54 protein-coding genes (2 of these 54 cut by a window edge) are annotated in these 55,558 nt (G+C 68.8%); 40 read left to right on the top strand and 14 right to left on the bottom strand.

The genetic code is table 11. The features are described 5' to 3' along the window. Positions 1-797 carry the 5' portion of a DMT family transporter gene (locus VPA02S_RS08420; protein WP_062363189.1) on the bottom strand. 136 nt of this gene lie to the left of the window's left edge, so the window shows 797 of its 933 coding nt (coding positions 1-797); its start codon is at positions 795-797; its stop codon lies beyond the left edge, outside the window. Positions 798-935: 138 nt separating this feature from the next. On the opposite strand from VPA02S_RS08420, the gene VPA02S_RS08415 reads away from it, so the two are divergent. The 5 genes from VPA02S_RS08415 to VPA02S_RS08395 all read left to right on the top strand — a co-directional run bounded on the left by VPA02S_RS08415 (position 936) and on the right by VPA02S_RS08395 (position 6,224). Further along, positions 936-2,138: an amidohydrolase family protein gene (locus VPA02S_RS08415; RefSeq protein WP_062363186.1), complete on the top strand. Its 1,203-nt coding sequence runs from the start codon at positions 936-938 to the stop codon at positions 2,136-2,138. 120 nt (positions 2,139-2,258) lie between these two features. Then, a complete protein-coding gene (locus VPA02S_RS08410) occupies positions 2,259-2,543 on the top strand; it encodes a hypothetical protein (protein ID WP_062363183.1) in 285 nt (94 codons plus the stop codon). A 54-nt stretch (positions 2,544-2,597) separates the two neighbouring features. After that, complete coding sequence (locus VPA02S_RS08405) at positions 2,598-3,341, top strand: hypothetical protein (protein ID WP_062363180.1); 744 nt, start codon at positions 2,598-2,600, stop codon at positions 3,339-3,341. 241 nt (positions 3,342-3,582) lie between these two features. Next, positions 3,583-3,813, top strand: a complete 231-nt coding sequence (locus tag VPA02S_RS08400; RefSeq protein WP_062363176.1) for a hypothetical protein — start codon at positions 3,583-3,585, stop codon at positions 3,811-3,813. Positions 3,814-3,857: 44 nt separating this feature from the next. Then, on the top strand, positions 3,858-6,224 hold the full coding sequence (locus VPA02S_RS08395) for a phosphocholine-specific phospholipase C (RefSeq protein WP_062363174.1): 2,367 nt from the start codon (positions 3,858-3,860) through the stop codon (positions 6,222-6,224). Between the two features lie 22 nt (positions 6,225-6,246). Here the strand turns inward: VPA02S_RS08395 and VPA02S_RS08390 are convergent, their stop codons facing one another. Next, entirely contained in the window at positions 6,247-7,248 is a 1,002-nt protein-coding gene (locus tag VPA02S_RS08390) for an alpha/beta hydrolase (protein ID WP_062363170.1), read from the bottom strand. A 38-nt stretch (positions 7,249-7,286) separates the two neighbouring features. Then, positions 7,287-7,442, bottom strand: coding sequence for a hypothetical protein (locus VPA02S_RS31685; RefSeq protein WP_155736561.1), 156 nt, complete (start codon positions 7,440-7,442; stop codon positions 7,287-7,289). 198 nt (positions 7,443-7,640) lie between these two features. On the opposite strand from VPA02S_RS31685, the gene VPA02S_RS08385 reads away from it, so the two are divergent. Further along, positions 7,641-8,453, top strand: coding sequence for a TSUP family transporter (locus tag VPA02S_RS08385; protein ID WP_012746035.1), 813 nt, complete (start codon positions 7,641-7,643; stop codon positions 8,451-8,453). Between the two features lie 63 nt (positions 8,454-8,516). Beyond that, complete coding sequence (locus tag VPA02S_RS08380; protein WP_062363167.1) at positions 8,517-8,876, top strand: hypothetical protein; 360 nt, start codon at positions 8,517-8,519, stop codon at positions 8,874-8,876. Between the two features lie 325 nt (positions 8,877-9,201). Here the strand turns inward: VPA02S_RS08380 and VPA02S_RS32295 are convergent, their stop codons facing one another. Continuing rightward, on the bottom strand, positions 9,202-9,330 hold the full coding sequence (locus VPA02S_RS32295) for a hypothetical protein (RefSeq protein ID WP_259347629.1): 129 nt from the start codon (positions 9,328-9,330) through the stop codon (positions 9,202-9,204). 439 nt (positions 9,331-9,769) lie between these two features. On the opposite strand from VPA02S_RS32295, the gene VPA02S_RS08375 reads away from it, so the two are divergent. Continuing rightward, on the top strand, positions 9,770-11,905 hold the full coding sequence (locus VPA02S_RS08375; protein WP_062363163.1) for an alpha/beta hydrolase domain-containing protein: 2,136 nt from the start codon (positions 9,770-9,772) through the stop codon (positions 11,903-11,905). On the opposite strand, the gene VPA02S_RS08370 is transcribed toward VPA02S_RS08375, so the two are convergent. Beyond that, the gene (locus VPA02S_RS08370) at positions 11,868-12,806 is read right to left on the bottom strand and encodes a LysR family transcriptional regulator (RefSeq protein WP_062363161.1); all 939 of its coding nucleotides are present in this window, start codon (positions 12,804-12,806) and stop codon (positions 11,868-11,870) included. The two genes, VPA02S_RS08375 and VPA02S_RS08370, sit on opposite strands and share 38 nt — an antisense overlap. Positions 12,807-12,867: 61 nt before the next feature. Here VPA02S_RS08370 and VPA02S_RS08365 point away from each other — a divergent pair, with 61 nt between their 5' ends. The 8 genes from VPA02S_RS08365 to VPA02S_RS08330 all read left to right on the top strand — a co-directional run bounded on the left by VPA02S_RS08365 (position 12,868) and on the right by VPA02S_RS08330 (position 19,533). Continuing rightward, positions 12,868-13,245 carry an I78 family peptidase inhibitor gene (locus VPA02S_RS08365; RefSeq protein WP_244883411.1) on the top strand — a complete coding sequence of 126 codons (378 nt, stop codon included), beginning with the start codon at positions 12,868-12,870 and terminating at the stop codon, positions 13,243-13,245. 23 nt (positions 13,246-13,268) lie between these two features. Beyond that, entirely contained in the window at positions 13,269-13,928 is a 660-nt protein-coding gene (locus VPA02S_RS08360; protein WP_062363154.1) for a 2-hydroxychromene-2-carboxylate isomerase, read from the top strand. 7 nt (positions 13,929-13,935) lie between these two features. Next, complete coding sequence (dapF, locus tag VPA02S_RS08355; RefSeq protein WP_062363152.1) at positions 13,936-14,820, top strand: diaminopimelate epimerase; 885 nt, start codon at positions 13,936-13,938, stop codon at positions 14,818-14,820. Continuing rightward, on the top strand, positions 14,817-15,515 hold the full coding sequence (locus VPA02S_RS08350) for a DUF484 family protein (protein ID WP_062363151.1): 699 nt from the start codon (positions 14,817-14,819) through the stop codon (positions 15,513-15,515). Before dapF ends, VPA02S_RS08350 begins: the two co-directional genes overlap by 4 nt. Continuing rightward, a complete protein-coding gene (locus tag VPA02S_RS08345) occupies positions 15,512-16,150 on the top strand; it encodes a YdcF family protein (RefSeq protein ID WP_244883409.1) in 639 nt (212 codons plus the stop codon). Before VPA02S_RS08350 ends, VPA02S_RS08345 begins: the two co-directional genes overlap by 4 nt. Next, complete coding sequence (locus VPA02S_RS08340) at positions 16,134-17,177, top strand: tyrosine recombinase XerC (protein ID WP_062363147.1); 1,044 nt, start codon at positions 16,134-16,136, stop codon at positions 17,175-17,177. Before VPA02S_RS08345 ends, VPA02S_RS08340 begins: the two co-directional genes overlap by 17 nt. Further along, positions 17,178-18,398, top strand: a complete 1,221-nt coding sequence (locus VPA02S_RS08335) for a class I SAM-dependent rRNA methyltransferase (RefSeq protein ID WP_062363146.1) — start codon at positions 17,178-17,180, stop codon at positions 18,396-18,398. It begins immediately after the preceding gene. Between the two features lie 85 nt (positions 18,399-18,483). Further along, the gene (locus VPA02S_RS08330; RefSeq protein WP_012746054.1) at positions 18,484-19,533 is read left to right on the top strand and encodes a CobW family GTP-binding protein; all 1,050 of its coding nucleotides are present in this window, start codon (positions 18,484-18,486) and stop codon (positions 19,531-19,533) included. Positions 19,534-19,659: 126 nt separating this feature from the next. Here VPA02S_RS08330 and VPA02S_RS08325 read toward each other — a convergent pair whose 3' ends face one another. After that, positions 19,660-21,138, bottom strand: coding sequence for a YdgA family protein (locus tag VPA02S_RS08325; RefSeq protein WP_244883407.1), 1,479 nt, complete (start codon positions 21,136-21,138; stop codon positions 19,660-19,662). A 756-nt stretch (positions 21,139-21,894) separates the two neighbouring features. Between VPA02S_RS08325 and dksA the strand changes: the two genes are divergently transcribed. From dksA to VPA02S_RS08220, 22 genes are all read left to right on the top strand, one after another. Next, positions 21,895-22,518, top strand: a complete 624-nt coding sequence (dksA, locus tag VPA02S_RS32340; protein WP_012746056.1) for an RNA polymerase-binding protein DksA — start codon at positions 21,895-21,897, stop codon at positions 22,516-22,518. A 45-nt stretch (positions 22,519-22,563) separates the two neighbouring features. Then, positions 22,564-24,246, top strand: coding sequence for an STAS domain-containing protein (locus VPA02S_RS08315; RefSeq protein WP_012746057.1), 1,683 nt, complete (start codon positions 22,564-22,566; stop codon positions 24,244-24,246). Positions 24,247-24,320: 74 nt separating this feature from the next. Next, the gene (gene hslV, locus VPA02S_RS08310; RefSeq protein WP_012746058.1) at positions 24,321-24,866 is read left to right on the top strand and encodes an ATP-dependent protease subunit HslV; all 546 of its coding nucleotides are present in this window, start codon (positions 24,321-24,323) and stop codon (positions 24,864-24,866) included. 2 nt (positions 24,867-24,868) lie between these two features. Further along, on the top strand, positions 24,869-26,197 hold the full coding sequence (gene hslU / locus VPA02S_RS08305) for an ATP-dependent protease ATPase subunit HslU (protein ID WP_012746059.1): 1,329 nt from the start codon (positions 24,869-24,871) through the stop codon (positions 26,195-26,197). Between the two features lie 270 nt (positions 26,198-26,467). Continuing rightward, a complete protein-coding gene (gene mraZ / locus VPA02S_RS08300; RefSeq protein ID WP_012746060.1) occupies positions 26,468-26,896 on the top strand; it encodes a division/cell wall cluster transcriptional repressor MraZ in 429 nt (142 codons plus the stop codon). 8 nt (positions 26,897-26,904) lie between these two features. Then, a complete protein-coding gene (gene rsmH / locus VPA02S_RS08295; RefSeq protein ID WP_012746061.1) occupies positions 26,905-27,828 on the top strand; it encodes a 16S rRNA (cytosine(1402)-N(4))-methyltransferase RsmH in 924 nt (307 codons plus the stop codon). A 1-nt stretch (position 27,829) separates the two neighbouring features. Continuing rightward, positions 27,830-28,177: a cell division protein FtsL gene (gene ftsL, locus VPA02S_RS08290; protein ID WP_012746062.1), complete on the top strand. Its 348-nt coding sequence runs from the start codon at positions 27,830-27,832 to the stop codon at positions 28,175-28,177. After that, positions 28,174-29,922, top strand: coding sequence for a peptidoglycan D,D-transpeptidase FtsI family protein (locus VPA02S_RS08285; protein ID WP_012746063.1), 1,749 nt, complete (start codon positions 28,174-28,176; stop codon positions 29,920-29,922). The genes ftsL and VPA02S_RS08285 overlap by 4 nt, the downstream gene beginning before the upstream one ends. Before the next feature lie 2 nt (positions 29,923-29,924). Next, positions 29,925-31,487, top strand: coding sequence for a Mur ligase family protein (locus tag VPA02S_RS08280; protein ID WP_062363144.1), 1,563 nt, complete (start codon positions 29,925-29,927; stop codon positions 31,485-31,487). Further along, positions 31,484-32,914: a UDP-N-acetylmuramoyl-tripeptide--D-alanyl-D-alanine ligase gene (locus VPA02S_RS08275; RefSeq protein WP_041945443.1), complete on the top strand. Its 1,431-nt coding sequence runs from the start codon at positions 31,484-31,486 to the stop codon at positions 32,912-32,914. The genes VPA02S_RS08280 and VPA02S_RS08275 overlap by 4 nt, the downstream gene beginning before the upstream one ends. Before the next feature lie 15 nt (positions 32,915-32,929). Then, positions 32,930-34,108 (top strand): phospho-N-acetylmuramoyl-pentapeptide-transferase, encoded by a 1,179-nt coding sequence (gene mraY / locus VPA02S_RS08270; RefSeq protein WP_012746066.1) that lies wholly within the window; start codon positions 32,930-32,932, stop codon positions 34,106-34,108. A gap of 13 nt (positions 34,109-34,121) precedes the next feature. Continuing rightward, positions 34,122-36,245 (top strand): UDP-N-acetylmuramoyl-L-alanine--D-glutamate ligase, encoded by a 2,124-nt coding sequence (murD, locus tag VPA02S_RS08265; RefSeq protein ID WP_062363142.1) that lies wholly within the window; start codon positions 34,122-34,124, stop codon positions 36,243-36,245. Continuing rightward, positions 36,242-37,540 carry a putative lipid II flippase FtsW gene (gene ftsW / locus VPA02S_RS08260; RefSeq protein WP_012746068.1) on the top strand — a complete coding sequence of 433 codons (1,299 nt, stop codon included), beginning with the start codon at positions 36,242-36,244 and terminating at the stop codon, positions 37,538-37,540. Before murD ends, ftsW begins: the two co-directional genes overlap by 4 nt. Then, positions 37,537-38,601 carry an undecaprenyldiphospho-muramoylpentapeptide beta-N-acetylglucosaminyltransferase gene (murG, locus tag VPA02S_RS08255; protein ID WP_012746069.1) on the top strand — a complete coding sequence of 355 codons (1,065 nt, stop codon included), beginning with the start codon at positions 37,537-37,539 and terminating at the stop codon, positions 38,599-38,601. The genes ftsW and murG overlap by 4 nt, the downstream gene beginning before the upstream one ends. After that, entirely contained in the window at positions 38,598-40,055 is a 1,458-nt protein-coding gene (gene murC / locus VPA02S_RS08250) for a UDP-N-acetylmuramate--L-alanine ligase (protein ID WP_012746070.1), read from the top strand. The genes murG and murC overlap by 4 nt, the downstream gene beginning before the upstream one ends. Beyond that, positions 40,052-41,023: a D-alanine--D-alanine ligase gene (locus VPA02S_RS08245; protein ID WP_012746071.1), complete on the top strand. Its 972-nt coding sequence runs from the start codon at positions 40,052-40,054 to the stop codon at positions 41,021-41,023. The genes murC and VPA02S_RS08245 overlap by 4 nt, the downstream gene beginning before the upstream one ends. 2 nt (positions 41,024-41,025) lie before the next feature. Continuing rightward, entirely contained in the window at positions 41,026-41,814 is a 789-nt protein-coding gene (locus VPA02S_RS08240) for a cell division protein FtsQ/DivIB (RefSeq protein WP_012746072.1), read from the top strand. Positions 41,815-41,837: 23 nt separating this feature from the next. Continuing rightward, positions 41,838-43,067 carry a cell division protein FtsA gene (gene ftsA, locus VPA02S_RS08235; RefSeq protein WP_007832444.1) on the top strand — a complete coding sequence of 410 codons (1,230 nt, stop codon included), beginning with the start codon at positions 41,838-41,840 and terminating at the stop codon, positions 43,065-43,067. Between the two features lie 168 nt (positions 43,068-43,235). Then, a complete protein-coding gene (gene ftsZ, locus VPA02S_RS08230; RefSeq protein WP_012746073.1) occupies positions 43,236-44,456 on the top strand; it encodes a cell division protein FtsZ in 1,221 nt (406 codons plus the stop codon). 205 nt (positions 44,457-44,661) lie between these two features. Next, positions 44,662-45,585: a UDP-3-O-acyl-N-acetylglucosamine deacetylase gene (gene lpxC, locus VPA02S_RS08225; RefSeq protein ID WP_012746074.1), complete on the top strand. Its 924-nt coding sequence runs from the start codon at positions 44,662-44,664 to the stop codon at positions 45,583-45,585. Positions 45,586-45,598: 13 nt separating this feature from the next. Then, positions 45,599-45,775 carry a hypothetical protein gene (locus VPA02S_RS31955; protein WP_169804830.1) on the top strand — a complete coding sequence of 59 codons (177 nt, stop codon included), beginning with the start codon at positions 45,599-45,601 and terminating at the stop codon, positions 45,773-45,775. Between the two features lie 71 nt (positions 45,776-45,846). Next, positions 45,847-46,329 carry a hypothetical protein gene (locus tag VPA02S_RS08220; protein WP_012746076.1) on the top strand — a complete coding sequence of 161 codons (483 nt, stop codon included), beginning with the start codon at positions 45,847-45,849 and terminating at the stop codon, positions 46,327-46,329. 12 nt (positions 46,330-46,341) lie between these two features. Here the strand turns inward: VPA02S_RS08220 and VPA02S_RS08215 are convergent, their stop codons facing one another. Beyond that, positions 46,342-47,301, bottom strand: coding sequence for a LysR family transcriptional regulator (locus tag VPA02S_RS08215; protein WP_012746077.1), 960 nt, complete (start codon positions 47,299-47,301; stop codon positions 46,342-46,344). A gap of 112 nt (positions 47,302-47,413) precedes the next feature. Between VPA02S_RS08215 and VPA02S_RS08210 the strand changes: the two genes are divergently transcribed. Further along, positions 47,414-48,736, top strand: coding sequence for an alpha-methylserine aldolase (locus VPA02S_RS08210; protein ID WP_012746078.1), 1,323 nt, complete (start codon positions 47,414-47,416; stop codon positions 48,734-48,736). Between the two features lies 1 nt (position 48,737). Here VPA02S_RS08210 and ruvC read toward each other — a convergent pair whose 3' ends face one another. The 3 genes from ruvC to VPA02S_RS08195 form a co-directional block, all read right to left on the bottom strand. Further along, the gene (gene ruvC / locus VPA02S_RS08205; RefSeq protein ID WP_012746079.1) at positions 48,738-49,286 is read right to left on the bottom strand and encodes a crossover junction endodeoxyribonuclease RuvC; all 549 of its coding nucleotides are present in this window, start codon (positions 49,284-49,286) and stop codon (positions 48,738-48,740) included. A gap of 1 nt (position 49,287) precedes the next feature. After that, on the bottom strand, positions 49,288-50,277 hold the full coding sequence (locus tag VPA02S_RS08200; protein WP_012746080.1) for a phosphatidate cytidylyltransferase: 990 nt from the start codon (positions 50,275-50,277) through the stop codon (positions 49,288-49,290). A gap of 251 nt (positions 50,278-50,528) precedes the next feature. Beyond that, complete coding sequence (locus tag VPA02S_RS08195) at positions 50,529-51,410, bottom strand: 1-acyl-sn-glycerol-3-phosphate acyltransferase (RefSeq protein WP_026283870.1); 882 nt, start codon at positions 51,408-51,410, stop codon at positions 50,529-50,531. Between the two features lie 7 nt (positions 51,411-51,417). Here VPA02S_RS08195 and VPA02S_RS08190 point away from each other — a divergent pair, with 7 nt between their 5' ends. Continuing rightward, positions 51,418-51,855, top strand: coding sequence for a ribosomal maturation YjgA family protein (locus VPA02S_RS08190; protein ID WP_062364434.1), 438 nt, complete (start codon positions 51,418-51,420; stop codon positions 51,853-51,855). Here VPA02S_RS08190 and VPA02S_RS08185 read toward each other — a convergent pair. The 4 genes in view from VPA02S_RS08185 to VPA02S_RS08170 are tightly spaced (at most 37 nt apart) and all read right to left on the bottom strand, a layout consistent with a single transcriptional unit that may run on beyond the window. Beyond that, the gene (locus tag VPA02S_RS08185) at positions 51,800-52,543 is read right to left on the bottom strand and encodes a transglycosylase domain-containing protein (RefSeq protein ID WP_012746083.1); all 744 of its coding nucleotides are present in this window, start codon (positions 52,541-52,543) and stop codon (positions 51,800-51,802) included. The two genes, VPA02S_RS08190 and VPA02S_RS08185, sit on opposite strands and share 56 nt — an antisense overlap. Further along, entirely contained in the window at positions 52,540-53,397 is an 858-nt protein-coding gene (aroE, locus tag VPA02S_RS08180; RefSeq protein ID WP_012746084.1) for a shikimate dehydrogenase, read from the bottom strand. The genes VPA02S_RS08185 and aroE overlap by 4 nt, the downstream gene beginning before the upstream one ends. Positions 53,398-53,418: 21 nt before the next feature. Then, positions 53,419-54,270 (bottom strand): energy transducer TonB, encoded by an 852-nt coding sequence (locus tag VPA02S_RS08175; RefSeq protein WP_012746085.1) that lies wholly within the window; start codon positions 54,268-54,270, stop codon positions 53,419-53,421. Between the two features lie 37 nt (positions 54,271-54,307). After that, positions 54,308-55,558, bottom strand: partial view of a ribonuclease catalytic domain-containing protein gene (locus tag VPA02S_RS08170; RefSeq protein WP_062363139.1) — the 3' portion only. It continues 810 nt past the right edge of the window; only the last 1,251 of its 2,061 coding nucleotides appear in the window; its start codon lies off the right edge, out of view; the stop codon is at positions 54,308-54,310.

Genomic DNA, 55,558 nt, shown 5'->3' with positions numbered 1-55,558 from the left:
TAGGCCTGCGCTGCGGTCGACATCGGCCCGAGCGTCTTGATGAGCCGGAAGTAGATCGTGAAGGCGAGGGCCGTGGAGAGCACCGCGAGCGCCAGCACCGCCAGCACCGAGCCGGCTGAAGGCGCGAGCGTCCACGGCCGGTCGATCGCGAGGCTCGCGGGCAGCAGCATCGCCGCGCCGCAGAGCAGCGAGCCCGCGGCGGGCACCATCGGATCGAGTCCCTTGAACACGCGGCCGAACATGGCCGCGCAGCCGTAGCAGACGGCTGCCGCCACCAGTCCCAGTTGGGCGAGCAGTGAATGCCCGAGCCCGTGCAGCGCCTCGACGCCGACGATCAGGCAGATGCCCGCGAGGCCCGCCGCCACGCCGAAGAGCCGGCGCAGCGTCGGCTTCTCCGCACCGCCCATGCCCATGCCCAGGCCCAGGCCCAGCAGGAAGATGAAGATCGGCGAGGTCGAGTTGAGGATGGTGGCAAGCCCGGCATCCACGCTGCGCTCGGCCCACGCGATGAGCGTGAACGGCAGCACGCTGTTCAAGCAGGCCTGCAGCGCGAAGCGGCGCCACATTGCGGGCTCCCGCGGCAGCCGCACGCCGCGCAGGCGCAGCAGCGCGAGCAGCAGCAGGCCGGCGATCAGCGTGCGCGCCGCGATCAGCGTCACGGGCGGCAGCGTCTGCACGCCGATCTTGATGAAGGCGTAGGAGGCGCCCCAGCAGGTGGCGAGCACCGCGAGCAGCATCCATTCGAAGGCGATGCGGGGCGCGGGCTTGGCGGCGGCGGCGAGCGGGGTCGTTGGCATGGTGCGCCGATCATCGAGAGTTCGCGGGACGGACACTTCGGCCTGCAACGAAACGTGCGCGTGGTGACCGCGGGCCCGAATCTGGGTACGCTGCGCACGGCCCTGATCCCCACGCATTCAACGACCGACCGACCTTCCATGCCTTCGCTCCTGATCCGCAACGTGCGCCCCATGGGCGCTTCCCCCGTCGATGTGCTGGTGCGCGATGGCCGAATCGCGAAAGCCGGCGCCGCGCTGTCCGCGCCCACCGATGCAACGGTCGAGGAGGGCGGCGGCGCCTTGCTGCTGCCGGGCCTGGTCGAAGGCCACACCCACCTCGACAAGACGCTGTGGGGCATGGACTGGTACCGCAACGAGGTCGGCACCAAGCTCATCGACAAGATCGAGAACGAGCGCGCCTTCCGGCATGCGAGCGGGCATGACGCGGCCGCGCAGTCGCTGGTGCTGGCCAAGGCCTTTCTCGCGCGCGGCACCACGCGGCTGCGCACGCATGTCGATGTGGACACGCAAGCAGGTCTGCGCCATCTCGAAGGCACGCTGCGCACGCGGCAGACGCTGCGCGACTTGCTGCAGATCCAGGTCGTCGCGTTTCCGCAGTCGGGCCTGCTGGGCCGGCCGGGCACGGCCGAACTGCTGGGCCAAGCGCTTGCGCAGGGCGCCGATGTGCTGGGCGGCCTCGACCCCTGCGCGATCGACGGCGACCCGGTGCGCTCGCTCGATGTGCTCTTCGGCATTGCCGACAGGCACCAGCGCCCGCTCGACATCCATCTGCACGAGCCCGGCGCCATGGGTGCGTTCTCGCTCGACTTGATCCTGCAACGCACCGAGGCGCTGGGCATGCAGGGCAAGGTCGCGGTGAGCCACGGTTTCTGCCTGGGCGACCTGGCCGAGCGCGAGCGCGACGCATTGCTCGCGCGCATGGCCAGGCTCGGCGTGGTGCTGGTCACCAGTGCGCCGCCATCGCGCAGCGTGCCGCCGCTCATGGCCTGCCGCAAGGCCGGCGTGACGGTGCTCGGCGGCAACGACGGCATCCGCGACACCTGGTCGCCCTACGGCAACCCCGACATGCTGGAGCGCGCGATGCTGATCGGCATGCGCTACAACCTGCGCCGCGACGACGAACTCGACGTGGCGCTCGACACCGTCACCCACGCCGGCGCGCGCGGCTGCGGCTTCGAGGCCTATGGCCTGGACGCCGGTTGCCGCGCCGACCTGGTGCTGGTCGATGCGCAGACGGTGGCCGAGGCCGTGGTCGCACGGCCGGTGCGCAGGCTGGTGGTGGCGGGCGGCTGTGTCGTGGCGCGCAACGGCGTGCTGCAGGCCGAGGTGGCGTCCTTGTAGCCGCGCCGCCGTGTGTGTGCGCCCTCGGCCTACGCGAAAGTCCGCTGCCGGCTGTAGGGCGCCGGGCCGGCGCCGGGAGAGTCTTCGCGGCCAACCCCATCCTCGAACGAAAGGCTTTCCATGCGCGCCAACGACAAATTGCTGTCTGGACCCGTTGCCGATCAACTGACGCCGCTGGAAATTTCCCAGGCCGTGCTCCAGGGCGAAGAAAACCCGAACACCGCGCGGCCGCTCACGCCGCTCGAGCAGGCCGCCACGGGCATAGCAACGGGCAGCGGACAACGCTCGCCGCTGGCCCGCATGCTGCGCAGCCCCGCGGTGGCCTGGGGGGCCGCGGCCATGGCGGGCCTGGGCCTGCTCGCCGCGCTGGCCCATGCGAAGCGGGAGCCCACGCTCAGGCCCTGATGCCGCCGGCGGCGACCGCGGGCAGGCGGCACCCGCCTCACTACACTGCTGCGGATGAGCCTTTCCCCTCCACCGCATCGCGTGCGAGAAGACCGCCTCGTTTCCTACTTCCTGAGCGGCGATGCCATGCGCAGCCGCAGCGTGAGCGATGTGGTGCTGTCGGGCAGGGTCGATGTGCCCGTGCCTCCCGCGCGCCTGGTCGCGGATTGGGAGCGCGAGGTGTCCTCGCGCCTGGCGCTCGAACCCGGCGACGTCGAGCCCTTGCCGCTGGCGCGCGCGCGTGCGCGCTGGCCGGACTACCGGCGCTGCGTGCAGTCCATGTCGGACTGGACGCGCACCATCGGTTGGCCCGAAGCGCTGCTTGCCTCCAGCGAAGTCGCCCTCATGGCCTGCCGCGGCGCCCGCTACCACCATGACGGCGCGCAGTACGGCGGCGCGGCCTTCTGCAATCTGTTCCTCAGCGAAGACAGGCAGCTGGATGCGCACTTTCCGTTGACGGGCCACCGGATTCCGCTCGCCCGCGGCACGGTCCTGGTGTTCGACACCGGGCAGCCGCACGCCGTTGTCGAGCGCGGCAGAAGCGGCTTCGACGCGGCACGCTTCGCGCCCGGGCGCGACTGCACCCAGGTGTTCCTGAGCTGGGAGCTTCCGATCGAGGACGCGCATGTCGGGCGCGCGCTTCGCATTGCCTTCGACGTCGATGCGCCGACCGCCTCGCAGCTCGATGAAGAGCAGGTCCGCGTCAACGGCGAGCCGGCGAGCCTCTGCCCCGAGTCCGGCCGCTGGCGCCGCGGCTGAGCATCGCGCGAGCGCGGGCCCGGCTGCAGTTTTTCGTAGTCCTTCGCACGGGCTGTAGAACGTTTGGATTCGGCGGGTTTTCCTTGTAGACGATGCAGGCGCCGAGCGCAGAGACTGCGCCCGCGCGTACGAAAAGAAGCTTGGCAGGCACGCCGTCATCGCCGCTACATCGCGATGTCACAGCTCTTTCTTACGCTGGAGGCCATCCCACCGCCTCGAGAAAAAAGGAGTGTCCTCATCCATGCATCCACGATTCATCCTGCGCGCGCCGCTCGCACTGTCGGTACTGGCCTTTGCATTGACCGCCTGCGGCGGCGGTGATGGCGGAGGCGGCAGCGGTGGCTTCAGCGGCGGCGCCGCCGCTTCGGGCAAGGCGCTCGCCTCCGACCAGCCCAATGCAGGCACGGCCGGCAAGACCGATGCCGCCTCGTCCGGCGCGGGCAGCGAGCCCAGCGTGAGCTACGCGCCCTGACGCCACCCGCGTCCCGGCATTCCGACGACCAAGAACAAACCCCCATGACCACACGCCGCAAGTTCCTCCAGACCGCCACCGGCTCCGGCATTGCCGCTGCCACGCTGGCCACCTTTCCGCCCAGCATCCGCCGCGCGCTGGCCATTCCCGCGCACCACGAGACCGGCACCATCAAGGACGTCAAGCACGTCGTGCTGCTGATGCAGGAGAACCGTTCCTTCGACAGCTATTTCGGCACCTTCAAGGGCGTGCGCGGCTACGGCGACCGCTTTGCCGTGCCCGCGCCCAACGGCAAGACCATCTTCCACCAGACCTACACCAAGACCACGCCGCCCAGCACCTACACGCCCTACCGGCTCGACGAGAGCAAGGGCAACGCGCAGCGCGCGGGCAGCACGCCGCACGGCTGGTCCGACTCGCAGGCCGCATGGGACCACGGCCGCATGTTCAAGTGGCCCGACGTCAAGAACCTGCTGTCGATGGGCTACTACGACACCGCCGAGGTGCCGTTCCAGCGCGCGCTGGCCGAGGCCTTCACGCTGTGCGACCACTACCACTGCGGCATGCACACCGGCACCATCGCGAACCGCCTGTTCTACTGGAGCGGCACCAATGGCCCCAACGGCATCAGCCCCGCCGACGGTAGCCAGGTGCAGCTCGCGGTGCTCAACAACCAGTTCAACGCCGGCAACGACATCGGCGCTTCCACCGAAGGCTGGACCTGGACCACCTATGCCGACCGGCTCGAGAAGGCCGGCGTCAAGTGGAAGGTCTACCAGAGCCTGATCGACAACTTCGGCTGCAACGAGATGATGAGCTTTCGCCACTGGCGCACCGCCGTCGAGCAGATGCCGGCGGCGCGCCGGCCCGTGTACGTTCCCGCGACCGACATCACGCAGCCGGTGACCGCCGCCGGCCCGTTCTACGACCCGGCCATCGACGATGCGCTCAGCCCGCTGGCCAAGGGCTTCGGCAACACCATGCCGCAGGGCTTTCTCGAAACCTTCCGCGAGGACATCCGCAACGGCACCCTGCCCGCGGTGTCGTGGATCATCTCGCCGTCGGCCTACAGCGAGCATCCCGGCCCGTCGAGCCCGGCCAAGGGCGGCTGGTACGTGCAGGAAGTGCTGGACGCGCTGACCTCCAATCCCGAGGTCTGGAGCAAGACCGTGCTGCTCATCAACTTCGACGAGAACGACGGCTTCTTCGACCACCTGCCGTCGCCCGCGGTGCCGTCGCGCAACCCCGACGGCTCGCTGGCCGGCGCCACCACGCTGGCCGAGGCCGACACGGCCGTCGAGTACCACAACTACACGCCGGCCACGCCCAAGCAGCCCGCCATGGACGGCCGCCCCTACGGCCCCGGCCCGCGCGTGCCGATGTGGGTGGTCTCGCCCTGGAGCCGCGGCGGCTGGGTCAACTCGCAGGTCTGCGACCACACCTCCACGCTGATGTTCCTGGAGAAGTGCTTCGGCGTGGCCGAGCCGCAGATCAGCAAGTACCGCCGTGCCGTCTGCAGCGACCTCACGAGTGCCTTCAACTTCGAGCGCCCCAACGACGAGCCGCTGCCCGTGCTGCCCGGCCGCAAGACCAAGGCCGAGGCCGATGCGCTGACCGCCGCGCAAGAGGCGCTGCCCAAGATCGTGCCGGCGGCCGATGCCGAGCTGCCGGTGCAGGCCACCGGCGTGCGCCCCTCGCGCGCGCTGCCCTACGAACTGCACACCAGCGCGCGCAGCGATGCGCTCAACGGCCGCGTCCAGCTGCTGTTCGCCAACAGCGGCCGCGCCGCCGCCGTGTTCCACGTCTACGACAAGCTGCACCTGTCCGACCGCCTGCCGCGCCGCTACGTGGTCGAGCCCGGCAAGCAGCTCGACGGCCACTGGAACGCCATGGCCGACGACGCCGGCCTGTACGACCTGTGGGTGCTCGGCCCCAACGGCTTTCATCGCCAGTTCAAGGGCGACCTGAACCGGCTGCGCGCCGGCAGCGCGCCCGCGCCCGAGATCCGCGTGGGCTACGACGCGCGCCGCGGCGACCTCTACCTGCAGTTGCGCAACGACGGCCGGCGCGATTGCCGCTTCACCGTGCAGCCCAACAAGGCCTACCCGCGCCCCGACGCCTACCAGGCCGGCGGCAGGGACCGCAACGGCAACAACGGCCATGGCAGCGATGGGCACGGCAATGCCGACAACGGCACCTACGGCCACAACCCCGACGGCTCGTGGAGCATCCGCGTCAAGGGCGGCGGCGAGACCGGCATGCGCTGGAGCCTGGACGCGAGCGGCCAGTGGTACGACTTCGTCGTGACCTGCGATGCCGATCCTTCCTTCTACCGGCGCCTGGCCGGCCGCATCGAGACCGGCCGGCATTCGGTGAGCGATCCGGCCATGGGGCTGCAGGACCGCTTCTGAGCTGGCAAGGGGCTGCTTGCCGCTAGGGCAGCAGCCTGGCGATCGCATCGGCGAACGACGGGATGTCGGTCTGGGTGTGCGTTGTCGAGTAAGTGGTCTCGGTGATCGACAGGCCCGGGTAGCCGCGCGCCTCGAGCCGCGCATGCATTCGGCCCACCGGTTCGAAGTTGCACTCGTCCCGGTTGTCGCAGCGCGTGAGAACCAGCGTTGCGGGCAGCGGCCGGTCGCCCAGCGCATCGTGCATTCGCTGCTCGAGGTCTTCGTCCTCGGCCGCCTGGAAGTCGAACGCGGCCTCGAACGCCAGGAAGTCCGAGAACACCAGGCTGCCCGCCGCGCCTTCGAGGAACAGCGCAATGCCGGCCATGCTCCCGCTCAGCGAAAGCCCGGTCAGCATGCGCTGCTTTGGATCGGCGCGGTACTTCGCTTCGATGAACGGCACCAGTTCGAGCACGAGGAAGTCGTGGTAGGCCACGGCGCCGGGCATCGTGTAGTCCTGCTCGCGGCGCGCCGAGCCGCCGATGCCGACCAGGATCGCTTCGGTACGGCGCTGCTCGAGGATGTTCCTGAGGTCCGAAAACCGCGTGTCGGGCGGATTGAAGACCCCGTCGGCGTCCATTGCATAGATGACCGGATAGGCCCTCGAACCGCCGTCGTAGGAGGCCGGCAGGTAGATCTCTAGCGCGTAGCTTGCGCCTGTCTTGGCCGAGGTGATGGTGTCGGAAACGACGCGGCTGGCGGCGGGCGGCGCTTCGGCGGGCGTCGCGTTGGGCTCGGGCACCGGTGTTGGTGCTGGTGCTGGTGCTGGCGCGGGCTCGGGCTCGGGCTCCGGTGGCGCGGCCGGCGCATCGGTGGCAGGCGGCGTGGCCGGCGGATCGGCCGGCGGCGTGGCAGTGGCCACCGGCGCGACCGGCACGAAGGCGCCGCCACCGCCGCCTCCACCCCCTCCGCCGCAACTCCACATTCCGAGCGCGAGCGCCCAGCTTCCGACCCATACGACCGCACGCATCCTTTGCCCAAGCTGCATCGGAGTTTTCCTTGAAGCTGGTGGCCTGAAGAGACGCATCAGGGCGTGGCGCCAAGAAAAAAGCGCGCCGGCCCGATGCGGACTTTTTCAGGATGCCACGGGAAGCCGTGGGTGCGGCGCTCTTCGGGGTAGATGGAAAACGAAAAAGTCGTATCTGTCCCAATACTGAAGAGACAGAAGAAAGAAGCGTCCATTCCCAGTGGGCGAGACTTCGAGCTTGGACGCAGGAGCGCGGCACAAGATACTGGGCCTCCGCCCGGCATTCGATCGCAATGGCCCCGGGCTTCTGAGTCAACAGGGAGCCGATCGATGAGAGTCCAGCGCGAGCCGCGTGGAGAAGAAAGCGCGCGGCCGATCCAGGCGATGGAGTCCGCCCATCCGGTCCCTGCCTCATGGACATGATCGGCTTCCTGGCAGGCGACCATTCGCTTTCCATCCTGTGCATCCTTGCCGGGGTCGCATTCATTGCGGGGGCCTTCGACGCCATCGCAGGTGGCGGCGGATTGGTGACCGTGCCCGCGCTGGTGATCGCGGGGCTCGACCCGGTCTCGGCCATCGCAACGAGCAAGCTGCAAGCGACCCTTGGGGCGGTCTCCGCGACAACGAGCTTCGGGCGCGCAGGCCTGATCGAGTGGCGGCGGATCTGGCCCGCGGCCCTCCTGGCTTGCGTGGGTTCGGTCCTTGGCGCGCTGGCGGTCAGTTCGGTTCCGCAGCAGGTGGTGAAGACCGGTTTGCCCTTTCTCCTGATTGCCATGGCGCTGTATTTCGCCCTGTCGCCCAAGATGACCGACGAGGACGCCGGGCAGAGAATTTCGATGGCTGCCTTCTGTGCCACCGCCGCGGTCGTGATTGGGTTCTACGACGGGGCCTTCGGTCCGGGCACCGGCTCCTTCTTCATGATCGCGTTCGTCCTGCTGCTGGGCTGGGGCGTGGTACGCGCCACCGCGCACACCAAGCTGCTCAACCTCGCGTCGATCCTGGGGTCGCTTTCCATCTACCTCTTTCACGGGCTTGTGCACTGGCGCATCGGCGTGGTGATGGGCCTGGGAGCATTCATCGGTGCGCTGGTGGGGTCCAGGTTGGCAATCCGTGCCGGCGCCAGGCTCATTCGGCCGCTGCTCATGGTGGTTTGCTGCGCCATTGCCTTCAAGCTGATGCTGGCTCCGGCGCACCCCGTCCATCAGTGGCTTGCGGGCAGGATGTGAGAGCCCCCACTGCGCTCGCATGCACGTGGTTGCCGGCCTAGGGGGCACTTACACTCCGGCCATATGAGAAGCGCAAGGGACGTTCAATGCGGCCTGCAGCCCGTGGTGGAGCTGCGGAAAGAGGCTGCGTCGTACGCCTATTCCGTTCGCGCGCCGCGTTCGAAGGGCGTGATCCCGCCCAGCTCCTACAGCAACGGCGGCTTCTCGACGCTCGCCGACTGCCTGCTCGACGTGGCGCGCGCACTCGGCGGCGACTTCAAGCGCATCTACGTGCGCCTCGACGGCTACTGCGTTGGAGAGCGCGACATCGTTGAACTGCGCCGCGGGCCGCAAGAGGTTGCGGCCGCATTGAGGGCCGCCTGCGACGCGGTTGCGAGCGCCGCCGAAGCGGGTGCCGCTGCATCAGAGGCCAACGACCCCTGAACTCGCGGCGATGGCTTGATGGTGAGCCTGTCAGCTGCCATTGCGACGAACCCTGATGCGGTAGGCTGGGGCGCGAGCGACGCGCGTCATCTTGGGGTGCCGCTCGGGCGAGCCGCTGCGTTCTCCCCGGATTCCTTCCACGCCGCCCAGCACTGCTGGCCGCAGCATGGCCACCAACCGAGCGGGCCGCATTCCGCGGCCTCTCCGCAGCCGGTTCGGCACCAGACGGTGAGCCGCCGCGACGCGGATGCGCCGGCTTGATCCGGCCTTCGTCCCAACTGCCTCACCGCCAACGCGAATGGTGTTCCGTCGACTGGCTGGTCCATCACTTGTCGTCCTTGGGATCGCCCGTCTGCTGCCAGTACGTGCCGCCGAAGGAACTGCGCTTGATGATGGGCAGGATCACGCGCCTTCTCATGGACGCGGGCGAACTGGCGCGATCGAACATTGACATGAAAGCTCCCTGGCCGCCCTCAGAAGCTGGGGGGCCGTTTTGTCGGGAGATTATGTAAGCCGCTGTTGCAGGCCAGGAAGCAGCCCAAAGTAGTCATCGCAAACGCATCCGCCCAAAGCGTGAACGAATGCACGGCGCCGTGTGGCGCGAGTCGCGTATCGGCACTCGGTGGACAGCCGCTCTGCTAGATTCCGCCCCGGTAGCCATCCATTCGAAGAGTCTTGACTCTGTTCTCCCTGAACCCTTCAATGAAGGTTTTTTGGCTACCCCTCAACCCGCTTCGGCGGGTTCTTTTTTGGGCGGAACAGTCCCGCAGGAAGCCTCCTTAACCATCGGTTAAGACCGGCTAAACCAGACGCGAATTGCCGTCATGCCCTCGAATCGTGAGGATGCACAGCGCCGGCGCCGTCGGATCCGCACAAAAAAGACAGGAGACAACATGCATCCCAGAAGCCCGATAGGGCGCCAGCCGCGCCTGCACTGGCTCGCGGCGGCGATGGCCACGGCGGCAATCGTCATTGTTGCCGCGCCGGCCGAGGCACGCGTCACCCGCATCGTGATCGACAGCGTCGCGCCGCTCGCGGGCCAGTCGATTCCATATGAGCAGATCCGCGGCCGCGCCTTCGGCGAGCTCGACCCGGATGATCCGCACAACAGCGTCATCACCGACATCAAGCTGGGCGCGGACGCCGACGGCAAGGTGCGCTACGAAACCACGTTCAAGCTGGCGAAGCCGGTCGACATGAACCGCGCGAGCGGCTTTCTCTGGCATGACGTGCCCAACCGCGGCGGTGCCGGCACGCTCGCCGTCGAGGAACGCGAGCTGGGCGACGTCGGCCTGCGCAGCGGCTGGCAGGCGGACAACGCGGGCAACACCGGCGTTCCCGCCAACCGGGCCGAGGGCACGAATCACTGGGTGGCCGTGCCCATCGCCAAGGTCGATGGGCTGGCCGTCACGGGCCAGGTGTTCGCGCGGATCGTCAACCAGGGCGGCGCGGGCTCCCAGCCGCTGATGGTGCAGACCAACCCCGTGCCCTACCTTCCGGCCACGCTGGACACGGCCAAGGCAACGCTGAAGACGCACACCAAGGAAACGGTCGATGGCGTTGTCACCGAAGGGCCCGCCATCGCGGCGGGCGACTGGGCCTTTGCCAAGTGCGATGCGGGCAATCCGTTTCCCGGCACGCCGATCGACAACGACCCAGCCCATGCGCCCGGCAACCTGCCGGTGCACATCTGCCTGCGCAACGGCTTCGACCCCAAGCTGCTCTACCAGGTGGTGTACCCGGCGCACAACGCCTATGTGCTGGGCGTGGGCATGGCGGCGTTCCGCGACGTCGGCAGCTTCTTCCGCCACGAGGCGGCCGACGACTTCGGCACGCGCAACCCGGTGGCCGGCTCCATCAAGGGCACGGCCGTGCGGGGTGTGTCGCAGTCCGGGAACATGGTGCGGCAGTTCATCTTCATGGGCCTGAACCAGGACGAGCGCAACCGCAAGGTCTACGACGGCGCCTGGCCGATCATCGCGGGCCGCCGCGTGGCCGCCAACTCGCGCTGGGCCCAGCCGGATGGCGTGCTGGAGCTCTACCAGCAGGGCAGCGAAGGTCCGCAGTGGTGGGTGGACTGGCCGGACCCGGTGCGCAATCAGCCGACCGGCAGCATCTTCTCGCGCTGCGATGCCAACGACACCTGCCCGAAGGTGATCGAGCATTTCGGATCGGCCGAGGTGTACGCGCTGAAACTCACGCCCGAGTGGATCGGCACGGCCGGCGACGCGGACATTCCGCTGCCGCGCAACGTGCGGCGCTACTACGTGCCGAGCAGCCACCATGGCGGCGGCGCGGGCGGCTTCGCGCACATGCCCGCGGCCGCCACCGGCCCCGCCTGTCCCGGCAACAGCTTCGGCCGCGGCACGCTGGCGGCCAACCCGGTGCCGCACACGGAGATCACCAACGTGCTGCGCCTGGCCATGCGCGACTGGGTGCTGAACGGCACGCCGCCGCCGCCCAGCCGGTGGCCCACGCTCGCGGCCAAGACGCTGGTCGACGCCAACATGAAGGCGATGGGCTTTCCGGGCGGCGTGCCCGGCATTCCGGATTCGATCTTCCTGCCGCAGAACTTTGCGTTTCCGGTGTTCGACTACGACTGGGGGCCGCAATTCAGTCATTCGGAAGCGTCCGGCGTGCCCACCAACGTGCCGCCGATCATCAGGAAAGTGATCCCGATGAAGGTGCCGAAGGTCGATGCCGACGGCAACGAGATCGACGGCGTTCCCACGGTGCTGGTGATGGCGCCGCTGGGCACCTATCTGGGGTTCAACATCACTGCCGAGGGCTTCCACCGCGGCCAGGTGTGCAACTACGTGGGCGGCTATGTGCCGTTCGCCCGCACGCGCGCCGAGCGGGCCGCAAGCGGCGACCCGCGCCTGTCGCTCGAGGAGCGCTACGGCAGCCACGAGGGCTACGTCGCCGCAGTGCGGGCCGCCGCCGCAAAGGCCTTCGCCGAGGGCTTTCTTCTGTCCGCGGACCGCGACCGCCTCATTCGCCAGGCCTCGGAGAGTGCCGTGCTGCGCTGAAGGGCGCCGCGCTTTCGATCATGTCCACCAGGGCAGCCGCCGGCGTCGAGAGTTCCGCGCGGCTGCGCATGGCCAGCAGCAGCACGCGTTCCATCTCGATGCCTTCAAGGCCGACCTGCACCAGGCCGAGGGCCTGGGCATAGAGCGCCGCCGCCGCGCGCGGCAGGATCGCCAGGCCAAGCCCGAACGAGACCATGCGGCACATCGAATCGAAGCTGCGCACCTGCACCCGGATGCGCGGCGTGCGCTTGGCCGCGTCGGCCGCCGCCATCACCTTGCGCGTGAGCGATGCGCTGCGTGCCAGCGTGACCAGGTCGTGGTCGAGCACGTCCGCGAGGCAGGCGTTCTGCCGGCCGTCCAGCGCATGGCCCGCCGGCACCAGCAGCACCAGCTGGTCGACATTGCAGACGAGAGTCTCCAGGCCTTCGTGCGGCACGTTGTCGCCGATGACGGCCAGTTCCGCCGTGCCTTTCTGCACGGCGCGGATGCCGTCTTCGCTGAGGGCATCTTCCATGTCGATCAGTACCTGCGGATAGCGGCGGGCGTACGCGGCCAGCACGCTGGGCAGGAAGCCGCCGAAAGCGGAAGGATTGGCGCACAGCCGCAGGTGGCCGGTGGCCCCCGATTGAAGATCGTCGACCGCCTGCACCAGCTGTTCCAGGCGTGCGATCACCTCGATCGCGTGCCGGTGCAGGGTCTGCCCCTCGGGCGTGGCGGTCACGCCGCGCTGGCCGCGCTGCAGCAGCGCCATGCCGCAGTGCTGCTCGAGATCGGTGATGCGCTTGCTCGCCGCCGGAAGCGAGACGCCGAATCGATCCGCGCCCGCCGTCAGGCTTCCACCATCGACGACCGCGACAAAAAGCCGCAGGGAAGTGAGATCGAAACGGTTCAGATTGATCATGGCCGGTGGATTTGACCACCGGCGACGCTACGATCCATTGAAAGAAGGAAGACACCACACCATGCCCATCCTCCCTCCATCCGGTTTCATTTTTTTCCCTCGTACCCGCGGCATCCTGGCGGCCGCCGTTTGCGCCGCGTCGATGTTCATCGCGGGCTGCCAGACACAGCCCGAATTCCGCCCGCTCACCTCCGAGGCGCCGCCGCCGCCCACCTTCGTGACCGTGCCCAGCGAAGAAACATGCCAGGCCGCGCAGGCGCGCTACGCGCTCGGCCAGGCGCTCGATCCGCTGCTGCTGGAGCAGATGCGCACGCGCACCGGTTCCAAATCGGCGCGCACCTCGGCCGTCGGCGCGCCGCTGCCGGTGCCTGCCGATCCGGGGCGGCTCAATGTCGACGTCGATCCGCAGGGCCGCATCACCGCCGCGCGCTGCGGCTGAAGGAAGTTATCAATAATTCCGCGATGACCACCCCTCCGACCCCCACCGCCATCGCGCTCGACTGCTACTACAGCCTTTCCTCGCCCTGGGCCTACCTGGGCGGGCCGCAGCTGCAGGACATCGTGCGGCGCCACCATGTGCGGCTCACGCTCAAGCCCTACGACTTCCAGGCCGTGGTGCCGCAGACCGGCGGCATTCCGCTGAAGACGCGGCCCGAACCGCGCCGCAGCTACCACGCGCTCGAACTGGCGCGCTGGCGCGACTACCTCGGCATGCCGCTCAACCTGGAGCCCGCGTACTACCCCAAGGGTGCGCCGGTCGATCCGAACTGGAACAAGTACCCGGGCTGGATGGTGATTGCCGCGCAACTGCAGGGGCTCGATGCCCAGCCGCTCTCGCATGCGCTGCTGCGCGCGCTGTGGGCCGAGGAACGCGACACCTCCGAAGCCGCGGTGCGCATCGCGGTGGCCGAGGAAAACGGCTACGACGGCGCGGCGCTGCAGGCACTGGAGCAGGCGCCCGAGACCTTGGCGATCTACCGCGCCAACAGCGCCGACGCCATCCAGGCCGGCGTGTTCGGCGCGCCGACCTTCGTGCTCGACGGCGAGCGCTTCTGGGGCCAGGACCGCCTGGCCTTTCTGGACCGGGCGCTCGACAGGCGCCGCCAAGCCACGGGCGGATAATCGCCCGATGCGAATCCGCTTTACCAAGATGCAGGGTGCCGGCAACGATTTCGTCGTGCTGGACGAAACGCGCGGCACGCTGGGCCTCACGGCCGCGCAGTACCGCTTCCTGGCCGACCGCCATTTCGGCGTCGGCGCCGACCAGATCCTCACGGTGCGCCCGCCCTCCGAGGGCGCGGCCGAGGGGGTCGATTTCCAGTACGTGATCCACAACGCCGACGGCGGCGAGGTGGAGCAGTGCGGCAACGGCGCGCGCTGCTTCATGCGCTTCGTGCGCGAGCACCACCTGACCGACAAGGACGCGGTGCGCGTCGAAACGCTGGCCGGCATCATCGAGCCGCGCATGGGCGAGGACGGCCGCGTCACGGTCGACATGGGGCCGCCCATCTTCGAGCCCGCACGCGTGCCCTTCGACACCGCCGGCCTCGATCCGCAGCCCACGGGGTCGTGGCACACCTGGCACCTGGCCCTCGGCACGCATGCCGACTCGGCCATCGTGTCGGTCGCGGTGCTGTCGATGGGCAATCCGCACGCGGTGCAGGTGGTCGACAACGTCGACACCGCGCCCGTGGCCCGGCAGGGCCCGCTGATCGAGCACCACCCGCGCTTTGCGCAGCGCGTGAACGCCGGCTTCATGCAGGTGGTCGACCGCTCGCACATCAAGCTGCGCGTGTTCGAGCGCGGCGCCGGCGAAACGCTGGCCTGCGGCACCGGCGCCTGCGCGGCGGTGGTGGCGGGCATCCGGCTCGGCCTGCTGGAGCGCCGGGTCGACGTGCAGACGCATGGCGGCGTGCTCACGATCGGCTGGGAAGGCGAGGGCCATCCGGTGCTCATGACCGGCCCGGCCACCACGGTTTTCGAGGGAGACATCGAGGTGCCCGAGCTGCCATGACTAACTTCAGAAACAACAAAGACGACGCCATGAACCCGATCACCGAAGACGACATCGCCAACTACCTGGCGAACACGCCCGACTTCTTCGAGCGGCACGCACAGCTGCTGGCGCAGGTGCAGCTCACCAGCCCGCACGGCAACCGCGCCGTGAGCCTGCAAGAGCGCCAGGCCGAGATGCTGCGCGAGAAGATCAAGGCGCTGGAGCATCGCCTGATGGACATGGTGCGCCACGGCACCGAGAACGTGGTCATCGCCGACCGGCTGCAGCGCTGGACCAGCGGCTTGCTCACCACGCGCGACCCGCGCAGCCTGCCCTACCGCATCGCGGTCGACCTGCAGTCGCTGTTCCTGGTGCCGCAGACCGCCATCAAGGTGTGGGACTGCAGCGCCGACTACCTCAACGAGGCCTATGCGCAGTGGGTGAGCGACGACGTGAAGGCGCTGGCCACCTCGCTGACCTCGCCCTACTGCGGGCTCAACTCGGGCTTCGAGGCGGCCAACTGGCTGCCCGAGCCGGCCGGCGCGATGTCGATCGCGCTGATCCCGCTGCGGCCCGATGCCGAGTCGCCCGCCTTTGGCCTGCTGGTGCTGGCCTCGCCGGACGCGCAGCGCTTCAACGCCGAAATGGGCACCGACTTTCTCGAACGCATCGCCGACCTGGCGTCGGGCGCGCTGTCGCGGCTGCGGCCTTGAGCGGGCAGCGCCGGTCCTGGCGGGCCGCCGTGCGGCCCGTGCTGTGGACGGTGCTGCTGGCCGGACTGCTGGCCTACCTTGTCATTGCCCTCGTCATCTGGCGGCGCGCGGCCGAGGCGCTGGCCAACCCGCCCGGGCGGCCGGCCGACGCCGCGCTGGTCCTGGGCAACCGCGCCTTCCTCGATGGCAAGCCCAATCCCTGCCTGACGGGCCGGGTCGATGCCGCCATCGCGCTGGCCGATGCGGGCCTCGCGAAGCAGCTCGTGCTGTCGGGCGGCGTCGACAAGGAAGACGGCCGCATCGAGGCCGAGGTGATGCAGCGGCATGCGCGCGCCCAGGGCTACGCCGGGCCGCTGCTGCTGGAGCCGGCATCGACCTCGACGCGCCTGAATCTTGCGATGTCGCGTCCGCTGCTGAAGGCGGCCGGCATCCATGGCGTGATCGTGGTGTCGGAGCCCTACCACCTGTGGCGCGTGGAGCGCCTCGCGCGGGCCAGCGGTTTCGACAAGGACTTCGACGTGCAGTACGCGGCAGCGAGCACGCGCTGCTGGCGCCGCTGGGGCATGGTTTTCAAGGGTGCGTTGCGCGAGCCTCTGGCTGTCGTGAACAATGCGTTCAATGGCTACCTCCACTGAGACGGCGGGGACCGGCTGGGTCGACAAGTACCTGGAGCATGTGCGCGTCGAGCGCCGGCTGGCGGCGCGCACGGTCGAGCTCTACGCCATCCACCTGCAGGCGCTCGCGGCCAACGCCGCCGAGGCCGGGCTCCCGCTCGACCGCGTGCAGACCGCGCACATCCGGCGCTGGATGGCGCAGCTGCACGGCGCGGGACGCGAGCCGCGCGGCATTGCGCTGGTGCTCTCGTGCTGGCGCAGCTTCTACCGCTGGCTCGGCAACGAGGGGCTGGTGGGCTTCAACCCCGTGAAGGACGTGCATGCGCCCAAGGCCGCGCGGCCGCTGCCCAAGGCGCTGGCGGTCGACGACGCGGTGCGGCTCGCCGAACTCTACGACCCCGAGGCCGACCCCTGGACCGAGGCGCGCGACGGCGCCATCGTCGAGGTGCTCTACGGCTGCGGCTTGCGCGTGAGCGAGCTCACCGGCCTCGATGCGCGCGCCAGCAGCACCGCCCGCGGCTGGGTCGACCTCGACGCGCTGGAAGCCAACGTGCTCGGCAAGGGCAGCAAGCGGCGCATCGTGCCGATCGGCAGCAAGGCGGCCGAGGCGCTGCGCGACTGGTTCGCGGTGCGCGGCGATTGTGCGGCGCTGTCGACGGCCGCGCTGCGCGACCCGGCGGGCGCGGCGGCGCTCTTCATCAGCGCCAAGGGCGTGCGCATGTCCTCGCAGGCGGTGTGGAAGCTGCTGCGCGAGCGCAGCCTCAAGGCCGGCCTTGCGGCGCCCGTGCATCCGCACATGCTGCGGCATTCGTTCGCAAGCCATGTGCTGCAGTCGAGCAGCGACCTGCGCGCGGTGCAGGAACTGCTGGGCCACGCCAACATCGCCACCACGCAGGTCTATACGCGGCTGGACTTCCAGCACCTGGCCAAGGTGTATGACGCGGCACATCCGCGCGCGCAGGCGCGCCCCGAGGGCACGCGCGCGCAGCCGCGGCCCGAGGGCACACGCGCCAAGCCGAAGAACGACGACAACAAGCCAACCAAATAAATGAAAACCCTCCGCCTCAAGCCCGGCAAGGAGCGCTCGCTGCAGCGCCGCCATCCCTGGATCTTCGAATCCGCCATCGCACGCGGCGGTGCCGATTCGGGCGAGACGGTGCGCGTCGAATCCCATGACGGCGCCTTCCTGGCCTGGGCCGCCTTCAGCCCGGTGTCCAAGATCCGCGCGCGGGCCTGGAGCTTTGTCGAAACGCAGCGCATCGATGCCGCCTTCCTGGCCTCGGTGTGCGCCCGCGCGGTGGCGGCCAGGACGCTTTTCGACCTGCAGAGCGACGGTGTCCGGCTGGTCCACGGCGAGGCCGATGGGCTGCCGGGCCTGATCGTCGACCGCTACGGCGACACGCTGGTCGCGCAGTTCCTGTCGGCCGGCGTCGAGCGCTGGAAGGCCGCGATTGCCGATGCGCTGCTTGCGGCAACCGGCCTGCACAAGCTCTACGAGCGCTCCGACGCCAGCGGCCGCGAACGCGAGGGCCTCAAGCCGGTCACGGGCTGGCTGCGCGGGGAGGGCGCCACCGAGATCACGATCCGCGAGCACGGCTGGCAGCTTTCGCTCGACATCGCCACCGGCCACAAGACCGGCTTCTACCTCGACCAGCGCGACAGCCGCCAGCGCTTTGCCGAGCTCGCGCAGCATCGGCGCTTCCGGCGCGTGCTCAACTGCTTTTGCTACACCGGCGGCTTCACGGTGGCCGCGCTCGCAGGCCTGCGGGCGGCCGGCGCAGTGGAGGGCGCCGAGCTGGTGTCGGTCGATTCGTCGCAGCCGGCGCTCGAGCGGGCGCGCGCGCACCTGGCGCTGAATGGCTTCGGCGCCGAGGGTTCGGGCCTGAAGACGGAATTCCTGGACGCCAACGTCAACACCGTGCTGCGCGAATTCATCGAGCAGGGCCGAACATTCGACGCCATCGTGCTCGATCCGCCCAAGTTCGCGCCCACGGCCGCCCATGCCGAGCGCGCCGCGCGCGCCTACAAGGACATCAACCGCCTCGCGCTCAAGCTGCTGGAGCCCGGCGGCGTGCTGCTGACCTTTTCGTGCTCGGGCGGCATCAGCGCCGATCTTTTCCACAAGATCGTGGCTTCGGCCGGCATCGATGCGCAAGTGGACGGCTACATCAGCGAACGGCTGGGCGCCGCGCCCGACCATCCGATGACCATCGAGTTTCCCGAAGGCGAGTACCTCAAGGGCCTGGTGGTGGTGAGAAAACCCGCTTGACCCCGCGCCAACGCAACTGAGTGGCATTGGCTAAACTGCCGGCCCATCCCCTTTTTCTTCCTGTTTTCCGCTTCCGGAGCACACCATGGCCCTCATTCCCGCCACCATCCTCACCGGCTTCCTGGGCTCGGGCAAGACCACGCTGCTCAAGCGCATCCTGACCGAGGCCCATGGCCAGAAGATCGCGGTGATCGAAAACGAGTTCGGCGAAGAGAACATCGACAGCGACATCCTCGTGACCGAATCGAAGGAGCAGATCGTGCAGATGAGCAACGGCTGCGTCTGCTGCACCATCCGCGAAGACCTGCGCGAGGCGCTGCAGCTCTTGGCCGCCAAGAAGCGCCAGGGCCTGCTCGACTTCGACCGCGTGGTGATCGAGACCACCGGCCTGGCCGACCCCGGCCCGGTGGCGCAGACCTTCTTCATGGACGACGAGATCGCCGAGAGCTACCTGCTCGACTCCATCCTGACGCTGGTCGACGCCAAGCATGCGCCGCAGCAGCTCAACGACCGCCAGGAGGCGCGCCGCCAGGTGGGTTTTGCCGACCAGATCTTCATCAGCAAGAGCGAACTGGTGTCGGCCGAGGAAACCGAGGCGCTCATCCACCGCCTCAAGCACATGAACCCGCGCGCGCCGCAGCAGAAGGCGCATTTCGGCGACGTGCCGCTCAAGGACATCTTCGACCTGCGCGGCTTCAACCTGAACGCCAAGCTCGACATCGACCCCGACTTCCTCAAGGAAGAAGAAGACCATCACGACCACGACCACGCGCATGGCGAGCATTGCGACCACCCCTCGCACAAGCACGAGGGCCACGGCCACCACCACCACACCGATGACGACGTCAAGAGCTTCGTCTACAAGGCCGACCGGCCCTTCGACCCGGCCAAGCTGGAAGACTTCCTGGGCGCCATCGTCAACATCTACGGCCCGCGCATGCTGCGCTACAAGGGCGTGCTGAACATGAAGGGCACCGAGCGCAAGGTGATCTTCCAGGGCGTGCACCAGCTGATGGGCAGCGACCTGGGCCCGGAATGGGGCAAGGACGAAGCCCGCCAGAGCCGCATGGTGTTCATCGGCATCGAGCTGCCGCGCGAAATTCTCGAGCAGGGGCTCGAGCAGTGCCTGGTCTGAGGCCCTGACTTGCTCCTTCCCCCGCCGGGGGAAGGCGGGGATGGGGGCAGGCCACCGATCAGGCGCCGTGCTTTTTTTGGGCTGCCGTGCCCCCACCCCGGCCCTCCCCCGAAGGGGAGGGAGGAATTACCGGCCCGGCGCGCCCAGCGGCTTGCCGTTGAGCTTCAGGCTGCCTTCGGCATATTCGATCTGCGCGGTCACGTCACCGCCGTCGCGCTTGACGAAGCCCTTTTCCTCGCCTTGCTCGACCAGCCCCGCCATCATCTCGGGCGGCGGCGTCTGGCCGCTGCCGGCGCCGGCGGCGGCCATCTGCTCCAGCCACTGCATCGGCAGCCGCGCGCTGGCCTTGAGCACGCCGCGCTTCATGAGCAGCGCCATGCCGGGCGCCTGCAGGTCTTCGTCGGTGACGCCGGCCATGCCGGCCGTGTAGCTGAGCTCGCCGCGCTTGCCGCCGATTTCGACCAGCATCCTGTCGAGCCCGAATTCGGGGCTGTACTTGGCCATGGCCTTGAGGTCGGGCGCCAACTGGTCGAACAGCACCTTCATGGCCGCCTGCGAGGCCTTGTTGCCGCCCTTGCCGCAGCCGTTCGCGGCGCTCGACTGCATCCAGGCATCGGCCAGCTTCTTGTAGCCGGCGGCGTGGATGCGGCGTCCGCCGCTGCTCATCTCGAACTTGTCGATCTTGGTGTCGCCGATCTTGCCGGTGCCCTTGACCGTGCCGGTCGATGCGTAGAGCCCGTCCGCGATGCTGGCTTCGGCGAGCATGTCGATGTTCTGCAGCAGCACCGCCGGCAGGGCCTTGCCTTCGCCGCCGGCGGCGCCGCCCAGACCCTTGGGAGCCGCAAATTCGAGGCTGTCGAGCCGGGCCTCGGTCTTGCCCGTGGCCAGGACCCAGCCCTCGCTCTTGTCCATGTCGGCCTTGCCGGCCAGCTTGCCCATCTTGAGCGTGGCGCCGGTGCGCGCATCGCTGACATCCAGCCCCGGCATCGCCAGTTCGTAGCGCACGTGGGTGCGGGCGCCGTTCATCTCGGCGCGGACCTGCGCGCCCTGCCAGGCGAAGCGGGCCTTGCCTTCCTCGGCCAGGCTGGCGGGCGCCACCGCCAGGTCGGTGGTGTAGCCGCCGTCGAACGCCACCTTGGTGTGCGCCGTCAGGGGCTTGGCCTTGCCGAAGATCTGCTCGGCCTTGGCCTGGCCCTTCACGTCGAACACCAGTTCGCTGTCGATGGTGGCCGCCGCCAGCGTGCCACCGGCCAGCGGGCCGTGGCGGATGGTGTCGCGGAAGGTGATGCGCACCGCCTTGAAGGGCGTGGCGGCTTGCTCCACTTCTTCCTCATCCTCTTCCTCGCCGGGCTTGGCGGCAGGCACCTGCACCGCGGCGGCAGCATCGGCTGCGCAGCCGAGCTCGATCGTCACGGTGCTGACGGCGCCGAAGAAGCCGCGTTCGTAGCTGCGCTCGACCACGCGCACCAGCGCAGTCTGCTTCGGCACCTCGTCCAGCGCGGCTTCGTAGCTGGACTTTACTTTTGCGCCGGCCAACCACGTGCCGCCGCCATAGGCAAGTGCGATGGCCGCAGCCAGCACGCCCAGAACTGCTTTTTTGCTCAAGATTGATTTCTCTTTTGTATGAATGAGGTCGACCTGCATCGCTCCCCCGGCGATTCCGGCAGGTCTTGCTGCCCCCTCCGGCAGCGCTGGCGATGCTACCGGAGGCAAGGGGGTGCAGGCACATCACCCTTCGATTCGAGTTCTCTATACAATCGCGCGCCTGTTCCGGCAGCCACGCCTTCGTCCGATGGGGCGGGATGTGGTTGACGGTGCGGGGCGCCGCAGGTTCCTGGCGGGCTTTCGGGGGTATAACCCCGGGGTTCGTCACTGCGAGCACTCCGACGAGTGGAGCCCGCGCGGCCTGAAACCCGCGGTGGTTCCCTTGGGAGGAGACACCCAGTGAAAGCGCGTTCCAGTTCGTTCAAGGAGCCAGTCACCGTGAAGAAGCCCGCCGCCAAGGCTACGCCAGCAACCAAGCCCGCCGCCAAGAAAGCGGCGGCTGCAAAGCCGGCTGTACCCGCGGCAAAAAAGAGTTCTTCCGCTGCAAAGGCCCCGGCCACGAAACCAAAAAGCGCTCCAAAGAAGCCAGCAACGCCATCGGCCAAGGCCGCGACCGTTGCAAAGAAGCCCGTCAAGCCTGCAAAGCCTGCTGCGCCGCCGGTGGCATCCGCCCCGGACAAGAGTGCAACCAAAACTGCAGTTGCGGGTCAACCGCCATCCAAAACCGTCGGCCGCACTGCTGCCGTTCCTTCTGCCCCTCCGATCCCAATGAAAAAAACGGCTGCCGCCTCTTCTTCCGCCACGGCGACACCTTCGATGCCCGCTCAGACCGCCGCACCCGCCCCCGCGCGAGGTGGCCGCGTGTCCCGGCTGTCGCAGCTGACCGTGCCTTCCATGCCGCAATCGGTGGCTTCCACCGCGGCCAAGTCTTCGTTCTCGCAGGCGCCTTCCAATGCGCTGGTGCCGCCGCCTCCCGTCGCGGTCAAAAAAGACCCGAAGCTCGCCAACAACTGGAAAGCCAAGTCGGCTGCCGAGTTGACCGATGCCGAGGTGATCGCCATGCCCGACTCCGAGTACATGAATGAAAAGCAGATGGCGTTCTTCCGCCTGAAGCTGGTCGAACTCAAGCGCGGCATTCTCGAAAACGCCGGCGAAACCACCGAGCACCTGCGCGAAGACACCGTGGTGGTGCCCGATCCGGCCGACCGCGCCACCATCGAGGAAGAGCATGCGCTCGAGCTGCGCACGCGCGACCGCGAGCGCAAGCTGCTCAAGAAGATCGAGCAGTCGATCCAGCGCATCGATGCCGGCGACTACGGCTACTGCGACGAAACCGGCGAACCCATCGGCGTCGGCCGCCTGCTGGCGCGTCCCACCGCCACGCTCTCGCTCGAAGCGCAGCAGCGCCGCGAACTCAAGCAGAAGATGTTCGGGGACTGAGCGAGCGGCCAAAGAAGAGAACCTGTTCGCCTCGAAACCTCGTCGATGCCAAAGGAAGAGTCGGGCCGCCTTTTTTCCAAGGTGGCGAAGTTCGTCCGCAATCCGCTCAAGGATTGGTCCGAGCTGAATGCGACTGCGGATTCCACGCTGCCCGAGCAGGCCTACAGCCGCGAAATGCTCAAGGAGATGATCGAGCGGCGCCAGCGCAACGATTTCGTTCGCCGGCGCGAGTTCGACATGCTGCGCAAGCTTCGCCAGCGCGAAGCCGCCGCCCACGCCTTCGAAGGAACGGTCACGCCGTCTTCCTTCAACCTGAACAGCACCACGGAAAAGTCCGAGGGGCGCGCGCTCACGCTCAAGAAGATCGACGAGATCGAGGAGCAGATGTCGCAGCAGTGGTGGAAGGGCCGCGGCCCCAACGGCGAGGTGCTGTCCAATGCGCCGCCCGATGCCGGCGCCGAGACCCTGCCGCCGCCCGTGGACGCGGCCGAGCTGGCCAGCCTGCTTGCCGCACCGGCCTACGGCTCCGCGCCGGCGCCTGCCGTCGTGCCGGCACCGGCGGTGGTTGCCGCGGCTGCGCCTGCCGCGCCCGCCGCAGGCGGCCCGGCGGCCAGCGGCACCTCGCTGCTGTCGGCGCGGCTCGCGCGCGACGGCGCGCTCGAAGAAGCCGTGATCCGCTTCGCGCACGGCGACGATGCCGGCGCCGAGGCCATTCTTCTCCAGGCCCTCGCCTCCGAAAGCGCGGCGGCCGAGGGCGACCACGCCACCGCCGAGCGCGACGACGCGCGCTGGCGCACGCTGTTCGACCTGTACCGCGCCACCGGCGATGCCGCCAGGTTTGCCGCGGCGCGCATGCGCTATGCCCAGCGCATGAAGCGCATGGGGCCCGACTGGGTCTCGTTCGACGAACTGGCGCGCAGCGTGAAGGCGGTGGCCGCCAGCGAACTCGCAGAACTGGCGCCGGCCGGCGCCAACTGGGCCAGCCCGGCACGCCTGGCGCGCGACGGCTTGATCCAGCTCACGCGGGCGCTGTCGCAGGCCGGCTCGGTCTGGACGCTCGACTGGCGCGCGCTGGTCGCCATCGAGGCCGATGCCGCCGCGCCGCTGCGCGTGCTGTTTGCGCACTGGGCCGATTCGCCGGTCCAGCTGCGCTTCATCGGCGCCGCGAAACTGCTGGCCGTGCTGGCCGAGGCCACGCCCAACAGCGAGCGCGGCACGCCGGACATCTGGTGGCAGCTGCACCTGGCTGCGCTGCGCATGATGAACATGCCCGACGACTTCGAACTGGTGGCGCTCAACTACTGCATCACCTACGAGGTGTCGCCGCCGGCCTGGCAGGACCCCAAGGGCGCCTGCACCTCGGTGGCCGCACCGGCGGCAAGCCGTTCGAACTCCGTGTGGTCGCTGCTCTCGGTCAATGGCGAATCGGAGAGCTTTCCCACCACCGACACCGGCTTTGCCGCGCTGGCAGGCGATCTGCGCGGCGAGGCGCATTCGAGCCTGCAGCGGCTGGACACCGACCTGCGCAACACCACGGCGCCCGTCATCTCGTGCGCCGCGCTGCTGCGCATGGACCTGGCCGCGGCTGGCACGCTGCTCGGCTGGGTGCGGGCGCGCGACGCCGAGGGCGAGCGCGTCCAGTTCGTGGACGCCCACCGCCTGATCGCGGTGCTGTTCGACCTGGTCGGCATTGCCGACCATGCGACGGTGGCCCTGCGCAAGAACTAGGGCGCCTTGGCGCTTCGCACATTCGGTAGCAGCCCCGGGCTTGCATTGCCCTCTGGCATCCCCAGATGGCTTCGATGGAACAGTTTCACGGCACCACCATCGTGAGCGTGCGCCGCAAGACCCCCCAGGGCGACCAAGTCGCCATTGGCGGGGACGGGCAGGTCACTCTCGGCAACATCGTCATCAAGGGCACCGCGCGCAAGGTGCGGCGGCTCTATCACGGCAAGGTGCTCGCGGGCTTTGCCGGCGCCACGGCCGACGCCTTCACGCTCTTCGAGCGCTTCGAGGCCAAGCTCGAAAAGCACCAGGGGCACCTCACGCGCGCGGCCGTCGAACTCACCAAGGACTGGCGCACCGACCGCGTGCTGCGCAAGCTCGAGGCCATGCTGGCTGTGGCCGACGCCACCACCTCGCTCATCATCACCGGCAACGGCGACGTGCTGGAGCCCGAAGACGGCGTGATCGCCATCGGCTCGGGCGGCGCCTATGCGCAGTCGGCCGCCAAGGCGCTGATCGACAACACCGAACTCACGGCCGAGCAAATTGTGCGCAAATCGCTGGCGATAGCCGGTGAAATCTGCATTTACACGAACATGAACCACACGGTGGAAGCGCTCTGACCATGTCCATGACCCCGCAGGAAATCGTCTCCGAGCTCGACAACCACATCGTCGGCCAGCCCGCCGCCAAGCGCGCCGTGGCCATTGCGCTGCGCAACCGCTGGCGCCGCCAGCAGGTCGAGGAAAAGCTGCGCACCGAGATCACGCCCAAGAACATCCTCATGATCGGCCCCACGGGCGTGGGCAAGACCGAGATCGCGCGCCGCCTCGCGCGCCTGGCGGATGCGCCGTTCATCAAGGTCGAGGCCACCAAGTTCACCGAGGTGGGCTATGTCGGCAAGGACGTCGATTCGATCGTTCGCGACCTGGCCGAGATCGCCGTCAAGCAGACGCGCGAGGCCGAAAGCGCCAAGGTGCGCGCGCGTGCCGAGGACGCCGCCGAAGACCGCATCCTCGACGTGCTGCTGCCGCCTGCGCGCGGTGCCGAGGGCGCCACGCCGGCGCTGGACGGCCCCAACCCCACCCGCCAGGCCTTCCGCAAGAAGCTGCGCGAGCACCAGCTCGACGACAAGGAAATCGAACTCGACCTGGCCGAAGCCCGCGCGCCGCTCGAGATCATGGGCCCGGCCGGCATGGAGGAAATGACCGAGCAGCTGCGCGGCATGTTCGGCCAGCTCGGCGGCGGCAAGCGCAAGACGCGCAAGCTCAAGATCGCCGAGGCGATGCGCCTCCTGATCGACGAGGAAGCCGCCAAGCTGGTCAACGAGGACGAGATCCGCACCCAGGCCATCACCAACGCCGAGCAGAACGGCATCGTCTTCATCGACGAGATCGACAAGGTCGCCACGCGCAGCGAGGCCCAGGGCTCCGACGTGTCGCGCCAGGGCGTGCAGCGCGACCTGCTGCCGCTGGTCGAGGGCACGGCCGTGAGCACCAAGTACGGCGTGGTGCGCACCGACCACATGCTCTTCATCGCGAGCGGGGCCTTCCACCTGAGCAAGCCGAGCGACCTGATCCCCGAGCTGCAGGGGCGCTTTCCGATCCGCGTCGAGCTGCAGTCGCTCTCGGTGTCCGACTTCGAAAGCATCCTCACGCAGACCCGCGCTTCGCTCGTGAAGCAGTACCAGGCGCTGCTCGCCACCGAGGGCGTCACGCTCGAATTCACGCCCGAAGGCGTGAACCGCCTGGCCACCATCGCGTACGAGGTCAACGAGCGCACCGAGAACATCGGCGCACGCCGTTTGTCGACCGTGATGGAGCGTCTGCTGGATGAGGTAAGCTTCGACGCGACCCGCATCGAGGGGCAGACCATCCGCATCGATGCCGCCTATGTCGACGAGCGCCTTGCGGCACTAAGTCACGACGAAGATCTTTCGCGCTTCATCCTCTGAAGCCCGCTTTGCGGCCCCTGTAACGGCGGCCGCGCTTCACGCATCACATTCATTGCGTGAGCTAAGTGCTTAATTCTCAACGAAATTCGCCGATTTCCAGGTTTGGAAATCGGCGCTAAGTCGTTGATTCCATTACAAAAAATACCACCAACGGCCAGTTGCGTCTGAAGTGTTTCCTGCTACAGTGCAAAAAAGTGCAGTTAAGTGGGAAAAAGTGCGGGTGGTGCCTCTTTCAGGTGCCGCGGCATTCCCAATACAGGGGTTCTGGTCGTGTTTCAAGGCGCTTCATCGCTCAGTCTGGATGCCAAGGGGCGGCTCTCCGTGCCGACCCGGCATCGCGACGTCCTGAGCGCCACGGCGGGCGGCCAGCTCACGATCACCAAGCATCCGCACGGCTGCCTCATGGTGTTCCCGCGTCCCGAGTGGGAGAAATTCAGGGAGCGCATCGCCGCGCTGCCGATGTCGGCACAGTGGTGGAAGCGCGTCTTCCTCGGCAACGCCATGGACGTGGAGATGGACGGCACCGGGCGCATCCTGGTGTCGCCCGAACTGCGTGCCGCCACGGGCATCGTGCGCGACACGCTGCTCCTGGGCATGGGCAACCACTTCGAGCTCTGGGACAAGGCGACCTACGAGGCCAAGGAGGCCGAGGCCACCCAGGGCGAGATGCCGGATGTGTTTCAGGACTTCGCGTTCTGAGGACCGACGTGAACACTCCATGGACCCATACGACCGTCTTGCTGAACGAAGCGGTGGAAGCCCTTCTTTCCGGCAGCACGGCAGCCACCGGCACCTACGTGGATGCGACCTTCGGGCGCGGAGGGCATGCGCGCGCGATCCTCGCGCGGCTGGCACCGGAAGGCAGGCTGATCGCATTCGACAAGGATGCGGAAGCGGTGGCCGAAGCAGCGCGCATCTCGGATGCGCGTTTTTCCATCCGGCACCAGGGATTCCGTTCGCTGGGCGAATTGCCCGATGCCAGCGTGGCGGGTGTGCTGATGGACCTGGGCGTGAGTTCGCCGCAAATCGACAACCCGGTGCGCGGCTTCAGTTTTCGTTTCGACGGTCCGCTCGACATGCGCATGGACACCACGCGCGGCGAGAGCGTGGCCGATTGGCTGGCAACGGCCGAACTCCAGCAGATTGCAGAGGTGATCCGTGACTATGGCGAAGAACGGTTTGCTGTTCAGATTGCAAAGGCGATTGTTGCTCGCAGACAAGAACGGGGCGCAATTTCAACCACCTCCGAACTGGCCGAGCTCGTGGCTGGCACGGTCAAAACCCGCGAGCCGGGCCAGAACCCTGCAACGCGCACATTTCAGGCTTTTCGGATTTTCATCAACGCCGAGCTTGAAGAGCTGCAACAGGCGCTAGAGGCGAGCCTTTCCGTGCTGCAACCCGGAGGCCGGCTCGCGGTGATCAGCTTCCATTCGCTGGAAGACCGCATCGTGAAGCAGTTCATCGCCAGGCACTCGAAGGAGGTGTACGACCGCCGTGCGCCCTTCGCCGCCCCGAAGGCCATGAAGCTGCGCGCGCTCGAGCGCATCAAGCCGTCCGACGCCGAAGTGCACGGCAACCCGCGCTCGCGCAGCGCGATCCTGCGCGTGGCCGAGCGCACCCAGGAAGTCTGACGTGGCGCGCCTGAACCTGCTCCTGCTGCTCGCGGTGGTCGCCTCCGCGCTCTACCTCGTGCACACGCAGTACCTGTCGCGCCAGCTCTACACCGAGCTCGACCGCACCCAGCAGGAAGCCCGCCGGCTCGAGCTCGACCACGACCGGCTGCAGGTGGAAAAGCGCGCGCAGGCCACGCCGCTGCGCGTGGAAAAGCTGGCCAAGGAGCAGCTGCAGATGCGCACCACCACGCCGGCCATCACGCAGTACGTGCGGCCCGACGGCACCGTGATTCCGGCCGTGGTGGCACCGCCGCCCGCGCCGCCCGCAACGCCGGCGCCCAAACCCGTCGCGAGGACCCAGCGATGAGCCGCCGCAGCGTCCGCTACACCACCAGCCCCTTGCTCGCGAGCAAGACGCCGGTCTGGCGCAGCAAGTTCATCGTCGCCGGCATCGCCTTCGGCTTCGTGGTGCTGGCGGGCCGGGCCGCCTACGTGCAGGTGTTCAACAACAGCTTCTTCCAGCGGCAGGGCGAAGTGCGCTTTGCGCGCACGCTCGAGCTGCCGGCCAACCGCGGGCGCATCCTCGACCGCAACGGCCTCATCCTGGCGTCCAGCGTGGTGGCGCCGAGCATCTGGGCCATTCCGGAAGACATCGAGCGCGACGACCCCGAGGTGCGCGCCAAGCTCAAGCAGGTGGCCAAGCTGCTCGAGATGCCGCAGAAGGACTTCGACAAGAAGCTCGAGGACGAGGACAAGACCTTCGTCTGGATCAAGCGCCAGGTCGACGAGCCGATTGCCAAGCAGATTGCCGCGCTCAACCTCAAGGGCATCTACCAGCGCAAGGAATACAAGCGCCAGTACCCCGAGGGCGAGGCCGCGGCGCACGTGGTGGGCTTCACCAACGTCGAGGACAACGGGCAGGAAGGCATCGAGCTTTCCTTCAACAAGGAGCTGGCCGGCAAGGCCGGGTCGCGCCGCGTCATCAAGGACCGCCTGGGCCGCGTGGTCGAGGGCGTGGGCGAACAGGTGCCGCCGGTCGACGGCAAGGACATCCAGCTCAGCGTCGACAGCAAGGTGCAGTTCTTCGCCTACCAGAAGCTGCGCGACGCGGTGACCGCGCGCCGTGCCAAGGCCGGCAGCGTGGTGGTGCTGGACGCGGTCACCGGCGAGGTGCTGGCGCTGGCCAACTACCCGAGCTACGTGCCCGACAAGCGGCAGAACCTCACGGGCGAGCAGCTGCGCAACCGCGCGCTCACCGACACCTTCGAGCCCGGCTCGACCATGAAGCCGATCACCGTGGCCATGGCGCTGGAGGCCGGCCGCGTGAAGCCCTCGACGCTGATCGAGACCTCGCCCGGCCGCTTCCAGCTGGGCGGCTTCACCATCAGCGACACGCACAACTACGGAACGCTCACGGTCGAGGGCGTGATCCAGAAGTCCAGCAACGTGGGCGCGCTCAAGATCGCGCAGAAGATGACCCCGCACGAGATGTGGGACACCTACACCGCGCTCGGCTACGGCCAGAAGCCGCAGATCCAGTTCCCCGGCGCGGTCACGGGGCGCCTGCGCCCCTGGAAGACCTGGAAGCCCGTGGAGCAGGCCACGATGGCCTATGGCTACGGCCTGTCGGCGTCGCTCTTCCAGATGGCGCATTCGTACACCGCCTTCGCGCACGACGGCGCGATCATTCCGGTCACCATCCTCAAGAGCACCGAGTCGCCCGCGGGTGTGCGGGTGTTCTCGCCGTCGAACGCGCTGGCGGTGCGCAAGATGCTGCAGATGGCGGCAGGCCCGGGCGGCACCGGCACGCGCGCGCAGACCGTCGGCTATTCGGTCGGCGGCAAGTCGGGCACCGCGCACAAGCAGGTTGGCAAAGGTTACGCGAGCAACAAATATCGCGCGTGGTTCACCGGCATGGCACCGATCGAAAAGCCGCGCATCATCGTCGGCGTGATGATCGACGAGCCGAGCGACGGCCAGTACTTCGGCGGCGTGGCCGCCGCGCCCGTTTTCAGCGAGGTCGTGCAGCAGACCCTGCGCATGATGAACGTTCCGCCCGACCTCGCGGTCAAACCGCTGGTGGTGACGCAAGGCGTCGACGAGAGCTTCTGAGCATGCTGACACTCACTTCCCCTCAACTCGCCGCGCTCTGGCTCAAGGAGCGCGTGCAGGGTGCGCTGCATGCGGACAGCCGGCCGGTGGGCGCGGGCGACGGCTTCATTGCCTGGCCCGGCGCAGCCACCGACGGGCGCAGGCACGTGGCTTCGGCACTGGCGCAGGGCGCCGCGGCCTGCCTGGTCGAGCAGCAGGGCGCCGAGGCCTTCGGTTTCGATGGCGACGAGCGCATTGCAAGCTATCCGGGGCTCAAGGCCGCCACCGGCCCGATCGCATCGGCCTTCTACGACAACCCCTCGGCCGCGCTCGAAGTGCTGGCCGTGACCGGCACCAACGGCAAGACCTCCACCGCATGGTGGCTCGCCGAATCGCTCTCCACGCTGGCCGTGCCCGGCGGCGTTCGCGCGCCGCGGCTGGACGGCAGCGCCGAGCGCGGCGTGCCTTCGCCCTGCGCGGTGATGGGCACGCTGGGCATCGGCGTGCCGCCGGAGCTCGTCTACACCGGCCTCACCACGCCCGACCCGGTGATGATGCAGCGCGAGCTGCGCGCGCTGGTCGAGCGCGGCTTCGGCGCCTGCGCCATCGAGGCCTCGTCGATCGGCATTGCCGAACGCCGGCTCGACGGCGCGCGCATCGCGGTGGCCGTGTTCACCAATTTCACGCAGGACCATCTCGACTACCACGGCAGCATGGATGCCTACTGGCAGGCCAAGGCCGAGCTGTTCCGCTGGCCCGGGCTGCGCGCCGCGGTGATCAACATCGACGACGTGCATGGCGCGAGCCTGTGCGCGAACCTGCTCGAGGCCGGCATCGGTGCGCTCGACGTCTGGACCGTGTCGGCCGCCGGCGCGCCGGCGCGGCTCATGGCGCGCGACGTCGGCTACGACGCGCAGGGCCTGCGCTTCTCGGTGGCCGAGCACGACAACGATGCGGTGGAGCGCATGTCGACCGGCCTGATCGGCCAGTACAACGTGGCCAACCTGCTGGGCGTGCTCGGCACGCTGCGGGCCCTGGGGCTGTCGCTCGCGCAGGCCGTGGCGGCCTGCAGCAGGCTCACCAGCGTGCCGGGCCGCATGGAGCGCGTGGGCGCCGCCGATGCGAATGCGGCTGCGCCGCTGGCCGTGGTCGACTATGCCCACACGCCCGACGCCCTCGACAAGGCGCTGGCCGGCCTGCGCCCGCTTGCGCAGCAGCGCGGCGGCGCGCTCTGGTGCGTGTTCGGCTGCGGCGGCGACCGCGATCCGATCAAGCGCCCGATGATGGCCGCGGTGGCCGAGCGCCAGGCCGACCGCGTGGTCGTGACCAGCGACAACCCGCGCAGCGAGAACCCCGACGCGATCATCAGCCAGGTGCTGCTCGGCCTCGCGCGCCCCGAAGCGGCCCAGGTGCAGCCCGACCGCGCGGCCGCCATCGCCGACGCCATCGCGCAGGCCGCGCCGCAGGACGTGGTGCTGCTCGCCGGCAAGGGCCATGAAGCCTGGCAGGAAATCGCCGGCCAGCGCATTCCGTTCTCGGACCGGACCCATGCGCTCGATGCGCTTTCGAAGCGGGGTGCCGCATGAGCCACTCGCCGATGATGTTCACGCTGGCCCAGGCGCAGCAATGGATTCCGGGCGCGCGCCTGGTGGGCGACGGCGCAACGGCCATTGCCCGCGTCCATACCGACACCCGCACGCTCGCGGAAGGCGACCTGTTCGTGGCGCTCAAGGGCGAACGCTTCGACGCCAATGAATTCCTGGCCGATGCCAAGGCGCGCGGCGCCGTCGCCGCCATTGCGCACGGCGGCCTCGAGGCGGCCGGCCTGGCAGGGCTCGAGGTGCCCGATTCGCTGGCCGCGCTCGGCGCGCTCGGCGCCGGCTGGCGCGCGCAGTTCGATCTGCCGCTGATCGCCGTGACCGGCAGCAACGGCAAGACGACCGTCACGCAGATGATCGCGGCCGTGCTGGTCGCCTTCAGGGGCGATCGCGCGCTCGCGACGGCCGGCAACTTCAACAACGAGATCGGCGTTCCGCTGACCTTGCTGCGCCTGCGCGCGAAGCACCAGCATGCGGTGGTCGAGCTGGGCATGAACCATCCGGGCGAGATCGCGCGGCTCGCGGCCATCGCGCGTCCGACCGTCGCGCTGGTCAACAACGCGCAGCGCGAGCACCTGGAGTTCATGGCCACCGTGGAAGCGGTGGCGCTCGAGAACGGCGCGGTGTTTTCCTTCGTGCCGGAGGACGGCACCGCGGTGTTCCCGCACGGCGACGAATTCGCTCCTCTGTGGAACGACATGGCGCACGACGGCGCCACGCGCCGCTGCATGACCTTCGGCGAGCATGAAGACGCCGACATCTCGCTGGTGGCGGCCGAATGGCAGCAGGGCGCATGGCAGGTCCGCATCCGCACGCCGCTGGGCGACTTCGATGCGCAGTTGCACATCGCGGGCCGGCACAACGTCGTCAATGCGCTGGCGGCCACCGCGTGCGCGCTCGCTACCGGCATTCCGCCCGAGACCATTGCGCGCGGCCTCTCGGCCTTCGAACCGGTGAAGGGCCGCTCCAAGGCGAGCGCGGTGCTGCTGCCCGGCGGCCATTCGCTCACGCTGGTGGACGACAGCTACAACGCCAATCCCGATTCCGTGCGCGCGGCCATCGACGTGCTCGCGGCCTTGCCCGGCCCGCGCCTCCTGGTGCTCGGCGACATGGGCGAGGTCGGCAACCGCGCGCCCGAGTTCCATGCCGAGGTCGGCGACTGGGCGCGCCAGCGCGGCATCGAGGCCGTGTATGCGCTCGGCGCCGAAACCGCGCACAGCATCGCGGCCTTCGACGGCGGCGACAACGGCCGCCATTTCGCGGACATCGAGGCGCTTGGCGCCGCGGTGCTGGCGCGGCTGCCCCAGGTGGGGAGCGTGCTCGTCAAGGGCTCGCGCTTCATGAAGATGGAGCGCGTGGTGCAGGCGATCGAGCAATCACGACAACAACAAAAGGAGGCCGGTCATGACGCATGAGCCGCGCGACACCACATGCTGATGAGCCTGGCCCAATGGCTGCAGACACTTTCGCCCGAGTTCGGGTTCTTGCGCGTTTTCCAGTACCTCACCTTCCGTGCGCTGATGGCTGCGCTGACGGCGCTGGTGGTCGGCCTGGTGGCCGGGCCGTACGTGATCCGCCGCCTGGCCGCGCTCAAGATCGGCCAGCCGGTGCGCGGCTACGGCATGGAAACGCACCTCACCAAGAGCGGCACGCCCACCATGGGCGGCGTGCTGGTGCTGTTCGCCATTGCCTTCGCCACGCTGATGTGGTTCGACCCCTCCAACCGCTTCGTGTGGATCGTGCTGTGGGTCACGCTGGGCTTCGGCGCCATCGGCTGGGTCGACGACTGGCGCAAGGTGGTGCGCAAGGACCCGGAGGGCATGCGCTCGCGCGAGAAGTATTTCTGGCAGTCGGTGGTGGGCCTGATCGCCGGCTTCTACCTGCTCTTCAGCATCTCGGAAAGTTCGAACTGGCGCGTGCTGCAGCTGTTCTTCGCCTGGGTGCAGTCGGGCTTCGACCTGGACTTTCCGCCCAAGATCAACCTGCTGGTGCCCTTCTTCAAGGAAGTGAGCTACCCGCTCGGCGGCATCGGCTTCGTGATCCTCACGTACCTGGTGATCGTGGGCGCGAGCAACGCGGTCAACCTGACCGACGGCCTGGACGGCCTGGCGATCATGCCGGTGGTGATGGTGGGTTCGGCGCTGGGCGTGTTCGCCTACGTGACGGGCAGCGCGGTCTATTCCAAGTACCTGCTGTTTCCCAACATCCCGGGCTCGGGCGAACTGCTGGTGTTCTGCTCGGCCATGGCCGGCGCGGGGCTCGCGTTCCTCTGGTTCAACACCCATCCGGCGCAGGTCTTCATGGGCGACGTGGGCGCGCTCGCGCTGGGCGGCGCGCTAGGCACCATCGCGGTCATCGTGCGCCAGGAGATCGTGTTCTTCATCATGGGCGGCATCTTCGTGGTCGAGGCGATCTCGGTGATGGCGCAGGTCATGTACTTCAAGTACACCAAGAAGCGCTACGGCGAAGGCCGCCGCGTGCTCAAGATGGCGCCGCTGCACCACCACTTCGAGAAGAGCGGCTGGCGCGAGACGCAGGTCGTGGTGCGCTTCTGGATCATCACGATGCTGCTGTGCCTCATCGGCCTGTCGACGCTGAAGCTGCGGTGAGAAGAAAAAACACATGCGGCACCTGAAAGACCTCCCCGTATTGATCCTCGGCCTCGGTGCGTCCGGGCTGGCGATGGCGCGCTGGTGCGCGCGCCACGGCGCGGTCGTCACGGTGGCCGACACGCGCGAGGCGCCGGCGCTGCTTGCGACGCTGCGGGCGGAATGGCCCGAGGTGGCGTTCATCGGCGGGCCGTTCTCGGCCGCGCTGGTCGAAGGCACGCCGATCCGCGCGGTGTACCGCTCGCCGGGCCTGTCGCCCGCCACCATCGCGCCGGTCGTCGATGCGGCGCGGGCCGTGGGGCTCGCGGTCGGCGGCGAGCTGGATCTGTTTGCGCGCGCGCTGCTGGACCTGCGGACCGTCGAGGTGCCGGTGGTTGAAGCGGCGCCTGAAGTGCCGGAAGAAGAGCCTGCGGTGGAAGCGCCGGCGGAGCCCGTCGCGGAACCCGAAGCGCAAGGCGAATTGCCGCTCGCTGGTGAACCGACTGAAGCCACGGCCGCCGCGCCATTGGAAGAGCCGGCAACGCCCGAGATGCCGCAAGCGGCCGAGCCCGTGGCCGCTGCCGCTGCCGATGCGGCAGAGGCCGAACCCGCACCGCCCGCCGCGCAGGCCGAAGCCATGCCGCGCGACCCGTCGCTGAGCGTTTCCGCCGCGCCGCCGCCCGGCGACGAGCAACAGCCAGCGCAGGAGCAGGCGCCGGCAGCCGAGACGCAGGACGCCGCCGAACCGGCACCCGCGCCCGCGTCCGCGCCTGCCACCGTGTCTCGCCTGCCGACCCCCGGCCAGCCCTACGTCCCCACGGCCGCCAGGGAGGCCGCCGAGTTCGTCGCCAAGATCGCCGAACTCTCCGCCACCAACCCGGCCTCCGCCGCAGTCGAGGAAGAAGACACGCCGCAGCTCAAGCTGGTGCCGATCGAGGAGCCGCCGGCGCCCAAGGGCTACACGCCCGCGGTGCTCGCCGTCACCGGCACCAACGGCAAGACCACCGTCACCGCGCTCACCGGCCAGCTGGTCGAGCGCGCGGGCAAGAGCGTGGCCGTGGCCGGCAACATCGGCCCGACGCTGCTCGACACCCTGGCCGCGCACATCGATGCCGAGACGCTGCCCGATGTCTGGGTGCTCGAGCTCTCGAGCTTCCAGCTCGACGGCGTGCAGGGCTTCGAGCCGACTGCCGCCACCGTGCTCAACCTCACGCAGGACCATCTCGACTGGCATGGCGACATGCCGGCGTACGCATCGGCCAAGGCGCGCATCTTCGGCACGCAGGGCCTCATGGTGCTCAACCGCGACGACCCCGGCGTGATGGCCATGCTGCCCGCGCCTGTCAAGGTGAAGCTGCAGCGCCCGCAGGTCCGGGCCCATGTCACCTTCGGCGCCGCGATGCCGCTGCGTCCGGGCGACTACGGCATCGAGCGCGTCAACGGCATGGCCTGGCTGGTGCGCGCACTCGAGGCCGACGAAACGCAAAAGCGCAAGCGCGGCGCAGTGGTCGAGGAAGAAATCTTCCTGCAGCGCCTGCTGCCCGCCGACGTGCTGCGCATCCGCGGCCGCCACAACGCGATGAACGCGCTGGCGGCGCTCGCGCTGGCCAGCGCCGCCGGCTGCCCGATCGGGCCGATGCTCTACGGCCTGCGCGAATACCGCGGCGAGCCGCACCGCGTGGAGCCAATCGCCATCGTCGATGAGGTCGAGTACTTCGACGACAGCAAGGGCACCAACGTCGGCGCAACGGTCGCCGCGCTCAACGGGCTCGGTGAAGACCGCCGCGTGGTCGTGATCCTCGGCGGCGAGGGCAAGGGCCAGGACTTCGAACCGCTGGCCGCGCCCGTCGCGCAGTACGCGCGCGCCGTGGTGCTGATCGGCCGCGATGCGCCGCTGATCGAACAGGCGCTGGCCGCCACCGGCGCCTCGCTGATGCATGCGGGCTCGATGCAGGAGGCCGTCAAGCTGGCCGCCGCGCGCGCCAACCCCGGCGATGCCGTGCTGCTGTCGCCGGCCTGTGCGAGCTTCGACATGTTCAAGGACTACGAGCACCGCGCGGCCGTGTTCCGCGAGGCCGTGCAGGCGCTCGAGGACGAGCCGCGCATGGCCGGCCCGTCGTCGAACGATGCCGATTTTTCTTCGGGAGGTCCGGCTTGAACACCACGGCCGCAGGCGCCACGCCCAACGCGAAGACCAGCCGTTTCGGCGGCTGGTTCAGCCGCGCGCGCAGCGGCATCGACTCGCTGCCCGTGCACCTGCCGGTGCGGCTGGGCGGCGCCGGTGTCACGCAGACCAAGGCCGCGCCGATGCGCGTGCTGGGCTTCGACCAGGCGCTGGTCTGGGTCACGGTCGCCTTGCTCACCTGGGGCCTGGTGATGGTGTATTCGGCCTCCATCGCGCTGCCGGACAACCCGCGCTTCGCGCGTGCGGGCTACAGCGCATCGTTCTTCCTCACGCGGCATGCGGCCTCGGTGGTGTTCGCGTTCATTGCGGCGCTGCTGGCCTTCCAGATTCCCATGAAGACCTGGGAGCGCGCCGCGCCCTGGCTCTTCGTGGCCTCGCTGCTGCTGCTGGTGGCGGTGCTCATTCCGCACATCGGCATCAACGTCAACGGCGCGCGGCGCTGGCTGCCGCTGGGCTTCATGCGCTTCCAGCCGTCCGAGCTCGCCAAGCTCGCGATGGTGCTCTATGCCGCCAGCTACATGGTGCGCAAGATGGAGATCAAGGAGCGCTTCTTCCGCGCCGTGCTGCCGATGGGCGTGGCGGTGGTGGTGGTGGGCATGCTGGTGATGGCCGAGCCCGACATGGGCGCGTTCATGGTGATCGCCGTCATTGCCATGGGCATCCTGTTCCTGGGCGGCGTGAACGCACGCATGTTCTTCGTGATCGCGGCGCTGGTGGTGGTGGCCTTCGGCACCATCGTCGCCTCCAGTTCGTGGCGCCGCGAGCGCATCTTCGCGTACCTCGATCCGTGGAGCGAGGAGCATGCGCTGGGCAAGGGCTACCAGCTGTCGCACTCGCTGATCGCCATCGGCCGCGGCGAGATCTTCGGCGTCGGCCTGGGCGGCAGCGTCGAGAAGCTGCACTGGCTGCCCGAGGCGCACACCGACTTCCTGCTCGCGGTGATCGGCGAGGAGTTCGGCCTGGTCGGCGTGCTGCTGATCATCGGCCTGTTCCTCTGGCTGACGCGCCGCATCATGCACATCGGCCGCCAGGCGATTGCGCTGGACCGCGTGTTCTCGGGCCTCGTGGCGCAGGGCGTGGGCGTGTGGATCGGCTTCCAGGCCTTCATCAACATGGGCGTGAACCTCGGCGCGCTGCCGACCAAGGGGCTCACCTTGCCGCTGATGAGCTTCGGCGGCTCGGCCATCCTGATGAACCTGGTGGCGCTGGCGGTGGTGCTGCGCATCGACTACGAGAATCGTGTGTTGATGCGGGGAGGCCGCATATGACCGGGCGCACCGCACTCGTCATGGCCGGCGGCACCGGCGGCCACATCTTTCCGGGGCTCGCGGTGGCCGAGGCCCTGCGCGAGCGCGGCTGGCGCGTGCACTGGCTGGGCGCGCCCGGCAGCATGGAAGAAAAGCTCGTGCCGCCGCGCGGCTTCGCCTTCGAGCCGGTGCAGTTCGGCGGCGTGCGCGGCAAGGGGCCGCTCACGCTGTTCCTGCTGCCGCTGCGGCTCCTGCGCGCGTTCTGGCAGAGCATCGGCGTGGTGCGCCGCGTGCAGCCCAACGTCGTGGTCGGCCTGGGCGGCTACATCACCTTCCCGGGCGGAATGATGAGCGTGCTGCTCAACAAGCCGCTGGTGCTGCACGAGCAGAACTCGGTGGCCGGCCTTGCCAACAAGGTGCTGGCCGGTGTGGCCGACCGCGTGTTCACGGCTTTCCCCAATGTGCTGAAGAAGGCGCAGTGGGTAGGTAATCCGCTGCGCGCGGCGTTCACCTCGCAGCCCGAGCCGGCCGTGCGCTTCGCGGGCCGCAGCGGGCCGCTGCGTCTGCTGGTGGTCGGCGGCAGCCTGGGCGCCAAGGCACTCAACGCCGTGGTGCCGCAGGCGCTGGCGCGCATCGCGCCGGCCACGCGCCCGCAGGTGCTGCACCAGAGCGGCGCCAAACAGATCGACGAACTGCGCGCCAACTACGCGGCAGCCGGCGTCGAGGGCGAACTCACGCCCTTCATCGAAGACACCGCGCAGGCCTACGCCGACGCCGACATCATCGTCGCGCGCGCCGGGGCCAGCACCGTGACAGAAATCGCGGCCGTCGGCGCAGCAGCGCTGTTCGTGCCTTTTCCCTCGGCGGTCGACGACCACCAGACCACCAACGCGCGCTTCCTCGTCGACGCGGGCGGCGGCTGGCTGGTGCAGCAGGCCGACCTCACTCCTGAATTGCTGGCTGATTTGCTACAGAAAACCGAGCGCACCGCGCTGATCGACAAGGCCGCCAAGGCCAAGACCATGCAGAAGACCGAAGCAGTGGAAGCGGTCGTCCGCGCCTGCGAGGAGCTCGCCAGATGAAGCACGCGATTCGTCACATCCATTTCGTGGGCATCGGCGGCTCGGGCATGAGCGGCATTGCCGAAGTGCTGTTCAACCTGGGCTACCGCATCACCGGCTCCGACCTGGCCGACAGCGCCACCTTGCGCCGGCTTGCCGGCCTGGGCATCGGTACCTTCGTGGGCCACGCCGCCGCGCACATCGACGGCGCGGATGCGGTGGTCACTTCCACCGCGGTGCAGTCGGACAACCCCGAGGTGCTGGCCGCGCGCGAGAAGCGCATTCCGGTGGTGCCGCGCGCGCTCATGCTGGCCGAGCTGATGCGCCTCAAGCAGGGCATCGCGATCGCGGGCACGCACGGCAAGACCACCACCACCAGCCTGGTGGCGAGCGTGCTCGACGCGGCCGGGCTCGACCCGACCTTCGTGATCGGCGGGCGCCTGAACAGTGCCGGCGCCAATGCGCAGCTCGGCAGCGGCGACTACATCGTGGTGGAGGCCGACGAGTCGGACGCCTCGTTCCTGAACCTGCTGCCCGTCATGGCGGTGGTCACGAACATCGACGCCGACCACATGGAAACCTACGGGCACGACTTCGCGAAGCTCAAGAAGGCTTTCGTCGACTTCCTGCACCGCATGCCGTTCTATGGCGTGGCCATCCTGTGCACCGACGATCCTGCGGTGCGCGACATCGTGGCCGAAGTCACCTGCCCGGTGACGAGCTACGGCTTTGGCGAAGAGGCCCAGGTGCGCGCGATCGACGTGCGCGCAGTGGGCGGCCAGATGCACTTCACCGCGCAGCGGCGCAACGGCGTCACGCTGCCCGACCTGCCGATCGTGCTGAACCTGCCGGGCGAGCACAACGTGCGCAATGCGCTCTCGGTGATCGCGGTGGCGGTGGAACTCGGCATTCCCGACGAAGCGGTGCAGCGCGGCCTGGCCGGCTTCAAGGGCGTGGGCCGCCGCTTCCAGAGCTATGGCGAGGTGGCCGCGCAGGGCGAGCCGGCCGGCAGCTTCACCGTGATCGACGACTACGGCCACCACCCGGTGGAGATGGCCGCAACCATTGCCGCCGCGCGCGGCGCGTTCCCGGGACGACGGCTGGTGCTGGCCTTCCAGCCGCACCGCTACACCCGCACGCGCGACTGCTTCGAGGACTTCGTCAAGGTCATCGGCAATGCCGACGCGGTGCTGCTGGGCGAGGTCTATGCCGCGGGCGAGCCGCCCATCGTGGCGGCGGACGGCCGCACGCTGGCGCGCGCCCTGCGCGTGGCCGGCAAGGTGGAGCCGGTGTTCGTCGACGACATCGGCGCCATGCCGCAGGCCATCCTGGACAACGCGCGCGCCGGCGACGTGGTGCTTTGCATGGGCGCCGGCTCCATCGGCGCCGTGCCGGGCAAGGTGGTTGAAATTGCAGCCGCGGCATCGCTGCCGCAACAAACAACGCGCACCAGGCGCAAGGGGGAGGCATCATGAGCCTTCAGGATCCCAAGCAATTCGGCAAGGTGGCCGTGCTGTTCGGCGGAAGCTCTGCCGAGCGCGAAATCTCGCTCCTGTCCGGCAACGGCGTGCTCGAGGCGCTGCGCTCGCGCGGCGTCGATGCGCATGCCTTCGATCCCGCCGAGCGCGACCTGGTCGAGCTGCGGCGCGAGGGCTTCGCGCGCTGCTTCATCGCGCTGCATGGCCGGCATGGCGAGGACGGCACGGTGCAGGGCGCGCTCGAGCTGCTCGGCATTCCCTACACCGGCTCGGGCGTGATGGCTTCGAGCGTGGCCATGGACAAGGTCATGACCAAGCGCATCTGGCAGGCCGACGGCCTGCCGACGCCCCGGTACGTGCGCCTGGCGTTCGATCAGCAAAGCCGCGAGCAGGTCCGCGCCGTGCCCGACGTGCTGGGCCTGCCGCTGATCGTGAAGCCGCCGCGCGAGGGCTCGTCGATCGGCGTGACCAAGGTCGAGGGCTATTCGCAGATGCAGGACGCGGTGACGCTGTCGGCCAGGTACGACGCCGACGTGCTGTGCGAGGAATTCATCGAGGGCGAGGAAGTGACCTGCGCCGTGCTCGGCCAGGGGCTCGACGCGCGCGCGCTGCCGGTGGTGCGCATTGCCGCACCCGAAGGCGCCTACGACTACCAGAACAAGTACTTCACCGACGACGTGAAGTACCACTGCCCGAGCGGGCTGCCCGAAGCCGAGGAGCACGAGATCCAGCGCATCACGCTGGCCGCGTACCACACGCTCGGCTGCCGCGGCTGGGGCCGCGCCGACGTGATGATCCGCGCGAGCGACCGCAAGCCCTTCCTGCTCGAGATGAACACCTCGCCCGGCATGACCAGCCATTCGCTGGTGCCCATGTCGGCGCGCGCATCGGGCATTGCCTACGAAGACCTGTGCCTGCGCGTGCTGGCCTCGGCTTCGCTGGATGCCGCAGGGGGAGCGCAATAACCATGGCCGACAGCATTCCCGTGCCCTTCGACGTCAAGCTCATGAACATCGTCTCGAACCTGGCGTTCGTGGTGGTGGCGCTCATGCTGCTGGCGGCAGGCGCATGGTGGGTGCTGCGCCAGCCGTTCTTTCCCATCGGCGGCATCAAGGTCGACGGCGACGTGACGCACAACAACGCCGTGACGCTGCGCGCCAACGTCGCGCCGCAGCTCGCGGGCAACTTCTTCACCGTCGACCTGGCGCGCGCGAGAACCGCCTTCGAGTCGGTGCCGTGGGTGCGCAAGGCGGTGGTGCGGCGCGAGTTCCCGAACAAGCTGCGCGTGACGCTGACCGAGCAGGTGCCGGTGGCCAACTGGGGCGACGAGGCCGGCTCGAAGCTGATCAACGGCTTCGGCGAGGTGTTCGAAGCCAACGTGGCCGAGGTCGACGACCGGCTGCCGCGGCTCGACGGTCCGATCGAGCAGGCCGGGCAGGTGCTCGGCATGTACCGCGTGATTGCGCCGCTGTTCCCGCCCTACGACTTCAGCGTGGAAGAACTCACGCTGTCGAGCCGGGGCAGCTGGAAGGCGGTGCTGGACACCGGCGCCGAGATCGAGCTGGGCCGCGGCCAGGCCGAGGAAGTGACGGCCCGCACCCAGCGATTCCTGAAGACCGTGACCCAGGTCGCGGGCCAATACCGTCGCACCGCGGCGGACGTCGAGGGGGCCGACCTGCGGCACAACGACGCCTATGCGCTGCGTCTTCGCGGCGTCACCACGGTCGTTGCCGACCCCAAGACCAAGAAGAAATAGATAGCGAATACCGAGGACATTCAATGCCCAAAGAATACAAAGACCTGGTTGTCGGACTCGACATCGGAACCGCCAAGGTGATGGTGGTCGTCGCCGAGGTGCTGCCCGGCGGCGAACTCAAGCTCGCGGGGCTTGGCATCGCGCCGAGCAACGGCCTCAAGCGCGGCGTGGTGGTGAACATCGACGCCACGGTGCAGAGCATCCAGCAGGCCTTGAAGGAGGCCGAGCTGATGGCCGATTGCAAGATCAGCCGCGTCTACACCGGCATCACCGGCAGCCACATCCGCGGCATCAATTCGAGCGGCATGGTGGCGGTGAAGGACAAGGAAGTCACGCCTGCCGACGTGGCCCGCGTGGTGGAGACCGCGCGCGCCATCAACATCTCGAGCGACCAGCGCCTGTTGCTGGTGGAGCCGCAGGAGTTCGTGATCGACGGCCAGGACGTGAAGGAGCCGATCGGCATGAGCGGCATGCGGCTGGAGGCCAAGGTGCACATCGTGACCGGCGCCCAGAGCGCGGCCGAGAACATCATCAAGTGCGTGCGCCGCTGCGGCCTCGAAGTTGACCAGCTGATGCTCAACCCGCTGGCCTCGAGCCAGGCGGTGCTGACCGAGGACGAGCGCGAGCTCGGCGTGGTGCTGGTGGACATCGGCGCGGGCACCACCGACGTGGCCATCTTCACCAACGGCGCGATCCGCCACACGGCGGTGATCCCGATCGCGGGCGACCTCATCACCAGCGACATCGCGATGGCGCTGCGCACGCCCACCAAGGACGCCGAAGACATCAAGGTCGAGAACGGCTACGCCAAGCAGCTCCTGGCCGATCCCGACACGCAGGTGGAAGTGCCCGGCCTGGGCGACCGCGGCCCGCGCATGCTGAGCAAGCAGGCGCTGGCCGGCGTGATCGAGCCGCGCATCGAGGAGATCTTCTCGCTGGTGCAGCAGGTGGTGCGCGAGTCGGGCTACGAAGAAGTGCTCTCTTCGGGCGTGGTGCTCACGGGCGGTAGCGCCGTGATGCCCGGCATGGTGGAGCTCGGCGAGGACATCTTCCTGAAGCCGGTGCGCCGCGGCATTCCGAAGTATTCGAGCGCGCTCTCCGACATGGTGGCGCAGCCGCGCGCGGCCACCGTGATGGGCCTGCTCGAGGAAGCGCGCTTCGCACGCATGCGCGGCTTCAAGGTGGCGCAGAAGAACGGGTCCGTAAAGACTGCGTTCGGACGTTTCAAGGACTTCATCGTGGGGAACTTCTGACCATGAACCACTCCCCACTCTGGCTCGCACGCGGCGGTCCGCCCTTGCATTTCAACGAGCGATGGCGGCGCACGGGTCCACCGCCGCGACGACAGCTTCGTTGAACTCGTCGAGAACCAGAAAAATTCATAGATACACAACGGCAACTGCAAATTCAAGGAGTTAGAAATGACCATCGAAATGATCGAAGTCGAAGAATTCAACCAGGGCACCCAGATCAAGGTGATCGGAGTCGGCGGCGGCGGCGGCAATGCCGTCGCGCACATGATGGAGCGTGGCGTGCAGGGCGTGCAGTTCGTCTGCGCCAACACCGACGCGCAGGCACTGCAGCGCAGCAACGCGCACAAGATCATCCAGCTGGGCACCAGCGGCCTCGGCGCGGGCAGCAAGCCCGACAAGGGCCGTGACGCGGCCGAAGCCGCGGTGGACGACATCCGCGCCGCCATCGACGGCGCGCACATGCTCTTCATCACGGCCGGCATGGGCGGCGGCACCGGCACCGGCGCGGCACCCGTGATTGCGCGCGTGGCCAAGGAAATGGGCATCCTCACCGTGGGCGTGGTGACCAAGCCCTTCGACTGGGAAGGCGGTCGCCGCATGACCAACGCCGACGCCGGCCTGGCCGAGCTCGAGGCCAACGTCGACTCGCTGATCGTGGTGCTCAATGAGAAGCTGCTCGACGTGCTGGGCGAGGACATCACCCAGGACGAAGCCTTCGCGCACGCCAACGACGTGCTCAAGAACGCCGTCGGCGGCATCTCGGAAATCATCAACGAGTACGGCGGCGTGAACGTCGACTTCGAAGACGTGCGCACCGTGATGGGCGAACCCGGCAAGGCCATGATGGGCACGGCCGCCGCTGCAGGCCCGGACCGCGCGCGCATCGCCGCCGAGCAGGCCGTGGCCTGCCCGCTGCTCGAAGGCATCGACCTCTCGGGCGCCAAGGGCGTGCTGGTGCTGGTGACCGCATCGAAGGGTTCGCTGAAGCTGAACGAGTCGAAGCTCGCGATGAACACCATCCGCGCCTACGCCTCGCCCGATGCGCACGTGATCTACGGCGCGGCCTACGACGAGAGCCTGGGCGACCAGATGCGCGTGACCGTGGTCGCCACCGGCCTCTCGCGCGCCGATGCGCGCCGCCAGGCACCGACGCTCGAAGTGATCCGCACCGGCACCGACAACATTCCGTTCAACGTGCCCACGCTCGGTGCCGGCCATGCGGGCCACGCCGGCCACGGCGGCGGCAACCAGCCGAACTACGACGGCATGGCCGTTCCCAGCGTGTGGCGCACGAACCGCACCATGGCCGCGGCCAAGGTGGATGCGCTGTCGTCGGGCGGCATGGACGACTTCGAGATCCCGGCATTCCTGCGCCGTCAAGCCGATTGACGGCAGGGCAACCGAACGCAGAGGGCACGAAGGTTCGCAAGGGGTACGGGGAAGACCTGAAAGGGACTTCTGCCGGCTCTAGGCGCTGCGTTCGCTTCGTGCCCCTTGCGTCCATCGCCGGTCGGTGGGCATAGAACCCATGTCTATCGCTGCCATAGCGAGGGGAATAGGGCGGCATGGCCGCCGCGCGCCTAAAATCTTCGGCGTGCTGCAACAACGAACCCTCAAGTCGATCAGCCGCGCCGTGGGCGTGGGGCTTCATAGCGGCCAGCGCGTGGAACTGACGCTGCGCCCCGCGCCGGTGGACACCGGCATCGTGTTCAGGCGCGTCGACCTGCCCGAGCCGGTCGACATCCGCATGACCGCCGAAGCGGTGACCGACACGCGCCTGGCCTCCACCGTCTCGACCGGCGGCGCCAAGGTGCAGACGGTCGAGCACCTGATGTCGGCCTGCGCGGGCCTGGGCATCGACAACCTCTACATCGACATCACGGCCGACGAAGTGCCGATCCTCGACGGGTCGGCCTCGTCCTTCGTGTTCCTGCTGCAAAGCGCGGGCATCGAGCTGCAGAAGGCGCCGCGCCGCTTCATCCGCGTGACGCGCAAGGTCGAGGTGCGCGAGGGCGAGGGCGCCAACGAGAAGTGGGCGAGCCTGGAGCCCTACCACGGCTACAAGCTGAGCTTCGAGATCGACTTCGACCACCGCGTGGTCAATTCCACCGGCCAGCGCGTGGAGTTCGACCTCGGCACCGATTCCTACAGCCGCGACATCGCACGCGCGCGCACCTTCGGCTTCACCAAGGAAGTCGAATACATGCGCAGCAAGGGCCTCGCGCTCGGCGGCGGCCTGGACAACGCCATCGTGATGGACGACACCAAGGTGCTCAATGCCGGGGGCCTGCGCTACGACGACGAGTTCGTGAAGCACAAGATCCTCGACGCCATGGGCGACCTGTACATCATCGGCAAGCCGCTGCTCGCAGCCTACACCGCATTCCGCTCGGGCCACGCGCTCAACAACAAGCTGCTGCGCGAACTGCTGGCCCACAGCGATGCCTACGAGGTCGTCACCTTCGAAGACGAAAAGCGCGCACCGCGCGGCTTCGGCGAAGTGGCGCGGGCCTGGTAGGCCGCGTTCGGCAATGCTTCTCTTCCGCTGGGCCATCCTGCTGCTCCTGCTGGTGGCGGGCGTGTCGTTCGCGTTCTATGCGGGAACGGGCCAGGCCAAGTACCGGCGCTTCGGCTGGATCGTGCTCAAGTGGACGCTGCTTGCGGCCTTCGGCTTCTTCGTGGTGCTGATCGCCGAACGCGTGGTGTAGCTTTATTCCTCCCGCATTCGCATGTCCGGAAACGGCATGCCGGACGGAGGCGGCGGGCGCACGATGGCGCCATGAACACACACCCTGAACATTCCACGAGGAATCCGTTCGGCGTGCAGGACGCGCCGGACCCGGACGGTCCCGACGTGGACGCATTCGCCGACAGCATCGAACTGGGCGGCGGCGCCGACGACCCGAACGCGCAACGCTGGGGGTCGGTCACCGAAGAGCTTCCCGACTCGATCGCGGGCGCGTGGTCGAGCCGATGGAACGGCGGCGCGGACCCGGCCATGCCAGGCGACACCGCAAAGGACTGGAAGGAAGGCAAGGCGATGGCCAAGGTGGCCGGCGGCCGCTTCTACCTGCTGTTCGACTGGAACGGCGGCAAGCGCCAGGCCCTGCTCGACGTCCGGTACATCGGGCCCGACACACTGGTCGGCCGCTACATCAACCTGGGCAGCCCGGAGATCACGCGGCCCTGGGTCGGCCGGATCGTCGACAACCGGCGGATCGACGGACGCTGGACGAACGGGCGGCTGGATTTTCGAAGATAGTCCGCGGCCTCGTCAGTCGGCCGCCAGCCCCTGCAACGCGTGCACCTGCTGCACCAGCAGCGCGCCCCTGCGGTGCGCAGGCACCAGCAGCATGAGCGTGTCGCCCAGTGCCTTCGGCCTTCCCCAGGGCGCATGCAGCCTGCCTTGCGCGAGCAGCGGCGCCACCAGCCGTTCGCGGCCCATGAGCACGCCCTCGCCGTCGAGCGCCGCCTGCAGCGCGAGGCTGTAGAGCGAGAAGTCGGGGCCGGCGGCCAGCGCATCGGCCTCGGCCGCGCTGGTGCCGGGGCGCGCGGCCTGCAGCCAGCGTGCCCAGTCGTCGTGCCACACGGTGTCGTGCAATCCGCCGCAGCGCGCCAGCACATCGACGAGGTCGTCGAGCGCGCGCGGGCGGCCGCTCGGCAGCGCCTGCTGCAGGCGCGGGCTGCACACCGGCACGAGCCGGTCGCGCGCGAGCACCATGCCCTGCGCGCCGACCGCGGTTTCGATGCGATCGCCGGCGCGTGCATAGAACAGGCCGAGGTCGAAGGGTTCGCGGCGGAAATTCGGCGGCTGCTCGAGCGCCGTCACCGAAACCTGCACGCCGGGCAGCGCCGCCTTCAGCCGCGAAAGCCGCGGCGACAGCCACAGCTGCGCCATCGCCGGCAGGGCCGCCACCTGCAGCGTGCTGCGGCGCGCGGCGGTCTGCGTCTCGTGGCGCAGCGCCTGCACTGCGAGGCCGAGCTGGTCGACCGCGGCGCTGAGCGCGGGCAGCGCGCGCCGTCCGTGCGCGCTGAGGCGGATGCCCTGGCTGTGGCGCTCGAACAGCGCACCGCCGGCCCAGGTCTCCAGTGCCTTGATCTGCTGCGCGACGGCGGCCGGCGTGACGAACAGCTCTTCGGCCGCGCGCGCGAAGCTGCCGTGGCGCGCCGCGGCCTCGAAGGCGCGAACGGCCGTGTGCGGGGGCAGGCGAGGGCGGGGTGGTGCGAGCGGCATGCGATGCGGACCCTAAGTTTTTCTAGGGCTCGGGCCCAGATTATCCGTGTTGCCCGCACGGATGGCGCAGGCGACCATGCGGCCACCTGCCACTTCCAGCGAGATCCGCCGCATGCCCGCCGCCCTCCAACGCCGCTCCTGGGTTCCCGCCGCCAGCGAAGACCATGTGCTCGCGATCGCCGCCGATGCCGCTGCGCGCGATGCGCTGGGCATCGCCGCCGAGATCGAAAGGCTCGCCGACGACAACCACCGCATCCACGACCGCGAGGGCCTGAACCTCAACCCCGCCACCAACGTGATGAACCCGGCCGCCGAGGCGCTGCTGTCGCGCGGCCTGGGCTCGCGGGCATCGCTGGGCTACCCAGGGGACAAGTACGAAGTGGGGCTGGAGGCCATCGAGCGCATCGAGGTCATCGCGGCCGAACTGGCCGCCGAGGTGTTCGGCTCGAAGTTCGCCGAAGTGCGCGTGAGCTCCGGCGCGCTGTCGAATCTCTATGTGTTCATGGCAACCTGCCGGCCCGGCGACACGATCATTGCGCCGCCGCCGGCCATCGGCGGCCACGTCACGCACCATGCGGCCGGCGCGGCCGGGCTCTATGGATTGAAGACGGTGCCCGCGCCGGTCGATGCCGACGGCTACACGGTCGACGCGGCCGCGCTCGCCAGGCTCGCACGCGAGGTGAAGCCGAAGCTCATCACCATCGGCGGCAGCCTGAATCTTTTTCCGCACCCGGTGCCTGCGATCCGCGAGGTCGCGGACAGCGTGGGCGCCAAACTGCTGTTCGACGCTGCGCACCTCTCGGGCATGGTGGCCGGCAAGGCCTGGCCGCAGCCGCTCGAGGAGGGCGCGCACGCGATCACCATGAGCACCTACAAGAGCCTCGGCGGACCGGCCGGCGGGCTGATCGTGTCGAACGATGCGGCGCTGATGGAGCGCATCGACGCCATCGCCTACCCCGGCCTCACGGCCAACTCCGATGCGGGCCGCACCGCGGCGCTGGCGCGCGGACTGCTCGACTGGAAGGTGCACGGCAGGGCCTACGCCGCGGCAATGCGCGAGACCGCGCAGGCGCTGGCGCACGCGCTCGACGCCGAGGGCTTGCCGGTGTTCGCGAAGGCGCGCGGCTTCACGCAGTCGCACCAGTTCGCGCTCGAGGCCGCGCACTGGGGCGGTGGGCAGCGCGCCGCGAAGAAACTGGCCGAGGGCGGCTTGCTGGCCTGCGGCATCGGCCTGCCGATCGCGCCGGTCGAAGGAGACATCAACGGCCTGCGCCTGGGCGTGCCGGAGATCGTGCGGCTGGGCTTCACGCCCGACGACATGCCGCAGCTTGCCTCGTGGATCGCGCGTGCGCTGGAGGGCGGCGGCGCATCGGTGGCGGCCGAGGTGCGCGAGCGCCGCACGCGGCTCGGCGGCCTGCGCTACATCGTGCGCTGACTCAGCGCGAGCGTCCCTGCCGGTAGGTGCCGGCGTGCGTCTTCGACAGCTCGGCCGCCTCGGCCAGCCGCGCCATCGACCGGCCGACCTGCGCATGCGTGATGGCAATGCCCAGCGCGTCGGCGGCATCGGCGCCCGGCAGGCCCGGCAGGTCGAGCAGCCGCTTCACCATCTCCTGCACCTGCGCCTTGGCGGCCTGGCCGTGGCCCGCCACTGCCTTCTTCATCTGCAGCGCGGTGTATTCGGCCACGCTGAGATTGCTGTTGACCAGCGAGGTCACGCAGGCGCCGCGCGCCTGGCCCAGCAGCAGCGTCGACTGCGGATTGACGTTGACGAAGATGATCTCGACCGCCGAGGCATCGGGCTGGTAGCGCGCGGCGATTTCCGCGATGCCGTCGAACAGCACCTTGAGCCGCGCCGGCAGGTTGCCGCTGCCCAGGTGGCGCGTGCTGATGGTGCCGCTGGCCACGTAGCTCAGCGCATGGCCGTCCGAATCGACCACGCCGAAACCGGTGGTCAGGAGGCCGGGGTCGATGCCGAGAATGCGCATGTCAGAGGTTGAAGTACCAGCGGATCGAGTGAAAGAAGATCGGCGCCGCGAAGCACAGCGCATCGACGCGGTCGAGCAGGCCGTTGGCCCCGGTGACGCCCACGCCCTTCTTGCCCCAGTTGGGAATCCCGCGATCGCGCTTGAGCGCCTTCATCACCAGGTGGCCCATGGAGCCCGCGATGCAGGCGATGACGGACACCGCGAGGGCCTGGCCGAACCTGAAGGGCGTGATGAACGAGAACAGCGCGCCCACCAGGCTGGCCACCCCGATGCCGATGCCCCAGCTGGTCCAGTTGAAGCTGCGGCTCACGTTGGGCGCGAAGGGCTGGCGCTGGGTGCGGCGCGAGATCACGTGCTGCACCAGCACCGAGGTCTGCACCACGAACACCAGGAAGAACACGAGAAAGGCGTTCTTGCCTTCGTAGCCCGGAAAGCTCAGCAGCAGCAGCGCGGGCACATGGCTCATGCCGTAGACGCAGACCATGATGCCCCACTGGAGCTTGGCGTTGCGCTCGAGAAAGTGGCTCGGGTCGTCGGCCAGCGCGCTCGCGACCGGGATCGCGAGGAAGACGTAGACCGGAATGAACACGGTGAACAGGTCGAAGCGCGCGGTGGCGACGAGCCAGAACTGGATCGGCAGCACGACGAAGAAGGCCAGGATCAGGCTGCGGTGGTCGCCGCGCCGCGTGGGCGAGAGCGTGATGAACTCGCGCAGCGCGAAGAAGGCGATGAGCGCGAACAGCACGGTGGCGACGGTCTCGCCCAGCGCCCAGCCGATCCAGAACACGATCACCATGAACCAGGTGGTGCCCAGCAGCTTGCGGTAGTGCGCAAGCTCGGCCTGCCAGGCGGCGTCGTGCACGGGGTTGCGCCGTTCCCTGAAGCTCAGCAGGAAGGCGGTGGTGCTCACGATCACGAGCAGGCCGAAGACGATGAGGAACAGGGCCGCGACCTGCTGGGTCGGGGTGAGGCTGCGCAGGAACTGGTTCATGTCAGTTTTCCTCCGCGCTGTTGTTGTTGGTGCTTGCGTTGCAGGCGCTCTTGTTCGGGGCGCGTGCACAGGCCACCGGGTACTCCCCTCCGCGAATGTCCCCCGGCCTGCGGCCTCCTCCTTTATTTCGCTGCGGGGAGCACCCGATGCCCTGTGCACCTGGGCACGCTGTCGGTTCGCGGCTGATCAACCACCGCCCTGAACGGCAGGCCCTAAACACAACGCGGCACAAAGAAAGGCGAGGTTTCATTTCAGACATCGCGCAATGCAATCACCGCGGCACGGGCGCGATCGAGGAACGGCCGGCGCTCTTCGCCTTCCTCGACGCGGATCGGCGCGCCGAAGGTGACGGAGCACAGGATCGGCACCGGCACGATCTCGCCCTTGGGCATCACGCGCTGCACGTTGTCGATCCATGCCGGCACCAGCACCACCTCGGGAAACATCGTCGCGAGCGTGTAGAGGCCCGACTTGAACTTCTGCGGCTCTCCCGTGTGGCCGCGCGTGCCTTCGGGAAAGATGATGATCGAGTCGCCGCTGCGCAGTGCCTCGACCAGCGGCGCCAGCGGGTCGGAGGCGGGCGTGGGCGGCTCCGGCTCGACGGCTGGCGGTGCGACGGGCGGCGCGGCCGGTGGTGGCGGTGGCGGCGGAGCGGGAAGGTCGAGCCGGCCTTGCACTTCGTCGAAGGCTTCGGGGGTGATGTCGACGACAGGCGGTGCCATGGGCGCCAGCGGCAGCAGGGGCTCCATCGAGGGTTCGATGCGCTCGGGCTGCGGCGCGGTGGCGGCAGCTCGCACGGGCGGCGGGGGCGCTTCGGGTTCCGCCGGCGCTGCGGCAGGCGCGGCCGTCGCCGTCGCCGCGCGCTCCACATACACCGCGTTGAACACCTCGGTCGTGATCCAGCGCTTGACGGGCGTATTGGCCCAGTAGTCGCGCGCCGCAATCGGCCGCGTGATGCTGCGCAGTTCCTCGGGCAGGGCCGCCCAGATCATCACGAGGTCGGCGTGGCTCTGGTGGTTGGCGAAATAGATGCGCTGCTCGGCCTTTGGCGGGCAGCCGTACCAGCGCGCCTGGGCGCCGGTGAGCAACCGGACGATTCCCAACAACAACCAACCTGTGAGCTTTGCCAGCATGGGCGCGATGATACGGGGCATGCGATGGCGTTTCGATCCTCTTTCCCTGGTGTGGGCGGTGGCCCTGTTCCTTGTTCTCGTGCTGCTGGCCACTGTCGGCGCGCGCTGGGGCTGGCTGCGGAGCTTTTTCGGCGACGTGCTGGCCGTGGCGTGGGTCTACCTCGTCTTCAAGGCCTTCATCGCCGCGCGCGTGCTGCCACTGGCGCTGGCCGCGCTCGGCGTGGGCCTGGCGGTCGAATTGGGGCAGTTCCTGGCCTCGGCCTGGCACCTGCACATTCCGAACCGCGCGCTGCGCATCGTGCTCGGCAGCACGGCCGACGGGTGGGACGTGCTGGCCTATGCGATCGGCTTCGCAGCCGTGCTGGCCATGGAAGCGCTGCGCGAAGCCCTCAGGGCAGTTCGGCCGACGGCATCCGCGCCACGATCGTCGAGGCCCGTCCGCTGAGGTAGGACGAGCCGGTGCGGCGCTCGAAGAACTTGGGGCTCGGCAGCATCACGGCAAGGCGCGCGGCTTCGGCGGCGCTCAGGCGCGAGGCGGGCTTCCTGAAGTAGTACTGGGCCGCCGCCTCGGCGCCGAACACGCCTTCGCCCCATTCGACGTTGTTGAGGTAGATCTCGAGGATGCGCCGCTTGTCGAGCAGCACCTCGAGCGCCATCGCGAGCGCCAGTTCCTGGCCCTTGCGCAGCAGCGTGCGCTCGCCGGAGAGCAGCAGGTTCTTCGCAAGCTGCTGCGTGATGGTGGAGCCGCCGCGCAGCTGGACCGGCCGCACCGGTTTGCCGCGTGCGATGGCGCGAGCCGCACGCCGGGCCGCGAGTTCCTCGGCCTTGGCATTGCGCTGGCGCGCCCGCTCGATGGCTTCCCATTCCACGCCGTTGTGGTCGATGAAGTCGGCGTCTTCGCTCGCGATGACGGCGCGCTTGAGGTTGTCGCTGATCTGCGCGTAGGGCACCCATTCCTGGCGCCAGGCACCCTTGCGGCCCTGGTGGATGGCGATCTGCCAGGCTTCGCTGCGCTGGAACGCGGTGCTCTGCGGATCGATCACCGCCATGGCCGCGATGCGCCCCACGAAGAAAAGCTCCAGTGCCACGCCCGCCACCAGCAGGCAGGCCACCAGCCGCAGCAGCCGCTTCATCGGCCGGCGGCGAGCGAGGCGCGCAATTCGGCCAGCACCTGCGCGCCGGGCGGGCGCACGCCGCGCCAGATCTCGAAGGCCTCGGCCGCCTGTTCGACCAGCATGCCGAGCCCGTCGCGCGGCACCGCGCCGTGCGCTTCGGCCCAGGCCATGAAGCCGGCGGCCGCGGGGCCGTACATCAGGTCGACCGCGAGCGAGCCGGGGCGCAGCACCTGCGCGCGCACCGGCACCGCATCGCCCGCGAGGCTGGAGGCCGTGGCATTGACCACCACGTCGAAATTGCCGGACACTTCGTCGAGCGCCCAGGCTTCGAGTACCGCGCCGTGGCGCAGCGCCAATGCCGCATGGCGCTGCACCAGCGCCATGGCCTTGCCGACCGTGCGGTTGGCCACCACGATGCGCGCGGCGCCGGCGTCCAGCAGCGGCCCGAGCACGCCCGCCGCGGCGCCGCCCGCGCCGATCAGCAGCAGCTCGCGGCCCGCCAGCGGCACGGCGGCGTTGCGCACGATGTCGTTGACCAGCCCGATGCCGTCGGTGTTGTCGGCGTGGATGCTGCCGTCGGCTTCGAAGCGCAGCGTGTTCACCGCCTGCGCAAGCACGGCGCGCTCGCTGGTGTGCTGCGCGAGCGCAGCGGCGTCGAACTTGAAGGGCACGGTCACGTTGCAGCCGCGCGCCGTGTCGCCGCGCTCGGCGGCTTCGCGGCGGAAGGCGGCCACGCCTTCGGCAAAGGCGCCGACCGGAACGAGCCGGCGGCTGTAGTCCATCTGCTGGCCGCAGAGTTCGGCAAACCGGGCATGGATGCGCGGCGAGCGGCTGTGCTCGACCGGGTTGCCCATTACGCAGTACAGGTCCATGGCGCGTGGATTCGCTGTTGTCTATTGGGAGGAGAGCTCGATGGTCTCGTCGCGCGTGAACTTGAAGCGCGACTGCAGCACGATCTGGTCGGTCTCTTTTCGCATCGCATCGGTGAATTTGCCGAAGCTGCCGATGCTGTGCACGATGGCCTTGGCGCGGCGGTCGAGCACGACGTCGCCCGAGCTTTCGTCGACCACGGTGTCGAGGATCTTGCCGTCGTGGTTGATGGTGATCGTCATCTTGAGCTCGCCGTAGAGCTTCTTGCCGGCCGCCGTGGGGAAGTTCTCGGTGCCCCGCACTTCGATGCGCCGGCGCAGCGTGTCCACGTAGATGGCGTAGGCCGCCTCGCGCGTGGAAGGGCTCAGGTAGCGCTTCTTGGGGCGCGCGTTCTCTTCGTTCACGCGGCGCTCGATCTCGGCCAGCAGCTCCACCATCTGGCGGCGCTTTTCCTCGCGGGCCACGGCCTCCTTCGGGTCGCCCGAGGCGCGCGGGTCCGGCGCGGGCATGGCGGCCAGCTCGCGCTTGAGCTGCGCGAGCAGCTGCATCTGCTGGGCCTGCATGGCCTCGACCTGGCGCCGGGCCTCCTCGATCGAGTCGCCGACGGCGGTGAAGCTCGACGGCGGCAGCGGGCTGGTGGCGCGGCCGCGTTCGAGGTCGCCGCCGCCCGCGAGCGAGGTCTGGGCCATCACGCGGGCCCTGGCGTCGGGCTTGTCGTTGGTCTTGCTGTTGACCAGGATCACCTCGAGCGGTGTTTCGCTGAAGACCCGGTTGAATGATTCGGGATCGACGAAGCGCACCGCAAGAAGTGCGGCATGCGCGATGACCGACACGCCGAGTGCGATCTGCAGCGTGCTCAGATCCCTGAAGTTCATGGACGACGCTCCTTGGCGCGCATGGAGTGGCCGGTGCTCATGCCGGCGTGTTTTCCGGGGCCGCCTCGCTGTCGCTGAGGTCGACTGCAATGGCGATGGGGCCGGCGACTTCTTCCACTTCCTCGTCGCCGCCTTCCTCCTCGGCCGCGGCATCGGCCTTGGGCGCATCGAGGCGCTCGAGCACGGTGCCGTGCACGTCGAGCGCGATCTCGTCGATCTCGCCGAGCTTCACGCGCAGGCGCGCGCCGCGCTCCTGCTGGCCCGCCACCGGGAACACCAGCGGCAGGGTGTCCGCGCGCACCAGGGCACCGTTCGGAATGTCCTTGATGACGGTCGCCTCGAGCTCGGTGATGCCTTGCTGCTCCAGGTACTTGAGCGTCCAGAAGCGTTCCATGCCGCCCTGGTAGGCGTTGTAGGTTGCGTAGGCAGCATCGAAGCCCGAGAGAATGGAGAACAGGTCCGCATCCTTGGGCTTGAACGGCGCGGCCAGCGCGGCGGTCTTGCCGTGGCGCGCGGCGGCAATGATCTGCCACTGGTTCACGAGGTCGGTGTAGCGGCGCAGCGGCGAGGTGCTCCAGGCATAGCTCTTCACGCCCAGGCCCGCATGCGGCAAGGCCCGCGTGCCCATGCGCACCTTGATGCCGGGCGCCAGGCTGGCCTGGCTGCGGTAGAGCCCGGGCACGCCGAGTTCGCCGAGCCAGCCGCCCCAGCTGCTGTTGGCCAGGATCATGGCCTCGGACACGATCAGGTCGAGCGGTGCGCCGCGCTGGCGCGTGGTGATCTGCACCTGTTCGCTGCCGTTCGGTTCGCCGTCGTTGCCCACGAGGCGAAAGTTGTAGTCGGGCCGGTTGAAGTTCTCGGGCTTGCCGCGCACCACTTCGCGCTGGGCCTTCAGCTGCTTGGCGAGGCGGAACAGGAACGAGAGCGGCGCGCGCAGCTTCGCAGCGGCTTCGGGCGTGTTCTCGCTCGTGAACGAGGCGTCTTCGAGCCAGGGCTGCGTGACCACGGCGTCGAGCTGGTCGTGCCGCAGGTTGGCCACGATCGGCACGCGTTCGAGCTTCGTCTCGGTCGACTGCAGCTCGAGCGTGGTCTCGTCGAAGCGCGCGTAGAGCGACACCGCCGGCCGGTCGCCGCCTTCTAGCAGCGTGTAGGTGCTCACGACTTCGTCGGGCAGCATGGTGATCTTGTGGCCCGGCATGTAGACCGTGGACATGCGCGCGCGCGCCACCTGGTCGATGGCGCTGCCCGGGGTCAGCGCCAGGCCGGGCGCGGCAATGTGGATGCCGAC

This window comes from Variovorax paradoxus NBRC 15149, assembly GCF_001591365.1.
GTDB classification, from domain to species: Bacteria; Pseudomonadota; Gammaproteobacteria; order Burkholderiales; family Burkholderiaceae_C; genus Variovorax; species Variovorax paradoxus.
Note: the sequence above shows the minus strand (reverse complement) of the source record. Positions and strands in the feature narration are given on the sequence as shown.

Coding starts and splice junctions, on each gene's coding strand:
- mraY (WP_012746066.1), top strand. CDS start 32,930: ATGCTGATGAGCCTGGCCCAATGGCTGCAGACACTTTCGCCCGAGTTC.
- aroE (WP_012746084.1), bottom strand. CDS start 53,397: ATGGACCTGTACTGCGTAATGGGCAACCCGGTCGAGCACAGCCGCTCG.
- VPA02S_RS08405 (WP_062363180.1), top strand. CDS start 2,598: ATGAGCCTTTCCCCTCCACCGCATCGCGTGCGAGAAGACCGCCTCGTT.
- VPA02S_RS08335 (WP_062363146.1), top strand. CDS start 17,178: ATGAAAACCCTCCGCCTCAAGCCCGGCAAGGAGCGCTCGCTGCAGCGC.
- VPA02S_RS08370 (WP_062363161.1), bottom strand. CDS start 12,806: ATGATCAATCTGAACCGTTTCGATCTCACTTCCCTGCGGCTTTTTGTC.
- VPA02S_RS08200 (WP_012746080.1), bottom strand. CDS start 50,277: ATGAACCAGTTCCTGCGCAGCCTCACCCCGACCCAGCAGGTCGCGGCC.
- murG (WP_012746069.1), top strand. CDS start 37,537: ATGACCGGGCGCACCGCACTCGTCATGGCCGGCGGCACCGGCGGCCAC.
- ruvC (WP_012746079.1), bottom strand. CDS start 49,286: ATGCGCATTCTCGGCATCGACCCCGGCCTCCTGACCACCGGTTTCGGC.
- VPA02S_RS08350 (WP_062363151.1), top strand. CDS start 14,817: ATGACTAACTTCAGAAACAACAAAGACGACGCCATGAACCCGATCACC.
- ftsZ (WP_012746073.1), top strand. CDS start 43,236: ATGACCATCGAAATGATCGAAGTCGAAGAATTCAACCAGGGCACCCAG.
- VPA02S_RS08340 (WP_062363147.1), top strand. CDS start 16,134: ATGGCTACCTCCACTGAGACGGCGGGGACCGGCTGGGTCGACAAGTAC.
- dksA (WP_012746056.1), top strand. CDS start 21,895: ATGCCCGCTCAGACCGCCGCACCCGCCCCCGCGCGAGGTGGCCGCGTG.
- VPA02S_RS08215 (WP_012746077.1), bottom strand. CDS start 47,301: ATGCCGCTCGCACCACCCCGCCCTCGCCTGCCCCCGCACACGGCCGTT.
- VPA02S_RS08315 (WP_012746057.1), top strand. CDS start 22,564: ATGCCAAAGGAAGAGTCGGGCCGCCTTTTTTCCAAGGTGGCGAAGTTC.
- VPA02S_RS08275 (WP_041945443.1), top strand. CDS start 31,484: ATGAGCCACTCGCCGATGATGTTCACGCTGGCCCAGGCGCAGCAATGG.
- VPA02S_RS08360 (WP_062363154.1), top strand. CDS start 13,269: ATGACCACCCCTCCGACCCCCACCGCCATCGCGCTCGACTGCTACTAC.
- VPA02S_RS08195 (WP_026283870.1), bottom strand. CDS start 51,410: ATGCTGGCAAAGCTCACAGGTTGGTTGTTGTTGGGAATCGTCCGGTTG.
- VPA02S_RS08240 (WP_012746072.1), top strand. CDS start 41,026: ATGGCCGACAGCATTCCCGTGCCCTTCGACGTCAAGCTCATGAACATC.
- murD (WP_062363142.1), top strand. CDS start 34,122: ATGCGGCACCTGAAAGACCTCCCCGTATTGATCCTCGGCCTCGGTGCG.
- VPA02S_RS08280 (WP_062363144.1), top strand. CDS start 29,925: ATGCTGACACTCACTTCCCCTCAACTCGCCGCGCTCTGGCTCAAGGAG.
- hslV (WP_012746058.1), top strand. CDS start 24,321: ATGGAACAGTTTCACGGCACCACCATCGTGAGCGTGCGCCGCAAGACC.
- VPA02S_RS08220 (WP_012746076.1), top strand. CDS start 45,847: ATGAACACACACCCTGAACATTCCACGAGGAATCCGTTCGGCGTGCAG.
- VPA02S_RS08210 (WP_012746078.1), top strand. CDS start 47,414: ATGCCCGCCGCCCTCCAACGCCGCTCCTGGGTTCCCGCCGCCAGCGAA.
- hslU (WP_012746059.1), top strand. CDS start 24,869: ATGTCCATGACCCCGCAGGAAATCGTCTCCGAGCTCGACAACCACATC.
- murC (WP_012746070.1), top strand. CDS start 38,598: ATGAAGCACGCGATTCGTCACATCCATTTCGTGGGCATCGGCGGCTCG.
- VPA02S_RS31685 (WP_155736561.1), bottom strand. CDS start 7,442: ATGGACGCTTCTTTCTTCTGTCTCTTCAGTATTGGGACAGATACGACT.
- VPA02S_RS08285 (WP_012746063.1), top strand. CDS start 28,174: ATGAGCCGCCGCAGCGTCCGCTACACCACCAGCCCCTTGCTCGCGAGC.
- VPA02S_RS08330 (WP_012746054.1), top strand. CDS start 18,484: ATGGCCCTCATTCCCGCCACCATCCTCACCGGCTTCCTGGGCTCGGGC.
- VPA02S_RS08390 (WP_062363170.1), bottom strand. CDS start 7,248: ATGCAGCTTGGGCAAAGGATGCGTGCGGTCGTATGGGTCGGAAGCTGG.
- VPA02S_RS08175 (WP_012746085.1), bottom strand. CDS start 54,270: ATGAACTTCAGGGATCTGAGCACGCTGCAGATCGCACTCGGCGTGTCG.
- VPA02S_RS32295 (WP_259347629.1), bottom strand. CDS start 9,330: ATGTCAATGTTCGATCGCGCCAGTTCGCCCGCGTCCATGAGAAGGCGC.
- ftsA (WP_007832444.1), top strand. CDS start 41,838: ATGCCCAAAGAATACAAAGACCTGGTTGTCGGACTCGACATCGGAACC.
- dapF (WP_062363152.1), top strand. CDS start 13,936: ATGCGAATCCGCTTTACCAAGATGCAGGGTGCCGGCAACGATTTCGTC.
- VPA02S_RS31955 (WP_169804830.1), top strand. CDS start 45,599: ATGCTTCTCTTCCGCTGGGCCATCCTGCTGCTCCTGCTGGTGGCGGGC.
- VPA02S_RS08375 (WP_062363163.1), top strand. CDS start 9,770: ATGCATCCCAGAAGCCCGATAGGGCGCCAGCCGCGCCTGCACTGGCTC.
- VPA02S_RS08400 (WP_062363176.1), top strand. CDS start 3,583: ATGCATCCACGATTCATCCTGCGCGCGCCGCTCGCACTGTCGGTACTG.
- VPA02S_RS08185 (WP_012746083.1), bottom strand. CDS start 52,543: ATGAAGCGGCTGCTGCGGCTGGTGGCCTGCCTGCTGGTGGCGGGCGTG.
- VPA02S_RS08365 (WP_244883411.1), top strand. CDS start 12,868: ATGCCCATCCTCCCTCCATCCGGTTTCATTTTTTTCCCTCGTACCCGC.
- VPA02S_RS08190 (WP_062364434.1), top strand. CDS start 51,418: ATGATACGGGGCATGCGATGGCGTTTCGATCCTCTTTCCCTGGTGTGG.
- VPA02S_RS08380 (WP_062363167.1), top strand. CDS start 8,517: ATGAGAAGCGCAAGGGACGTTCAATGCGGCCTGCAGCCCGTGGTGGAG.
- VPA02S_RS08415 (WP_062363186.1), top strand. CDS start 936: ATGCCTTCGCTCCTGATCCGCAACGTGCGCCCCATGGGCGCTTCCCCC.
- VPA02S_RS08395 (WP_062363174.1), top strand. CDS start 3,858: ATGACCACACGCCGCAAGTTCCTCCAGACCGCCACCGGCTCCGGCATT.
- VPA02S_RS08245 (WP_012746071.1), top strand. CDS start 40,052: ATGAGCCTTCAGGATCCCAAGCAATTCGGCAAGGTGGCCGTGCTGTTC.
- VPA02S_RS08385 (WP_012746035.1), top strand. CDS start 7,641: ATGGACATGATCGGCTTCCTGGCAGGCGACCATTCGCTTTCCATCCTG.
- VPA02S_RS08410 (WP_062363183.1), top strand. CDS start 2,259: ATGCGCGCCAACGACAAATTGCTGTCTGGACCCGTTGCCGATCAACTG.